The following is a 43,467-nucleotide window of genomic DNA, read 5'->3' as shown; positions in this document are numbered from 1 at the left end:
GACACATAGTATTTACCAGTAGGTGTCATAGAAATCGTACATGACTTGATTATATGGCCTTGTGGTATTTCTCTATGCTGTTTGATACGTACCATTTTCAGTTTTGGCAATTTGATATGACCGTTAAGCAACATAATATTTCCGTTCACTACATTCGTTGTATAAGACTTTCTGTCTTTTTTGCTTTTGAATGTTGGGAAGTCATTTTGACCACGAAAGAAATTTTTATAGGCAGTTTGCAAGTTTAGTTGAGCATTTGCCAAAGCTAATGAATCCACTTCTTTTAACCACTCAAATTCTGCTTTGTATTTTGCAGGAGTGGGAAGCTTTTGTTTCTTTAGTTGATCCTTATCATCTTTATGTTTTTCATACGCTTCTTTCCGTTCAGCTAACATTCTGTTATACACGAAACGTACACAACCGAAGGTTTTACGCATAAGATGTGCTTGGTCTTCTGTTGGATACAAACGGAATTTATATGCTTTATTCTGCTTTGTCATATCATTTCACCTCACTTTTCACTTTGATTTTCAATATATGTTTTTACTACGTCTATTGGCGAACCACCAGTAGTTAGCAAGCAAAAGCTTCTTGACCAAAACATCTCTTTCCAAAGTTTCTTTTTCACTTGTGGAAAGTCTCTTTTAATAAGTCGAGAACTTGCACTTTTATAAGCATTGATGAATTTTGTCATTTCTGTATTAGGGTGTGCCTTGAACAAAATATGAACATGGTCTACATCATGATTCCATTCAACTAATGTGATGTTATAGTTTTCAGATAGTCGAACAAACATATCTTTTGCATAGTCTGACATATCATCATCAAACACATTTCTTCTGTATTTCACGACCAACACAAGGTGATAATATAACAAGAATACTGAATGGTTATTACTATCTAATTTCATTTATATACCAGCCTTTATAATTTATAAGACTGCTTATATCAGAGGCAAAATAAAAAGGAAAACCTTTTGGCTACGCCAAACCGAAATTCATCTCCCACCTACCGTTGGGCTACGCCCTTCACACGCTTGAGGAAGGAGAATTCTTTCGGGAAATTCGTTAAAATATATCATATATAAAAAGTACGGGTCCTTTAATTAAAGGCTTGTACTTTTTATATATGACTTAATATAAGTTGTGAAATAAATTTCTGTTTTGTAAACAAATGTGAACAGAAATTTAATTTTTTGTTTTGTTTATTTTTTCTGAATAATACATATTGACAAAACGACAGGGTCAATATAGAATTGGTTTTGTTCACCGGTGAACATTTTGTAAGATTTTTGTTTAGTATCATTTTTATTAATTATTTTTAACATCAAGATATTCTATCTTTTTTGCATATAGTTTGAAATATTATTGGTTATTTAAAATCAATAAAACGGTTTATATTGATAAAATTATTTAAAGGGATGATTTTATGACAAATGCTATAGCGGTAAGAAATGTACGAAAGTTTAGTTCTCACCCCTTATCTACTAATTGTGCTGAAATATTAAAACGTAGTAAGCATGCAATAATAGGTATTAGTCCGTTTAATAGTAGATTTTCTGATGAATATATTAATAAACTCATTGAATGGGCATTACATACTTTTGATGATGTTAGTGTTTTATTAGCTGGAAAAGAAGCTGCAAATTTACTTGAGGCTCTAGGAACACCAAAAGGTAAAGCGGAAAGAAAAGTTAGAAAAGAAGTATCTCGAAATAGAAGATCAGCTGAAAAGGCACTAAAAGAGCATGGTGGCAATGTAAATGCTATCCATACTTTTTCTGATTTTAATGACAACAATGCATATAACTGTATGAGAGCAGAAGCGGAAAACATTTTTTTAAACGAAATTCATTTTCGAAATGCTTGCTTAGAAATGTCACATGCAGCCATTTTAGGTAGGGCAAGAGGTACCAATATAGATGTTAATCACATTTCAAATGACATGCTAAATATTGCAGTAGAATATGTAATTGCAGAGCTTCCATTTTTCATTGGAGGAGCTGAAATTTTAGGAACTCAAGAAACTGTACTTATTTATCATAAACCATGGGAACTTGGTGAACAGATAGTTAGAAATGATTTTTCTATCAAGATGAAACCAAATCAAGGATATTTAATGGTACAAGAAATGGAAGATTTATCTTAGCAAATGGGAAGTAACCAATACAAGGGGGAAGTAATATGTCAAATACTATGAAAACTGTAAATATATTAACAGAGAAATTTCAAGAAGATCCATATAAGTATTTTTCATACCTACGTCAGAATGACCCAGTACATTATGAACCTGAGATTGATAGTTATTTTATTAGCAGATATCAAGATGTCCGTAATATATTGAATGATACTGAAACATTTACAACAAAATCATTAGCTGAACGTGCTGAGCCAGTAATGCGTGGACCAGTATTAGCACAAATGCGTGGAAAAGAGCATGTTGCGAAAAGAAAAATTGTTTTAAGGAGCTTTATGGGAGATGCTTTACAAAAATTAATGCCTTTAATTAAAAAGAATGCAGAAGATTTACTATCTCCACACCTTCCAAATGGAAAGATAGATTTAATTAATGATTTTGGTAGAACATTTGCTGTTTATGTAACAATGGATATGATTGGATTAGATAAGAAAGATCATAAGAAGATAGGAGAATGGCATAGTGGTGTAGCTGAGTTTATTACCAGTATAAATCAACCACCAGAGGCCAAAAAACATTCTCTTTGGTGCAGTGAACAGTTGGCTAATTATTTAGAACCAATTATTAAAGAGCGACGATTAAACCCACAGGAAGATTTAATTTCTAAATTATGCAGTGCTAAATATGAAGGAATAGCTATGACTGATACTGATATTCTAGCATTGATATTAAATATATTATTAGCTGCAACAGAACCTGGTGATAAAACTCTTGCTTTATTAATCTATAATTTAATTAACCAACCGAAACAATTGCAAGATGTATTAAATGATCGCTCATTAGTACCATTAGCTATTGCAGAAACTTTACGTTATAACCCACCAGTGCAATTGATTCCTCGTCAATTGTCAAAAGATACAGAAATAAATGGTATTCAATTATCCAAAGGAACTACGGTATTTTGTATGATTGGTGCAGCGAACCGTGACCCCAACGCATTTGAAAGACCTGATGAATTCAACATTTATCGTCCTGACCTTGATATTAAAAAGGCATTTAGTGGTGCTGCAAGACATCTTGCATTCGGATCAGGTATTCATAATTGCGTAGGAGCAGCGTTTGCAAAATCAGAAATTGAAATAGTTGTAAATGTAGTCTTAGATAATATGAAAAACATTAAATTAGAAGAAGATTTTCATTATGTTGAAAAAGGACTTTATACACGTGGACCTATTTCTATGCCTATTCTTTTTGATAAGTTAGTTTAAAAAAGATTGCTATTTTAATTACTAATATAATTCAATTTTACTAAGGGGCTAAAACCCCTTAGTCTTTTTTTATTTTTATCAAAAGGTCAACATTTATACCTTCTAAGCTAATATAATAAAAAGTTAAATACATTGTTTCCATGCTTCTAAAAATTTAGTTACAACTTGTAACTCGGAATTATCAAATTGTTGGAATAACTCACTGTAACGCTTATGTGCAATTTTGTGCAACTTTTTATGAACAATGGCTAATTGTATTCCCTTATCAGTTAAAGTATAAAAGATTTCCTTCTTATTATCTGTATTTTGATGCGTCAATAAAATTTTATTATCAATAAGAACGCGAATAGCTTTAGAGATGGTTGCTTTAGAAATATTAAGTTCCATAGATAATAGAGTGTTATTCATTTGTTGTTTACTCTCATGAATCACCGAAACAATATGTAGTTGCGTTAGAGTCCAACTTTTATTTATATTTTCATATTCACTAGCTAATTCTTTGATCATCTCTTGAGATGCATATTTTTTCTTTTCTCTTGTTATGACAAAGTCTTCAATAGCTTTTAAGGTTTGTTTATGGACCAAATTTGTCATAATAATTTCCCCTATCTAAAATTATTGTTTACCAGTTAACAATATAAAGTTTACCAGTAAACAATAATTAGGTCAACAATTTAAAAAAGGACTTTTATGCATTGGAACTAATTCTTTAATATAATAGGGCTTTATTAGGTAAAATTATGAAAAATAGATACATTAAAGGTGTTTACATAATTAGTTAAATTCCAACTTAGCAATTGACAATTGCTAAGTGAAGATATAAAATCAAAATAGTTTACCGGTAAACAAAAAAGAATAAAATAGATAAAGAAGGGTAGAAGCATTTAAATGAATAAGGGCATAAAACAGAAAATTTACGATAATTATCTACATTTGTTACACCTCAATGAACAAAAGGCAGATAAAGATATTGAGACTTTTTTTAAGCAAGCAAAAATGGATGAAATAGAACATGTACCGACAAATATGACAAGTATACACGTAATTGCCTGTATTGGTGAGAATCAACCAATAAATAATATTACAATTGCAAGGAAAATGAATTTATCTAAAGCGAATATCACAAAAATTAACACCAAATTAATAAAAGAAAATTTAATCACTCGTTTTCAGTCAATTGATAATAAAAAGGAGGTATATTATCAACTGACTCCGGCAGGACAATCACTTTGTGAATTACATCAGAAAATTCATGACCAGAAAGAAAATGAATTTTATCAGTTCGTTGATTCATTTTCTGAAATTGAACAAAGTGCAATATTGAAGTTTTTACAAAATATAAACGATAAAATGTTTGGGAAATAAAGTTATTATAATTTAAATAAATTAGCTAATTATTAATAATTTTTTAGGAGGGATAGCATGAACCGTGTTAAATCAAGTGCTTCTTTTCTTTTATATTTGTTGTGTATTAGTGCTTTTTTCGCTTCTTTAAACCAAAATATATATTCTCCAATAATCCCCATAATCCGGGATTCATTCCAAGTATCTATAACAATGGTTAACCTTTCGGTTTCCATATTTATTTTTATTACGGCAATTATGCAAATTGTTTTTGGTTCTATAATTGATTTTAAAGGTGCTAGGACCATTCTTATTCCGAGTATTATTTTAACAATTATAGCGAGTATTGGTTGTGCAATTACAAGTAACTTTACAGTGTTTTTAATATGTAGAATTTTACAGGCTGTAGGGACAGCTGCAATACCACTTATTGCGGCAACTACAATTGGTACTGTATTTCAAGGAGAACAACGAGGAAGTGCAATGGGTACATATCAAACCATGTTATCCATTGCCCCTGCTGTTGCACCTGTGTTAGGAGGTTTTATTGGGGAAAAATATAATTACCCAGGTGTTTTCTGGCTACTTGTATTAGTATCTATAATTCTATTCATTACTAATTGGTTATATTTCCCTGAAGATCGTATGGGGAGTAAAAAAGAAATGAGTGGAAAAACACTTATATCTCACTATGCTTCTATATTTAAAAGCAAAGTGGGAAGCTCCATATTAATATTAAGTTTCTTTGCATTTTTCCTTTATTTCTCCTTCATTGTTTACTTACCAATTTTATTAACAGATCATTATCAATTAAGTTTACAAGTAGTGGGTTTACTTTACTTACCAATGGCTATAAGTTTAATAATTGGAAGTATGACCTTTAAAAAAATTCAATCAAAAATTTCACAAAAAAATCTTTTTATAACTGGAAATGTAGTCTTAGCTTTAAGCGTAATATTATTTGCTGTGACACACTCGAATACTTTAATTGGTGTAACAGTTGCTTTAATTCTCCACGGAATATCAATTGGTATCCTCACTCCTTTATTCGCTACTATGATTGCAAATGAATTTGAACATAATAGAGGAAGTGCAATGGGAATGTTTAATTTTATTAGATATATGGGAATGGCTGTCGGACCCATTGTTTCGGGATTATTATTAGCACATTTCAAGCCTACAGTTGTATTTGCTCTATTTGGCGGATTTTTTATTTTTCTCTCTTTTTGCATGCTTATAAGGATTAGTAAGAGATCTATTAAAATCGTGCAAAAACAAGAAAATCTAAAATAAGAAAATGATTTATTATAAAGAATTAATAGCATATAAACTTTATAGTTAAAACATTATTCATAATAATATTATGGTAAACTAATAAATAATCTTGTTCATAATAAAAGGTGTAATACATTATTTCTTTTTAATTTTGAATAAGGTAATTAGAAATTTCAATAAGAGAAATTAGATTTAGTAAAGTAATAAAGAAGGTGTAGAAAGGTTTTATCGTAAAAAGACAATCAAGTTATTTAATTTTAAAACCTAAAACAAGCATAACCCCGTTCTAATTTTAGAACGGGGTTATGCTTGTTTAATTTTCGATATAAGATATTTCACTGTACTTAAAAATATAACAATAGAGTTGTTTAAAAATCTATTTTTTACTCAACAATAGTGCCCTTTTATTGAATAATCGGCTAAAGTTTTATTTGAAAATTAATTAAAGACAGTGGTTCTCTAGGATAATACTAAGCATAAATAATATTGTAAGTCGGTTTGACAACTCCACTAGGGTACTGTTTCATGTCCACTAACTTCAACTTAAGACGCGGCTTTACACTTCCGAATAAAGAAATACCTTCACCGACTATAATTGGATTAACCTTCAATACCAATTGATCAATAAGTTTATGTTTAATCAACGACCCAGCTAATTCTCCGCCTCCACATAGCCATATTTTACCGTTCCCTTGCTTTTTGAGATTCTTAATATATTTTATAGCATCACCTTTAATAAGTTCAACCTCTTCGTTTGACTCAAACTGCATGGAGTTGGAAAATATGTAATGTTTTATGCCCTTATAGCCAGGTTCACCTGGTTTAGCACCGAATTGAAATCCAAACTCATATGTTTTTCCACCCATCAATACGGCCATTCAGTTATCCCTCCTGTAAAATGAATCACCTAATTAATTCCATAAAACTGATTTCATTTCCTTTTCTTATTAAACAAGCTGTCCCGGTTAAATCAATTAGCTTTATTCCATTAAATGGCCCAATTATGGAATAACATGATTGGCGTTTTTAAACAACTTTATTATCTCTGTACATTTATTTTTACGCTTTTTTATTTTAATAACAAATTTATTGCTATTCTAAATTTACCATATAAGATTTTACAACTTGCAATAGGAATTCTTCCTGTCCCATACCAGTATCCGCTGCCATTTGCACTACTTTTTGCTTGAATTCATGATCTGCATGAAAAGTTAATGGCTCTACATTATTTTTAAAGTAAACTCTTTCTACATGTGGAAGGACCGTACCTGATTTCATATGAGAATGTAAGTTATTTAATCTCTTCTTGAAACTGTAATGGATCAACTTGTAATACGAAAGGTTTAATTTCTAATTTAATAAATATCAGGTGAAATACTCAATCGCATATTTGTGACACCTAGCTCTTTGTAAAATAAATTTATTAGATTATAAATAATGGAATTAAATAGCTGCGTTTTTTTTTATAAAAAACATAAATACCCTCGTTTGGTAATTACACCTTGTATATGGAAAGGTTCAAAGGAGTAATCATGTTCCTTATAAGTGGATAGAGGCAAAATTTCTTCGTCTTATGTAAGAATCTTGCCGTCTGCTCCATTGATTTCTATTACTCTAGCGGTTTTCTCCAATTTTTTCGCGATTACTATAGTTATATTTAAAATAAGTCATATGTTCTCCGTAATTAAGTTCGGCTAAGTTTATTTCTATTTTCATAGCATCTAATATTATAAATAATATCATCATGATTTAGATTATCCAAAAATTCGACTTAAAAAAGTTTGCAATATACACCTAGATTGTAAATGGACTTAAGAAACTTTGTACTAGAATTACCTATTTACACAATGGCTGAGTGATTATGTATGAAATTGGCTGGTTTCTATTTTAAATACAAACTGTATTATAAAGATATAAATAAATAGATTAGGGAGTTACTAGTAATATGAAAGAGATAGAAATTATAAAATCAACAGAAAAAATAACCATTACATGGCAAAGCGCAACAATAAGTATCCCATTAAAAGATATAATTGAGGTTAATAAAAATAATACGTGCAAGAATACTAACAAAGCAGTGGAAATCGGTAATAAGTTCAAGCATTCAGAAACTATCTTTATTAGAACAAAAAAATTGGATTATATATTATTTACAACTAATAAATTAACGCTTCTAAATAAAATCGCATTCTAACTTATGATTAGTTAGAATGCGATTTTTTCTAAGTATTTTATAATAGTGCCTGTTAAGGTTTCTGAAAATATTACATATTTATAGGAAACCTTTGCGAAGAACTAATGAATGGGATTATGAGAAAAGTAAAAATAAATAGAAGATAAAACGGTTTTAATTATATAAAAAATACATAATTATAAATAACAACATTTAACTTATTTAATATTAAATTATAAAGGGACAATTTAAAATTCGTCTTCTAAAATTAAATTACCGGCATCATTATCTTTCGTCAATCGCTGATTTAGGTAATTTTCTTTCGTAGTACGATCATTTTTATGACCTACTGCAGCTGCAATAATATGAGGTGGTAATTTCTTGTAATCATATAAGTACTGCACATAAAAATGTCTAAAGAAGTGGGGAGTAATTCCAATATCCACTGTAAAGGATAACTGAGTATCCTTTATGATTTTAGAAATATATTGTGACAAATAATTCTCTCTATAAGGAGTATGGTTTTTAGTTTGAAATACTGCTCCACCATTTCTATTTCCAATGTCTATAGGTAATCTTCGCCGAATTCGAAATGCTACAATCCGATTAAAAATCTCCTTATTAATAGAAACAATCCGTTCACTATCACCCTTTGTATCAACCTTTAAATAGTATCGTCCTCGTATGGCATCATACTCAAGATCTTCCCACTTTGCATGTGCTACTTCTGCAACACGTAACCCTGTAGTAGCTAGAACTGACAATAAAGCGTAATTGATTTCATTATCCTTGTAGTAATGAAGTAACTGTTTTACTTCCTCATATGATAACTCACGTTTAGGTTTATGTTGTTTATTTACAGTTGTACTTAGTATTTCAACATGTAGAGGATCCTGAATATATTGGATTTCATATAGCCATTTCAAATATGAACGAATAACTCCAAGCTTTCTACTAATTGTAGATGGCTTGTATTTATCTTTTGACTGATAGGAGATTGCCTCTTGAGATAACCATTTTTGATAATTACGGATATGTCGTTTTCTAAGATTTCTCCATACTTGACCAAATTTATAATCCTTTACATCTTTCTGTAGAAATTCCTCACTTTGTTTAATAAAGAAATAAAACTGACTTAAATCACGTGCATATAGGATTCTTGATGCATCCTTGATTCGTTTTCCTTGGTCAAAATGTGTTTGTCGATTCAAGTAGTAGTACAGTATTTCTTCATCTGAAAATCCTTCATAAGTATATGAATCTTCTCTTTCGTTATTTTCCTTTTTTACTTCCGCTTCATTTATATAATCAGGGTTCCATAATGCAATTAGATTTGTGAAATTTTGTTTTTGTTTCTCTATGTTATTTAAAGAAGTCTCACTATGAACAATATCTAATTCAAATTTCAATGTTATTCAACTCCTTATAACTTCCTTTTATATTAAATATTATACCGTAAGCAATTATAAATTAAATTACATATTAAAATTAAATTTTATGAAGTAATAAGTATATAGTAACTGTAGAAAATCTCCCATTTTCTATGGTTATTATTTAATTTTAAACACAGTATTTATGTTATATAATTTAATCATTAATAAAATCTAATTTTAAAAGAAAATTACATTAAACGTTATTGTAAATTACAATCTAATGTATGTATTAATATATGATATAATTTATTTAAAATGTAAATACTACAAATTCTGATTTACATAATATTATTATGTAAATCACGAGGTGTGAGGAGGAATTAGAATGATTAGCGTATATGAAATGACTATGACTACAAATGAAGTAAAAGATTATTTAGATATAAGTCACTTTATTTTTAATAATTTAATGAAGCAAGGAAAGCTAACACCAATCAATAAGGATACGTGGCGTTTAGATGGTAGTTTTTTATTTAGTAGAGAAGAAGTAGAAAAGGTAAAAGAAGAACGTAAAATTGAGGGAATTACTTTATACCAAGCAAGTAAAGAGTATCATATTAGTATGAATCAGCTTGAAAAATGGATAGAAGAAGGAAAGTTAGTTTATTCTTTAATAGAACATCGTAATCGACAAACGAAATTTGTGAAGGAGGAGGATGTTCGTGAACTTGTTCAACAAGTAGAACAAGCTAATCATATATATACATTTTCGCAGAAATATAATGTAGTATTATTTCAAAAGTTTGTTAAGGGCAATACATTGGCACGTGTTATTTCTATTCCAAAACGTGGTAATATTATAGTTCTTGATGAATTTGGAACTAATATGACACTTAGTGAGGCATTAAAAGCAGGATATGAGTCCGCTTATAAACTGTCGGATAAACCTAGAAGTCATCATCAAAGGTTTGTTAAGTTTCGTTTTCCTAAATCTGCGCAATTACGAAACAACATTTTTCACATAATCGATAATATATTGCAGTACGTATCTCCCAGAAATATAAAGATTTTAGAAGAAGAGACATTTTGGTATTTCGAGATTCGTCAATCATTAATTACATTGCCACCAGGAATTCAAATGGAATGGATTGAAGAGTTAACGCCTTATATAATAGAAGGGAAAATTGTTCCAAGAATGAATCATAGCGTATATTTGGATAGTAATACTGTAACGAAGTCTGTCATTCTTACAAGTAAGGAGTACAAATACTTGAAAGAAATTACAAATGAAACAAATAGCTCTATTGAAGAATTTATAGCCATTGCTATTAGAGACAAGATTAATCAGCACTTACTTAAGTGAAATCGAATTTTTTAATGAATTAAAGCTAAATCTAGGTATTTTCTCTTTTACTTTTATTAAAATGCTTTAGGTGAAACAGAATAAATGCTAAACGTTCCTATTACTAAAATAATAGTGGGGATATAAAATCTGAATGTCTAGTTTGTATATCTTAAATACTTCCTATAAAGTCTGTTATCAGACTTTCGGAAGTATAGAGAAAAAATATAAAAATAGTTGTATGAATAATGTAGCGACAAATTCTCTCTATATGTATTATGTAAAAATATCTATTGTGTATGTGAAATAAATTTATATGTATGTTTTAATCATTAATGTTAGAAAATTACCCTATATTTTTTTGATATTATTTATATTTTTGTTTTAGTCCAAACTGCATTACGGCCTTTTGATATTAGTTTAATTAATTTTTCTTCTTGTAAACAAGCAAATGCTTTATTGATTGTGCTTGGTGAAACATCTGAAAATACCATTCGTATTGCTTCTTTTGTAAAAGGTAGTTCTTGTTTTAATATATACTCTTTAATTTTATAGCTTTTGTTCCCTTTCAGTTGGTAACTTGTAATATGTACGTCTAGTTCTTTATATGCTTCTAGAATAATATGTAATAGACATTTTAATATAAAGGATACATTGTGTTCTTGAAAATGCCAATTTGCTGAAGATTTATATAGGGCATCATAATAATCTCTCTCGTATTTTTTTATTATTTTATCTAGTGAAATATATTTCACTAGTGAATGTTTACTTTGTAATAGTAATAAAGATATAAGTAGACGTACCATTCTTCCATTTCCAGATTCAAAAGGAAAAATACATATAAAATTAAGTACAAAATTACAAATTAAAAGTAGTGGATCAATATCTTTTTGATTTAATAAATAATTGTATTCCTCACATAAATTTTTTACTGCTTCTGGGATTTCTTTAATCGTTAAAGGACGATAGCAATAAAATGAGAAATTAAGTTGCTCATGTTCTTCAAGTAAGATATCCTGTTTTCTCCACGTTCCGCTATCCGAAGTAGCATATTTAAAAAGTTGAAAATGTATTTCTAAGATTGTGCTTGGATCAATAGTAAGCCTTTCATAGTTATTATGAATGAGTGATAGCGCATCAACGTAACAAGATATTTCATCTTCAATCATTGTTTTTGGCGACAAATCATATGTAATTAATTCTTTTAACCTTTTATTTGTTATTTTTAAGTTTTTATACATTGCGACAAAATCTTTGGTATGTTGAAGCTGAGTAGATCTTTGCAACTTTTCTAATGTACATGGAAATTCCTTTTCGTAGACCTCCAATCTCCCTTGGTATTGCTTTATTTTTCCAATTAGGCTTGCTACATCTAAATTTATCAATAAATTTGTGAATTTTTCGCCAAAAAACGACATATTTTTCCCCTCCTATAATATAAAACTATACAATACTTAACTGGATTTAAAGTGTTTTTTTGAATAATTTTCTAAAAAAAATTAAAAATATAGTTTTTTATGTGTGAAAATTACAATAATTAGGGTCTTTTTGCCTTATTTTGTGACAAGTTTTAACATCAGATTAAATAGTTTCATGTTAAAAAGCAGAGTTTTATATTGTGTGATTGCTTTTTATCAATAAGTGAGTCATTGCATATGGGGAAGGGGGAAGTCCTTACTAATGAAGACTATTGCTTTTTACTTACCACAATTTCATGAAATACCTGAAAACGATTTATGGTGGGGGAAGGGTTTTACAGAATGGACCAATGTAAAAAAAGCAAAACCACGTTTTCTGGGACACTATCAGCCTAGGGCTCCATTACGGGATTATTATTACAACTTGTTAAATTTAGATGTTCATAAGTGGCAGATAAACTTAGCAAAACAGTATGGTTTAGATGGTTTTTGCTATTATCACTATTGGTTCAAAGGGAAAAAATTACTAGAAAAACCACTAGAACTAAGAAATCAATGTAAAGAAATTGATTTCCCATATTGCTTATGTTGGGCAAATGAATCTTGGACAAGATCTTGGGATGGGAAAGACCAAGAAGTATTAATTCGACAAGAATATGGGGATGAGTCTGATTGGAAAGAACATTTTAATTATCTTTTGCCATTCTTTAAAAACAAGAACTATTTAAATATTAATGATAAACCGATATTTGTAATTTACCGACCAGCTTCTATACCAAACTTAAATAAAATGTTGGGTCTATGGAATGAATGGGCTCAATATGAAGGGTTGCCAGGGATACACTTTGTAGAAATGTTAACAATTTTTGAAGATAAATCAGATTTTCCTTTTGATGCTGCTATAGAGTTTGAACCTATGTACACTTTAAAAAAACTAATAGGTAATACAACTTCACTACATCAAGAAAAAAAAGATTTTCACTTAAGTTATGATTTTGTATGGAAAAGAATATTAAACCGTCAAATTAAAGAACGAGAAAACATATATAAAGGGGCATTTGTAGATTGGGATAACTCTCCAAGGAAAAAAGAAAGCGCTTTAATTGTGAAAGGGGCTAATCCCGATAAGTTTAAGAGGTATCTTTTACAACATAGTAAGGACACTGACTTTTTATTTATTAATGCTTGGAATGAGTGGGCAGAAGGCACATACCTAGAACCAGATGAAAAGTATGGATATAAATACCTTGAAGCTTTAATGGAGATAAAGAAGAGTCACTTCTAATAAATTGTAACAGCAAGAAGAAGGGGGAAACATTATGACTGATATAAATACTATGATTTCCATTCGATACATTAAGAAATCATATGGAGATTATACAGTTATTAAGAATTTAAGCATAGATATCCGTAAAGGTGAAATTATAGGATTACTAGGACCGAATGGAGCTGGGAAGACAACACTTATATCGATTTTATCTACTCTTACTCTGCCAGATGAAGGGTATGGTACAGTATGTAACTACGACTTGTATACTGAACGGAATAAGATTAAAAAAAATGTGAGTGTAGTACCTCAAGATTTAGCGCTATACCCGACTTTAACTGCATATGATAATTTATCTTTTTATGCCGATTTATATGGATTAAAGGGAAATAGGAAAAAAAGCCGCATAAAAGAAGCTTTGCAATTCGCACAGCTTGAGGATTGGGCACATAAGAGAATTGATACATTTTCAGGTGGTATGAAAAGAAGAATTAATTTAGTGATCGGTTTGTTAAATAAGCCAAAAGTTATTTTCTTAGACGAACCAACAGTGGGAATTGATCCGCAATCAAGAAACCATATTTTTAATTGTATTCGCCATCTCGTAGAAGAACTAGGAATCACTGTCATATATACAACTCATCATATGGAAGAAGCTGAGATGTTATGCCATCGTGTAGCAATTTATGATAAGGGTGAAATATTAGATATTGATACCCCAAAAAATTTAATAACAAAGTATGGGGAAAATTATTTAGAGGTTGTAATATCAAATATTCCAGAAGAATTTATACATAAAACAAAAATGATTGCTGATGTGAAGTCATGCACTTTGGTAGATAAAAAAGTCATCATTCAATGCGTAGATAGTTTTAATGTTACAAGAGAAGTTATGAAATTAATTCAAAAGTATAATTTGAAAATCGAATTATTTAATGTTAAAAATTCTAATTTAGAAAATGTATTTTTACATCTAACTGGGAAAAATTTAAGGTCTTAAATGAAAGGAGATGGTAAAAATGAAAGCTTGGTATATAGCTAAGAAGGATCTATTTATTCTTTTAAAGGATATCCCTGGTCTAATCTATTTATTTATTACACCTATTATAGTTATTGCAGTTGCTAGTTTTGCATTATCAAATGTATTTGATAGTAAGACAGAAAAATTCAAGATTCCTATAGTAGTAAATGATAATGGAGAACTTTCTAAAAGGGTTATTGAGGAATTGAAAAAAATCCCTGCCCTTGAGATAGAAGAAACTTATGAACTAAATGGTAAAAAGAAAGCATATACAGAAGAACAGGTAAAAAAGGAAGTTCAAACTAAAAAAGCGGCAATCGTCATCCCTAAGGATTTCACACAAAATGTATATTCAGGGACAGAGGCCAAAGTCATCATCATAGAAGATGAAGTTGATCGCATTATTCCAAGTGTTGTTTCAAATGCTGTAACTCAAATTGTGTCAGGAATACAAAGAGATATGACTAAAGAGATTGTAAAACAAGCCTCTGCCCAAATGGAAGTAAATGTGAAAGTAGAGTTTAAAGAATTAGCATCAGATAATGAACATAAACCTACTCCATTTGAATCTAATGTACCGGGATATGCCGTAATGTTTGTACTTTTAGGTACTGCTGCAGCTGCAGGTGCATTAGTAGAAGAGAGAGAGAATGGAACGTTAAGAAAAATTCTTACTTTACCTATCAATACATTATCAATCATTTTTGGAAAGATGCTCTCATGCTTTATAACAGCTATTGTTCAATGTGCAGTCCTTTTTAGCGTAGGACATTTTGTATTTGGAATGTGGCTAGGGAAAAGTGTATTAGGAATTATATTGCTAGTGATATGTACTGCATTTGCAGCTTCAAGCCTAGCAATTTTATTAGCCTCTATATGTCAAACAAGATCCCAAGCAAATGGTATTTCAATTTTAATCGTGTTAACTATGTCTGCTTTAGGTGGATCTTGGTGGCCACTTTATATAGAGCCTGAATGGATGCAAAACCTAGCGCATATTACGATTACAGCTTGGGCAATGGGAGGCTTTAACGATTTATTAGTATATAACAAAGAATTCTCCTCTGTTCTTATTCCATCAGCTGCATTAATTGGTATGGGAATTTTATTTTTAACAATCTCCATACAAAAATTTCGACGTTCTTATTAAAAGTAGGTGAAATAAGTGTACTTAGTAAAAAATGAGGTGAATGTTCGTTTTGGGGAATGCGATCCTATGGGAATTGCTCACCATTCTCATTATTTTCATTGGTTTGAGCTGGGTAGGTTTCAAATGCTAGATATGACTGGTATAAACCAGTATTTAAAACAGGAAAAATTGTATTTTCCAATTATTGATATAAGATGTACCTACAAAAAATCAGCTCGTTTTCAAGACGAATTAATTGTAGAAACCTATCTTAAGAATGAAAGTAAAATTTATATAGAATTTGTTTATAAATTATTCCGCAAGAGATGCCGAGTTTTGCTAGCAGAAGGATTTTCAAAACATGTTTTAACACGGTCGAATAATCAATTAATTAGTAGATTACCAGAAGAAATTTTAGAAAAGATTCAATTTGAAAATAGCGGGGGTGTCATATGATTACATTTATTTTTCCAGGACAAGGGTCTCAATCAGTAGGGATGTGTAAAGGGTATTTAGATAAATACCCAGACATATTTGTACCATTATTTGAAGAAGCAAATGATACGCTTGGATTTGATTTAAAGCAATTATGTTTATATGGGCCAAGTGAAAAATTAATAGAAACAAGTGTTACACAACCAGCTATTCTCACGGTGAGCACAGGAATATCAAGGCTTTTACATTTGAACGGTATAAGGCCATCCAAAGTGGCCGGTCATAGCTTAGGACAATTTTCTGCCCTAGTAGAAGTAGGTTCTTTACAATTTTCGGATGCGCTATCCATTGTTCGAAAGCGTGGTCAACTGATGAGTAATGTAAAGAGAGAGGGATGCATGTTAGGGGTTGTGTCGAATACTTATCAAACACTATTTGAAGTTATAGAGGAATCTAAACAATATGAAATTGATATTGCTGCCTATAATTCCCCCACACAGGTTATTTTTTCTGGAGAGAGTAAGACCATTCTTAGGTTTCAAAAGGTATTAGATCAAAAAAACAGTATAAAAACTAAAATACTCTCAACTAGTCATGCATTTCATTCGCGTTTAATGGAAGAAATGGTTCTTGAGTTTAAGGAGTATTTAAATTTATTTTCGTTAAAAAGTGCCCAAATACCAATTGTTTTAAACTGTTCAGGAAAACCAACTACAGGTAGAATCAATATTTTACAAGATATAAAAAGACAATGTGTAGATCCAGTTATGTGGCAAGACACTATCTATACTTTATTGAATAATGGTACGAAACACTTTATAGAAGTAGGTCCCGGAAATACGTTAACCAAGTTATGTCGCTCCTTTAAACAGAACATATCTGTATTCTCTACAGAAACACCGATGTATTTAAAAAGAAGTCTTACTATGATAGAGAAAGAATTTAAGGAGGAACAGGTCTATGTTTAATGGAAACGAAGTGGCATTAGTTATCGGAGGATCAAGAGGCATTGGTAAAGCAATAACAATGGACCTAGCCAATCAGGGCTTAACTGTTTACTTTACGTTTCAAAGTAATCAAAAATCAGCAAATGAAATAGCCAACACTATAGAAGCAAAAGGTGGAAAGGCATTTCCTATGCATGTAGATATTACAAATGAAGATTCTATTCATAAATTGTTTCAACACATACGCTCAAAGGAAAAAAGAATAGATATTTTAGTAAATAATGCAGGAGTTATTAATGATGGATTTGCTGCAATGATGAGCGAGGAAAAGTGGGATCATGTGGTTGATTTAAATTTAAAAGGAACCTTTCTTTGTTGTCGACAAGCATTAAGAATCATGATGAGACAGAAAAGAGGTTCTATAGTAAATATCACGTCGACAAGTGGAATAACGGGTGCAAGGGGGCAATGTAATTACTCTGCTTCAAAGGGTGGGGTTATTTCTTTAACCAAGACCTTAGCATTAGAAGGTGGGGAATTCGGCATTAGGGTTAATGCAGTTGCACCTGGTTTTATACAAACAGATATGACAAAAGGAATGGATCAACAAACATTAAAAAGGATGTTAGAACTAGTGCCACTTGGCAGAATTGGGGAACCTAAAGAGGTAGCACATCTAACAACATTTTTATCCTCTAATTATGCAAGTTATATCACTGGGAAAGTTTTTACAGTGGATGGTGGATTAGTTAATGGCTAAACAATAGATGATTAAATGACGAATTTTGAGTTAAACAAGGAAATGGGGAAAACAGATGTTTACGTATGTAGAAACAAAAATTATTGCTGCAAAAAGAAAACAATTAACTACTAGAATTAAAGAAATTATTACTGAGAGATTAGATTTAGAAATCGAACCGCATTTTATTACTGATGATCAGCCATTATTCGGAAGAGGCTTAGGAGTGGACTCCTTGGATGCATTAGAGCTATTTCTGGCAATTGAAGAGGAATTTGGAGTTGCAGTGTATGACGAGAATATGGCAGTACTGGGTTCCATTAATAAAATTGCTGATTTTATTGAAGAAAATAGGGAGGATGATGTGAAGTGAGACCGGTATTAAATGCAGATCAAATCCGAAATATCTTACCACATAAATGGCCATTCCTTTTCTTAGATAAAGTTATTCAACTTGAGCCAGGAAAGAGTGGAATTGGTATTAAAAATGTAACAATAAGTGAACCCTTTTTTGAAGGGCACTTTCCAAATGAATCAATTATGCCTGGAGTGTTAATTATTGAGGCTTTGGCACAAATGACGGCTGTTGTTTATGTTACAGGAGAACTAGCAAAAATAGATGCACATGGCGCATGTTCACCTAAAATAGATCCCAGTTCATATGTGGGTTATTTAGTTTCTGTACGTAATATGAAATTTTTAAAACCTGTAGTACCAGGAGACCAGCTAGAATTACATGTCCAAATTGGAAGATCACTTGGGGTAATCTCACAAGTAGAAATCACGGCTTATGTAGATAAAAAGAAAGTTGCTACTGGTAGTATTCAAGTTTCTAAAAGAGTTGAGGAAATATGATCCATGGTATAGATGTTCAAGTTCGTGAGTGTACAGAGGCAGATAGTGAAAAGTTAGCTCACTTTTATAATAAATATCAATATGGACCTATTAAATATGGGTATCCCTTAAATAAGCAAGACATCAAGCAATTATTTCGAGAGCGGAAGATACAGTTATATTTAATTGCTGAATATGAAAATGAAATTATAGCCACCTTATTATTTTCTAGTTTGTCAGGTCAAAGAGCAGCAGTTTCAGATGGAACCTGGGCAGGATTCTTTTTAATCCATCCAGAATTTCGTTCGGGAAATATACCAGATAAATTATTTGCTTATGCAATTAAAAATCTTATCCAACAAGATATTAAGTATATTGACACAGAAGTGAATCCGGAAGATAAAGTAGCCATGGCACTCTATAAAAGAGTGGGGTTATATCAAACAAGTAGGTCGTATATAGACTATGATGGCTACTTGAATTTAAGGAGCTATTTACCTTATGTTATTAGTTATCTATTAGATGCATTTAAACCGATTATTTCAAAAAGTGACCAAGATATATGGTTATCTAGAGGTTGGAAAACAGTTAGGGGATTGAAATCCTTACGTTCTATTCAGAGTAACGCCATAACAAAAAATGGAATTGAAGTTGTAAAATATGCTATTAATCTTGGAGCAAAAGATGTGAATTGTTGGGTCGATATAAAAAGTGAAAAGATTACTGAGGTAGAAACCGAACAAGTACGATTCACTAGTTATATTTTAGAAGGAAACAATTTAATTGTTGGAGAGAAGATTCGTATCTGTTATGTATATGAACACCATTTTCAAAATCCTATTGAAACTAGTATTAAATCGACGATAGGGAACGATTACTTAATTGATTTCAAGAAAATTTTTTATCCAAATAAAAAGTACGAGTGGGAAGAAGTTATAACAGTAAATAAGAAAATTGAGGGAGAGCTTGTTACTAAGTTAAAAGCAAAAGAACTAGAATTATCTGTTCATTTTGGAGTAACCATAGCAAATCCGTTAGAAGTAAATGTTGCTAATTATCCTAAGTTAATTAATGGAAAAGAATCTGCATGTATCGTTAATGTAAAAAATAATTCTTTAGATAGATTAATTTACAAACTACTTATTCAACAAGAAAACTCGAAAATACTAAATTTCAAACCGCTAGAAAAACACCAAATCTGTATCATAGAGCCGGGTGAAATAAAGGATCACATTATTGTATTGAATCCTAAAAAAATTGGTATCACTAATATGACATTTTCGGCTGTTAGTCATCAAAATAAAAATATTGGGGAATTAAAGGCAATAATTCCGATTCATGCGCATGGGAAAAATCATGTTTATGAAACAAAAGAATACTTAGTTCTAGAAAATATGTATATAACTGTACAAATAAGTAAAAGTACTGGTTGTTTATATATATATGACCTTAGAAAGCAGCAATTATTGGCAAAAGAAGCATGGCCAGATCTAGATTATCCATTTTTAAATGCAGTAAAAGAACCGAAAGTAAATGAGCTGTCATGGGAAATAACATCTGATTCATGTTTTGAAATTATTCATGAGGTCACAAGATTAAAGAGAAGCATTTGTTTTTTGTCAGATAAGATAGTTCAAATAAATGATTTCGCACAGGAAGGAAAATATATAAAAATATATCCTTGGTGCATGTTATATGATGCGAAGATGACGGTACCATTAAAGAGTGGGTTAGTTTCTAAACCTATGGTATATGGTGAGTATCCATATGCACTACATGACTATGAATTTGTAAATCAATTCGATCTACCTAGTCATCCAAACATGTATGAGCGAAATTATACATTGTTTGAATCACAAAATATTAATATTGGATTTATATGGAAAGGAAATATAGAGCGTATCCTATTTGGATTAAGATGGATGCCAGCGGTAATATTTAAACGGAATGATAAAGAAAAATGTATAACAAAAACGCACTATTATACTTTATGTTCCCATGATAGCAAAGATGAAGTGGAAGAAATCTATAACGATATTACTAGTCATACATCCAAATTCATATCTAATAAGATTCCGTACTCAATTGAGACTGACCAATTTCATATTATAAATGAAAACGGGGAATTTCATATTCATGGAAGTCTAAAAAACTTATTTTCTTCCATATTAAAGGGGAAATTAACATTGTTTTTCCCTCAGACATCTTACGAACAACAATTGTTTATACAAGACATAGAATCTATAAGCAATTTTAATTTTGAATTTAGTGGAAAGGTTAATTGGTCAAAAGCTCATTATGCCGTACTTACGTATCAAGATGAATTAAATAGAAATGCGATAACTAAAAAAATATATCTTTTCCTTAAAGGAAGAAATAAATTAACATATAGCGAAAAAAAACAAGAATATCTAGTTCAAAATAATGTACTAAATTTAAAGATTAAAGTAAACCAAAGTAGTAAAATAACAGAATTTATGTATAAAGATAAAGAGATTTTAAAAGAAAACTCAGTATTAAGTTCTTATAATTTTTTACCCGGTGTAATGATACCAACAGCTAACTCTTATACTCCAGATTGTAGGAAAGATTTGAGCATTAATTCAATATATCTCAATAAAAGTAATCATTCAGTAGTAGCAACGGAAAATACATATAAGGAATTTATTAATCAGATTTTCTGTCAATCTGATGAGTGGAAAGTTAAATATACAACTGTATATGATCTACCTGTTTTACAAATACAATTGAAAAGCCTACAGAAAGATAAAATAAAAACTAGTGTCTTTCACTTATTCTGGGAGAAAAAAGGAAAAACAAAAATTAAAAAGATGTATTATTGGCAGAATGGAGAGCAAAACACGTTAATACCAAATGGCAAACAAAGAAAGATTTATTTAGATAATAAGGTAATTCTCGAATTATCTAATGGGTTATTTGTATCTATTTTAGCATTATCACATAGTACAAAATGTTTTATATACGAATGGCCCAAAAAAGGGATACAAATCGGAATATATGGTAATCAGAATGAATTTAATGATGGAGATATTCGCTTTAATATTGCAGTTGGAGAAACTTTACTTGATAGTGAATACTTTTCGCAAATTTTAGTAGAGGGGAATAAGACATGAAAGTATTGTTTATTGCACCTAGTCATTTTAGCATTGGTGAGTTGCATAATGCCTTATGTCTAGCTAAACAAATTCAAAAAGACGGGGAAGTTTATTTTTTAACAAGCGAAAAATTCTCATGGTATGCCAGTAAATCTGTAGCCAATGTTACATCACTAACAAAGGGGCTAAAACAAAAAGAGGTTATTAAACAGATAATTAATTCTTTTCAGCCTGATGCAATTGTTTTAGCTGATTACCATAATTTATTTTTAGAGTCTCCAATTATTGATCTTGATTATCTATTAAACCTACACATACCTTGCTTCTCTATTGATTCTTTAGCTTGGGGTAGTGAGGACAGATTATTAGAAAATAAACTATTTAAAAATGCAAACTACAATAGCTTAAAGAAAAGGTCAGTGATTGAACTGCCTAAAATCCCATCTCAATTTAAGTTAATTAGAACGTGTCCAGTGAATAGTCATAAACAAGATAATAAGAAGATTGTTTCTGTCAAGTTGTACAAAGAAGCTTTACAAGTAGATGAAGAGAGAAAAATGAAAATACGAGCACAACTTGGTTGTAGAGAACAAGATAAATTAATTATGATTGCAAAATCATCATGGGCCAACTTATTAGTAAAAATGAGGCTCATGGAGAAGAAACAGTACAATGATGCAAAGTTTAGCTATGAATTTGTATTACAAGAACTATTAAGTCTATATCTTCAGGACTTTCCGAGTGATACATGTATTAAATTTATTGGGGTTTCAGATGAGACTAAATTTGTTTCTATGAAAAATGGAGGGAAAATAGAATTTGTTTCACTACCATTTCTTCATTTGGAAGAATACGAGCAACTAATATTATCGTGTGATTTATTTATCAGCGATAATATTACATCCTGCTCAATGGGAAAAGCGGTATTTGGAAAAATACCTGTGATTAGTCTTGTAAATCATATGGGAAATGAAGAGTTAAGGGCTCAAAGAGATAGCTTTAACCCTACCTTAAGAGGCATTATAGACAAATGGAATTATATAATACCTAATGGACTTTATCCATTTCTTGTATTTCCAAATGGATGGCATAAAGAATTAGCTCCATTGATGGAGAAAAATGATTATTTTAAATGTGTGTATACTTGTGAAATTTTTGATTTAAAGGAAACCAGTCAAACAATATTTAATATGCTGTATAGCAAAACTAAGATTGAGAGATTAAAGAAAATGCAACAACTATATATAGATAATGTCTGTAATTTACCGACAATAAATGATGTGATAAAGAGAGAATTGGGGGCACTTAATCATGAGTAATCAAATTAATATACAAAAAGAGAAAAATGAAGCATATGATGCAGTACGTAGCGGAATAGGTGTAATAGATTTATCAGAAACAGGAAGAATTGTTGTAAAAGGGGAGGATCATGTAGAATTCCTAGATCGTTTAGTTACGAAAGATATTATGTTTATGGAAGAAGAAACTACACTCTTTACCTTATTGTTACAAGAAGATGGGACTGTAATCGATATAATTAATCTATTTAAAAATGAGGATTCTATTACAGTTATTACTACAGCGCATAAAAAGGATACTGTACTAGCTTGGTTAGAAAATCAAAAGACAAATGGTATTGAGATTATAGATATAAGTCAAACGCATTCTCTCCTTGGATTTGAAGGCCCTTATGCATGGAGATTAGCTCAAAAATTTTTAGATTTCGAAATATCATCACTACCATTTCAATCGTTTGTGTTAAATCAATTATTCGGAAAGGAAATTCTATTGGCAAGAACAGGTGTAACAGCAGAGTATGGTTATCAATTATTGTTTGAAAAATACTTGGAACCAATAGTAGTTGAAACCATAAATTCTTTTAAAGATGACGATATTAACTTAAAAAGAGTGAATTGGGAAACATTAGAGACGTTAATGTTAGAAATTCGACATCCATATTTTGAATTTAAACATTTAGAAGAACTAAATATTTTCGAAGCTAGTTTAGAATGGTTTATTGATTTTTATAAAGATGAATTTTATGGGAGAGAATCCTTAGAACAGCAATCTGAAGCTGGAGAAAATAAAAGAATTGTGGGATTTACGACAGGAATAGAGAGCAGAATTACAGTTAATGATGAAATTTTTATAGAGGAACAATTAATTGGTAAAGTTATTGAACTTAAAGAAAGTCCTGTATTAAACATGAGACTCGGAATTGCTTTATTAGAAGAACCATTTGCTGTTTCAGGAATTGGATTTTATGTGAAAAATAAAGAAAATGCTTTGTATGAGGCACATACTCAGTCCTCACCATATATTCTACCTAAATCATGGTCAATCAAAATACTGTAAAGGTGATGGCATATGAACATAAATAATCAACGAATCGTCGTGACTGGCATGGGAATTATTTGTTCAAACGGAAATAGTGTAAAGGAATTTTGGGACAATATTAAATCGGGGAAATCTGGTATTAAGGTAATTCAAAATATCGATATGGCAGAAATGGTAACAGATTATGGCGGGGAGATTGAAAACCTTCAGGTAGATGATTACTTCTTTAAAGATGAAATAAAGGATATGGATCGATGTGGAAAAATAGGTGTCATGGCGGCAAGGGAAGCGGTTGAAAATGCAAAATTAAAAATAGAAAACTTTAATCCATACCGAATTGGAATATCATTAGGCACCTCTTTAGGAGGGATGTTGAGCGGAGAAGAATTTCATAATCAGTGGATCAAAGATGGCATTGAAAAAGCAGATGAAACGTTACTTTTTAAGTATCCAATCCATACTCCCTGTGACAATATTACTCGAGACTTAAAAATAAAAGGACCAAAAATGATTATTTCCAATGCATGTGCCGCTGGTACAAATTCAATTGGTTTTGCGCTGGATACAATTCGAAATAACAAAGCAGATATAATGATAACCGGTGGTGTAGATCCCTTATCTAAATTGTCAATGAGTGGTTTTAATAGTTTACAAGCACTAGCACCAACGCCACCATCGCCCTATAGCAAGAGTAATGGCGTGGTAATCGGAGAAGGTGCAGCTATTCTTGTTTTGGAATCCTTAGATCATGCGGTTGAAAGAGGTGCAAATATCCTAGCTGAAGTAGTGGATTACGATTTATCTTCAGATGCCTATCATCAGACGGCACCAGATCCGGGCGGGGAAGGTGCTTTGAGATCCATGCGAGGTGCTTTAAAGAAAGCCAATATAGATGCTAAGGAAGTAAGCTATATCAATGGACATGGTACAGGTACACCAGCAAATGATGTATCAGAGCCAAAAGCAATTCGTACATTAATTAATGAAAATAAGACACCAGTTTCTTCAACTAAATCAATGATAGGACATATGTTAGGAGCCGCAGGGGCGGCGGAAGCAGTAACAAGTATTCTTGCTATTCAACATGGATATTTACCTCCAACTATAAACTTTGAAGTTGAAAGCCAAAAGTTTAATCTAGATTTTGTACCTAACATAGGTAGGGTAAGTGATTTGAGTTATGTACTATCAAATTCATTTGCTTTCGGTGGAAACAATGCAAGTATCTTATTCTGTAAGTACAATGAGAACCTTGAGTTATCACCCGCAAAGGAAAAGCTAATTAAAGAAAAAAAAGTCGTAATTACTGGTGTAGGGGGACTTGCTGGGAATTCTTCAAATCTTCAAGAAATTAAAGATTGTATGTTTAAGGGAAAGAGTGGTACCTCAAAGATTAAACAGTGGAACGACAATCCTAAGTGCATACAAGCCGGAAAAATACCAGAACAAAACTATCGAAGGCTAATACATCCTAATTTATTAAGGAAGATGGATTCAATTAGCAAACATGCAGTACTGTCAGTGAAAATGGCTATAGAAAACGGGAACTTAAAGATAGATAAAAATAATAGGGACAAGATAGGAATTATTTTTGCAACTGGTACAGGACCAGTTGCAACGGTAGAATCATTTAACCGAAATATTATCCAAGAGGGTGTTAAGGCCGCCAATGCTAAATTATTTCCAAACACAGTTATGAACGCAGCAGCTGGACATATTTCATTAAACTTTAAAATAAAAGGGCCTACTTCAACTATTTCATGTGGCGGGGTTTCTGGTATTAGTGCACTATACTATGCCTATGCCATGATTCAATCTAGTGATTATGACACATTCATTGTGGTAACGGCAGATGAAGTAAATAATCCAATAATAGAGGGACACTCAAAAATAAAAAGATACTTAACAACTGAGAATATAAGTCCTTTTGATTGTAATAATAGCGGTACCATACTTGGTGAAGGGAGCGTTGCCTTTATTGTAGAAAGTGAGGAGGCAGCGTTAAAAAGAAATGGTAATATTTTAGCTGAAATTAAAGGTTTTGGGTTAACATCTGATGATAGTAAAATAGGGGACTTAAATCATCTAGGAAAGGCATGGGAGGAATCTATGCGTTTAGCAATGAAAGAGGCGATGATTTCTCCAGGAGAGATAGAATATATTTGTGCAGCTGCCAATGGTCATACATATTTTGACCGTATTGAAGAGAGAGTTATAGAACGTATATTCGGAAATGGAGCTCCTGTTAGTGCCACAAAATCTATCTTTGGGGAAACTCATGCAACTGCAGGCCTTCTTTCTCTTATTAGTGTAATATGTGCATTTGACGGTGAAATACCAGCTACGCAAAATGTAAAGAGTCATAGAGGAAGAATCGATCTTGTCACAGAAAACGCTCGTAAGACACCGGTAAGCAATGCCTTAATTAGTACATATTCTTACGGTGGTAATTATAATTCTATTGTAATAGGAAAATATTTAAATTAATTATTTATGTAGGAGGCCACTTTTATTAAGTAAGTAATGGCCCCCTGCATAATAAGCTATATAGTTTTTAAAGCTTAGGCTCTTAATTGAGCATATCAGAAAAACTATGAAGGAGCACAATGCCATGAAAGGTATCATTCTTGCAGGTGGGAGCGGTACTAGATTGTACCCCCTTACCCAAATTGTATCAAAGCAATTATTACCTATCTATGATAAACCCATGATTTATTATCCTTTATCAGTACTAATGTTGGCGGGGATAAGAGAGATACTAATTATTTCAACACCACAAGATATTAATAAATTTGAGCAAATGTTAGGTGATGGTTCAAAATATGGAATTACTCTTTCATATACTGTTCAGCCTTATCCAGAAGGTATAGCACAAGCATTTATAATCGCTGAGGAGTTTATTGGAAATGATAATGTAGCTTTAATTCTTGGCGATAATATCTTTTATGGTCATGGACTAACAGAATTACTAGAAAAGGCTGTTAAGAAGAAAAGGGGAGCTACAGTTTTTGGTTATTATGTCAATGATCCAGAGCGTTTTGGAGTAGTAGAGTTTGATTCTAAAAAGCATGTAATTAATATCATGGAAAAGCCAAAGGAACCAAAATCAAACTATGCAGTAACTGGTCTGTATTTTTATGATAAACGTGTGATAGAAATAGCAAAAACCATAAAACCGTCTAGTCGTGGAGAATTAGAGATAACAGATATAAACAAAGAATATCTTAAGATGGGAGAATTAGAAGTTGAATTATTGGGAAGAGGCTATGCATGGCTGGATACAGGCACACACGAATCATTATTAGAAGCAGCACAATTTATAGAAACGATTGAGAAAAGACAGAGTTTAAAAGTAGCCTGTTTAGAAGAAATTGCATTTAAAAAGAAATATATAACCAAGCAACAACTATTAAAAATAGCAAATTCGGTAAAGGAAAATCAATACAGCCGATATTTATTAAGGGTTGCCCATCAATAGCATTTAAATGAATGGAGAGAGAAGAATGCGTAAAATTCATACAGCATTAGATGGTGTTTTTATTATAGAGCTTGATAAATGCAGTGACAAACGTGGTTACTTCATAGAAACATATAATAAGAAAAAATTTGAACTTTTAGATTTACAGGGAGAATTTGTACAAGATAATCAATCATTATCTGTTCACACAGGCACGATACGTGGGCTGCATTATCAGTTGAATCCTAAAGCCCAAATGAAGGTAGTGAGCTGCATTTCTGGTTCTATTTACGATGTAGTGGTAGATATTCGAAAGGGATCCCCCACGTACGGGCAATGGTTCGGAACAATTTTAAGTGAGTATAATAACCGTCTACTTACCGTTCCTAAAGGGTTTGCACATGGTTTTTGTACAATAGAACCTAATACTATCGTCCAGTATAAAGTAGATGAGTATTATTCCCCTAACCATGAAGAGGGAATTCTATGGAATGATGAAACGATAGGAATATTTTGGCCAACTAATCAACCAATTTTATCAGAAAAAGATAGAAAACTGCCTAGATTAAAAGATACTAATATCAACTTTGTTTATGGAGATGATTTTAATTGAAATTATTAATAACGGGTGGGGCAGGTTTTATTGGTAGTAATTTTATTGGTTACATTTTAAAGAAATATCCTCAATACCAAATTGTAAATGTAGATTTATTAACATATGCAGGAAATTTATCTAATCTCAAGGAAATATCATCAAATCAGAATTATAAATTTATCAAAGGGGATATTTCAAATGAAATATTCATAGATAAGTTATTTAAAAAAGAGAAATTTGATTATGTATTAAATTTTGCAGCAGAATCTCACGTTGATAGAAGTATTAAAACTCCCCATATCTTTGTCCAAACTAACATATTAGGTACACAAGCCTTATTACACTCAGCATATAAAACAAAAGTGAAAAAGTTTGTACAAATTTCTACAGATGAAGTATATGGGACATTATCTCAAACGGGTGCGTTTACAGAGCATACAATAATAGCTCCTAATAGTCCTTATAGTGCAAGTAAAGCTAGTGCAGACTTAATGGTACGAGCGTATTATGAGACATTCGGTTTACCTATGAATATAACTCGTTGTTCCAATAATTATGGTCCCTATCAGTTCACGGAAAAATTAATACCATTAACAATAACTCATGCGTTAAATAATAAAAGTATTCCCCTATACGGTGATGGATTACATATAAGAGATTGGCTTCATGTAGAGGATCACTGTGTAGCTATTGATTTAGTTCTTCATGGTGGAGCAGATGGGCACATTTATAACATCGGAGGAGATAATGAATATACAAATCTAGATATTGTACAAAAAATACTCAAATTCCTAAATAAAGATCAATCGCAAATTACATTTATCTCAGATCGCTTAGGACATGATCGGCGTTATGCCATGGATGCTACTAAGCTGAAAGAAGAATTAGGTTGGAAACCAAACTATCTATTCGATGCTGGACTCACTCAAACAATTAAGTGGTATATAGATAACCCTACTTGGTGGGAATGAATTTTATTAACTAAAAATTATATAAGTTAAACGAGGAATTTTAAAATGAAGATACTGATAACGGGAGTAGATGGACAACTAGGACAAACTTTAATGCAAGTACTCAGCAGAACACATCATGAGCTATATGGTGTGAATCGAACCACGTTAGATATTACAAATAAAATAAAAGTTAGCTCTTATCTTGATAGGTTAAAGCCAGATGTAATTGTAAACTGTGCAGCATTTACAAATGTAGATGGGGCAGAGAAAAATAAAGGGCTGGCATATGAAGTGAATGTATTAGGTACCAAGTATATTGCTGAAGCTGCAGGGAGAATAAAATGTAAATTTGTATATATTAGTACGGATTATGTATTTGATGGCGAAAAGCATACACCATACAATCTTGAAGATCGTCCTAATCCATTAAATATATATGGAGAAACGAAATTGGCTGGAGAACATTTCGTAAAAAAATACACGAAGAAACATTTTATTATTAGAACGTCCTGGATATTTGGAAAGGGCGATGGTCACTTTATTGCTAAGATAGGAAAAATAGCAAGTCTATATGGTGAAGTACGTGTAGTATCAGACCAATTTGGCTCACCTACCTATGCAATAGATTTAGCAAACTTTATTGAGGAGTTAGTAGAGACAGATCAATTTGGATTATATCATGCGACAAATGAAGGAGTATGTTCGTGGTATGAGTTTGCAGTTGAATTTTTTAAAGACTTCAATACAGATATCAATATAATTCCTTTAACGACGGAAGAATTCCCCCAAACAGCCAATAGACCTAAATATTCAGTGTTAAGCAAAGAATGCATTATCCTGAATGGATTAAAACCATTAAGACATTGGAAAGAAGCATTAAAAGAGTATAAGGAACAATTAGATAGTAGGGGTCACCATATCAAAAAAAGAAAATTGTACGTTTAGACATAATTCAGACACAAATAAACCGGTTCCCTGTACGTTAAGGAACCGGTTTTTAGTTTAGCTGATAAGTTGGTTTATATTAACGATTTAGACTGTAGAGCATTTGAGCACGAACACAGTCTATTGGTCTATTTACAGGTATCTCTAAGAAATATTCTAGCTGCCATGCCTGAGTTTTTTGAGCCTGACGGCTCGTAGTCTTGTCCCAAGGTGGGTAAACGCGTATTGCTCGTTTACCCACCTTTCCCCTTATTGGATACTATATCCTGATTACATAGAACAGCTTTTGGAAATACAAACTGACCAAAGTTATTCCCTTCACGGGTACTAATAACAAACAAATCGACTGAATCTGATATGTCATATGGTTGGATCGGTCCATCCCCACTTCTCTCCCACAAAGTCACAAATTGCCCGACCTTTGTAGGAGTAATTTTAGCGACACGAAATCTAATGGAGAGAGCGTTCAAATTAAATACATATGCCCCATATTCAGCGTTTTGTGTTTCTATTCGTGGTTGAGAACACTCGAACCTGCATGGGCTATAGACAAGATCCTTAGTAGCAAGAAGGTCCCTATGAATTGTGACAGAGGAAGTCCAGGAATTTTGACGGCTGATATCAGCGTCTGAAAAGTCTAGATTTTTCTTATCCATCTGTTCAAATCCTTCATTTTAGTTAGTAAGCTTACTATTCATTATTCAACCGACAGAAATATCCTTATACCTCCATCTTTAGAGTGAAATTGAAAATCAGTTTTATATGCTCTTTTTATATCACTTTTCCAGATATCCATCCAAGCATTAAAAACCCCTTGTGGATCAATATTATCTACTTCTACAACATGATAGTTGCCTGCTGGAATGATGACACTATTTTCATCAATAAATTTCTCTTCAGTACCAATATGCAAATCATAATCACCTGTAAAATCACTTTCATAATTATTATAAACAGCATATACATCACCTTTTAAATTTAAACGAAGAATCTCTTCCCATAGACTAAGTAGTGCATCTGTATTTTGATTATTTGTTCTTATTTTTTTTCCATAAATATATTTTTCAGTAACTGCTACATTCATTGTTAATTCCTCCTACTAGTTGATATAGAAAGTGTAGCATTCATACTATGACAACAGTCTGTCAGCTTTTATAAATAAATTTAATTTCATTCCTATATTCATTTTTAAGCCATAGTGGCGATAGTATCTTAACATGCCTACCAAACATTAATAAAAATGGCAGTAAATTTTTATTGGTGTCATAATTAAAGGCTACTTTTATACTCCCATCTTCAAGTACGGATATTTCATCCTCAGTAAAAAAATCGTATAATTTCCCAAGTTCACTTTTCGAAAACAATAATATAATTTCCTCCACTTTAGCTGACTTATTAGTGAAATACTCATTTTCCTCAGTATAGACAGTTCTAGTATTGTCATGTATTACTTCCATATTTCTTATCCTAGTCAATTTAAATAATCTCAAAGCTTCTCTGGATTCACAAAAGGCTTCTAAATACCAACTACCATTCATAAAATTTAATTTTAAAGGTTGAATAATTCGACTAGATATATTCGCTGTTTGTGAAACATAAGAAATACAAATTTTATTCCCCTCATCAATTATAGAGAGTATTTTTTTTATCTTCGCTTTTGTTTCGTCTTCTATCGTTTTTCGGTGTAGTGTAGATGATGTTATTGTAATGCTAGAGTTATATTCACCTTTATTTTCTTTCAATAATTCTATTTTTTTTTGTAAAATTGATAGTTGATTGGTATCAAATAATTCATTTTTTAATGTTAAACCTTCTAATAAAAATTTCTTTTCTTCATCATTAAATGTAAATTTATCTAGTTGATAGTTATCAATTAACGTAAAACCACCATTTTTTCCTAAATATGAAATAATAGGGATACCGATAGATGATAAAGCGTCTATATCTCTATAGATGGTTCTTGTACTTACTTCAAATTCATTGGCTAATTCTTCAGCAGACACTATATTTCTCTTCAATAAGTAGATAAGTATTGAAAACATTCTCGCGGTTTTCATGGTTTGTTCATCCTCCTATAGGTGTGTGAATGCTTAACAGATTGAATCGATACATCTGAAAATCTCCCCGAATTAACGGGCTCCTTTTTATTTTCCAAGAGCATTGCTACAAACAAAAAAAGAACTGGATATTGGCCAGCTCAATTCAATTTGCTTTCATATTCTTTCATTAGTTTATAAAACGTGTTTTTCTTTAGCTCTAACATTTCCATAAACATAACAGCAGTTATTTCTCCACTTTTTCATTTTGAATGAGTTTCTTCTATTATATTCATTTGTTGTTTGCTTAAGGTCGAAAGGTTTACCTGAGGACGGCCTAAATGTTTTCCTTGAGACTTAGCTACCGTAATCCCCTCAGCTTGTCGCTGACGAATTTTTTTACGCTCTTGATCTGCAACATAAGAAAGTAAAGATAAAAATTGATCCTCCATTAATCTGCCCATATCTCCCATTTCACGAAATTTCCGGCTATCAAACAATGTTTCATTTTCTAAAACAACAAAATCGGCTTGTAATTCTCTTGTTATGTATTTCCACTCTGAAATGACTTCATCGTAATTTCGTCCCATACGATCCAAAGCATCTATGTAGACAATATCACCTTGACTCAATATTTTTCTTAACAATTGATATTGCGGGCGATCAAAATTTCGTCCACTTGCATTATCGACAAAAATGCGTCGAGCTTCCACTCCTCGTTCTATCATCTTATGTAACTGACGTTGTTCATTTTGTTCTTTTGTATTTACACGTATATATCCATAAATATTTGTCACGTTTTGTATTCTCTTCAAATTGGTTACCACAATTATACCATTTTGTTTGTAAAGGTATACCTTTACAAAAGGTTAGATAATTCTAAACTAATATTTTTTAGAATATTTCGTTTTCAATAGATGCCAATAATAAGTATTAAGTAGATTTTATCAATACCTAAATACCTCTAAAAAATATATATTTTAGTAAATGATGCTTATTGAAAAGGGGGTTATGAACATGAAGATAAAAAAGATACAATTGGTAACAACTATATATCCAGGTCAGTTATTTAGCGCTGCAACTTTACCTGAAGGCACAAGCTTTTTGAAATGGGAATTAGCAAGTGGTGGCGATTTAGATGATATTCTTTTTGACGTAATGGAAGATAAATTTGGGGACTTGGATGATCTTATTTTTAGTGATGTTTTACACGAAAATCGAACTGAAGTGATAAAAAATAAAGAAATGTACATTGATAATGTTCGAAATGCTACATCATTAGTTGGAATAAACATATATGCTTTAATTTATGAATAAAGAAGTCTCAATATTTTTCAATACCCATTTTCTTCTACAAATTGTATATTTTAGTTAGGTTGCTGTAGTAACCTGATTAAAATATACATTTATTATGAAATGGGGAATGGATATGGAAACAAAAGCGACAGTAGAGATCGCAAGAGTAAGATCAGGTAAAGAGCCACAACCAGGACAGAAAAATCGTTCAAGTGGCAACTTTAGTACTGAGAATCTTCCTGCAGGAACAAAATATTTGAAATGGGAGGTTATAGGCGGCGGAGATCCGGACTTTATTAGCTTTAATGTAATGGAAGATAAGTCCGCTGCAACGGACCCTACTCATTTCTCTGGTGTATTAAACGGCAATCGAACAAGTGTTATATCTAAAAGATCTCTTTATATTGCCAACCCTAAGAATGCTACCTCTGAATTTACTGTAATTGTATCTGCTATGGTTCAATAAGTAAAATCAGAAAAGAGACTATGAACTATTTTTTAGTCTCTTTTTTGTCGGTTACTTCGTCACTCTTTCTATTTAGCTTGTTTAGAAAAAATAAGATTTTTTTATATTTTGGGGAATAAATTTACTTAAGTTGACGGATCCGGGGACCCAATACATAAAGAATATTCCCGTGATTTTCTCAACATAGGTGCACCTTATATTTAATAAAAAACCAAATTTTTGTTACATCTGTATAAAGAAAGGTTTTTGATTTAATAGGGAAAAATACTATAGGGAGGAATAAAATATGTCTTTGAAAAAGAAATTAGGTGTGGGAGTGGTTTCAGCCGCTCTTGGTTTATCTTTAATTGGTGGGGGGACATATGCTTATTTTAGTGATCAAGTTGTGTCGAATAACAAATTAGCCGCGGGGACATTAGATCTTACTATGCAGCCTACAACTTCTCTTAATTTAGATAATTTAAAACCGGGGGATAAAATTTTAAAAAAGTTCAATGTAAAAAATAGTGGTACGTTAGATATTAAAGATGTTCTAATGAAAGTAGATTATACCGTGAACGATTTGAAACTAGATAATCAGGAAGATGATTTTGGTAAACATATTAAAGTACAATTTCTTTGGGATTGGGATCCAGTAAAAGGTCCTATATACGAAACAACTCTTGCAGAATTAAAATCACAAAATCCGGAAGTCGCGTCTCATAAAGTATTCCTTTCAAAATGGGAAGAGACGGGTGGATTAAAGGCTGGTAAGATGGATTGGTTCTGGATAAGGTTTACCTTTGAAGACAATAAAATGGACCAGAATATGTTCCAGGGAGATAGTATTGCGATGAAAATGGAGTTCCAAGCGAATCAAACAGATGGACAAGAAAGATAATATTGCTAGGCTCATATATGGTAAATCTAAGACTTCTAAGATATATCATTTTAGAAGTCTTGTTTTAATATTTGACATCGGGTTAATACTTGTGAAAAAGGGTAAACTGTAATCATACCAACCTTTTATTTGTTAAAAACACTTTGTAACAGAACCCAGCACTTTAGCTTGGTTCTTATTTTCATTTACCTTAGGCTTTGTCTCATATAAATTGTTTAATACAAGATTATACTCATTTCTTGTAATTTCTTTATTATACAACTGAATTAATAAATCTTTATGCTCTTTTGAAAAGGCCATTTTATCAAAAAACTTAGGATACATAGTACCATTCTCTCCGCTTCATGTAGGGTTTTATATGATAAATCAGAAGTAGAAAAACCCATATCTATATAGAATAGGGATGGGTTTTTCAGTTACTGTTTTAGACGTCGTTGTATAGTATAAATATTGACTGAGTATTAAATTATAACATAAAAGTTATACTCCTAGTTATTTTTCTAAAGGTGTCAGGTACCTGCAAATGTGTGAACGTCCTGTCCGTGGGCTTTAGAATCGAATCGTGGAGATTGCATGTTTATATACAAGCTGTTGCTTCCCCTTATATTCTATTAAAATAGAAAAAGTATCATATCCTCTTATTATTCCTTTTATATGTAGTCCTTTTAACAGAATTAACGTGATATCCTTCCTCTTTTGAAACGCTTCTTGTAATAAGTGTTCCTGTGAAAATAGTATGTTCTTGCCTCTATCCTTTTGAAATAATTGTAATTTCGTTTCCAATGAGTTCTCCCCCTATTTTTCTCATACAGTCACTTTGTATGGTTCTAGTTCAGCTAACAGTTATTTAGCGCCGTTTGGAATCAACGTCAGACTAGTTTTACATTCTTTGAAGTATTTCTCCTGTGATAGGACAAGTATTATGAGCTGTATATTTTTGTAGAATAATCGCATCTTCTTCTACAAAAGTTTCTAGCGCATCCACTGTATCCACTTGTAAATTTTTCCATGTTTATTTTGGTATTACAATTCGTCCAAAATTATCTACTTTTCGTTATTTTAAAACTATATATACTATAAAAAGTTCATCTCAATCTATAGAAATAAAGAGATTTTCAATGTCTTCTTACGTCCACTGTTGCAAACATTCTAATCCCTTCATACTCTCAATCACTTTTTCGTCACTCACTATATAATAAATCTCATTTCCTTTTCGCTCATAGGAAACCACCTTAAACTGTTTTAACTTTATTAATTGCTGTGACATTGTAGATTGTGGAACACGTAGTAGCTTCTGTAACTGGGATACATTTAATGGACCTTTTAAAATTAATTCTCGAACTATCATCAAACGCATGGGATGTCCAAGCATCCGCAATATATCTGCAGGTCTCTCGTAATCATTAATATTCATATAGAAAGCTTTTTGCATAATCACTTCTCCTTGTTAGTTTGCGTTTCCTTCATCCTAACATCATCTATTTGTTTGGCAAATGTTTAGATACACAAGAGATCCCTTCAAGTGCTTATGTTTTCATAACTATATCATTTCCAAAGAATCTTCCTATGTCCTCTTGGTATCTTCCATTGCTTCCGATCTTATTATAATAAATAACTCATTTAGTTCTCTCTGCTGTATATTTTCTGGTACTTCTAATTCCCGTCCAAACGTTTTCCTTCAAGGAATTTTTACTACTTTAATCTGCTGCGTAGAGACCAGAGTTTGAAGTTTTCCTCTTTCTGTCCTAGTGACAGGGTAGTTTTAAGTTATTAAAGATGCCTTTTTTGTATCTAAAATCCAAAAATAAAAAGATAAGATCAGGGAACACAATCTTATCTTTAGCACAAGGAGTAAACAAAAGGATAACTATCATATCTATATCATAACTTATTTTTGGTTAATTTGGAATATTATATCCATAAATAAGCAGTATATCTATATTGAGAAATTTATTACAAATTTAGTTAAAACCCAATTGAATTTTACCCAAAAGTTTACTTTCATTTAATCAAATACAATAAAAAGTACCTATGAAAGTAGGTGCTTTTTTCTTTGTTATATAAAATTTATAGATTAAAAATGAAATTTAATGAAGTGAATAATTTACGACCGTAATCATCTCTCAAACATTGATTTCTAACCGAAATATTTTTAATGAATTATCCCATAACGAATCTTTTCGTTATATAGATAAAGAAAGATAACAAAACTTCATTTACATATATTTAAAAATTATATTTAGTTATATTACAAAATTCATTTTCTTATTGTTATTTATATATAAATATACATATGTTTCTTTCTATAAGAATACTATATTTTCCTCTATTCACCTATACTTATAATTTTTGTGAATTATTATAGTGTAGATATTGATTTAAAGTTGATTAATTAAAGTGTCGAGTCCACTGCTTTTTTTATTTAACAAAAAAGAACCTACAAACCTCCAGATTCTCCTGATAATGACTTATATAAGTAAGAGTCGAGAATATAATACAACAATTTAAAAATGAGTTCAAGTAAACAAAAAGAACCCGTTGGATTTCGGGTCCTTTTAGAAGTGATGACGTTTTCTCGGCTTAGGAACTGAGAAAATACAAAAATATAATACATGGAGATTTAGAAAATTTCAATACTTAAATTAAAAATTACCGTGAGGTGGATGAACATGGAGAGATAGCGAATCCGTCGCTTTTTTTATTTTGCATAGAAAAAAGGAACCTGTAATGGCTCCTTTTCACAATGTTATCTTATGCTTACTTATTTTCCGCTTAACATCCATAAGAGCTAGTAATGCTGCAATAGCGCAAAGACCTTTAAACCAAAGGAACTCGGAAGAAAATATTCCACCAAAGAAAGCGACCGAGTGTATAAAACAAGTAATACCAAATAACCAAAGCATGAACTTTAATTCCTTTAAGGAATACTTATAGTTTTTAAGTCTTTCCCACATATGTATTAACTCCTATTGTCCTGATGTTCTGTAGTTTTTCTTGATAATATTTCGCATATTTAAGACAAAGAATAGAAGGAAAACGAAGGCGATGATACCGTTAACCCAGTAGTATGTATGTCCTGTTGTGAATCCAGTATAGAAAGAATAGGAGTTCCAAACTAAAAGGATTGTTGAACAGATAGTAGAGATCAATAATGAACAAAAACTTCTCATGATTTTTAACTCGATTCAAATTTTTAGAATATTTTATATAATTATACATTTAAATGCAAAGATTTGCAAAGTGAATTATCATAAAGGGGAGTTAGACAAATTACTTCCTATAATTTGAGTAAAGTGATAAATTGTATTTGTTATATAACGAAAACAAGCCATATGTGTAAGATGGTTTCCCCGTTACGATTAATGAGATAGTTTGATTTACCTTTTATACATTATCTGAAAAAGAACTTGTAGTAATTATTACAAGTTCTTTTTGCTGTTCTTATTGTATTAGAAAAGAGTCCTTTAAATATAGCAGAAATAATGAAGTGTTTATTTCTCGCTTGCTAATTAAAAGTTTGTACTTTAACAGGTTTCATTAATAAACATACTTTTTATTAATGAATATATCATTTAACAGTACTGATAGTGAAGTTCTTGAATCTTCAATGTGATGCGGAAAAAGAGCGGGGGGAAATTCTAAAAAAATACAGGTGATACCTGCAAAAACGACATAAACTGTTGAGTGAATTCAACGTGTATATTACGAATCTTTCTGCAAAAAATATGATAAATACTTCTTGTAATTTATATCCAACATTTTGCTACTCTATCATAGCTTTCAGTGTGTTTCTCCAACAGATTTATGACACACTAAAAAGTCACCTAAAAGGAGATGGGATTTTTGCACGAAACAACGCAAGAACTCGCAAATTGGCAATATTATTTTGCAATCGTAGTCTTCCTCATTACCTATGCCATTATCATTTCAGAAAAAATCAATCGTGCTGTCATAGCACTTCTCGGTGCAGCACTCATGGTTATCTTCGGCATTGTCGACCTGCATACTGCCTTCACAAAACATATTGAGTGGGGAACCATTACATTACTCATTGGTATGATGATTTTAGTAAACATCACTAGTAAATCTGGTGTATTCCAATATGTTGCAATTAAAGCCGCTAAACAAGTAAAAGGAAATCCCATCAAAATTTTAATTTCCCTTTCTTTGCTTACCGCGATTGGTTCCGCACTTTTAGATAACGTGACAACTGTACTACTTGTTGTTCCAATTACTTTATCTATTACACGTATTTTACAAGTAAATCCTGTTCCATATTTACTTTCTGAAATTATTTTTTCAAATATTGGGGGAACTGCAACACTAATCGGTGATCCACCAAACATTATGATAGGTTCTGCAAATAAGCATTTAGACTTTAATGCGTTCGTATTCAATTTAGCTCCAATCGTAATTATACTCCTTGTTGTTACCACAACAATTATTTTCTTTATTTATCGTAAAGAGTTAATTGCAGATTCTGTTCAAGTAAAAAAATTAATGAATTTAGATGAAAAACAATACATTAAAGATGCTACATTGATGAAAAAATCTTTAACTGTCCTTGGCCTTACGATTCTTAGCTTCATGACTCACTCTATCTTTCACATTGATGCAGCAGTAATGGCATTAACTGGTGCTACTGTACTTATGCTAATTGGTGTAAAAGAGCATGAAATTGAAGAGGTATTTGCTCATGTAGAGTGGATTACTATTTTCTTCTTTGCTGGTCTATTCGTACTCGTTGGTGGACTTATTGATATCGGTTTAATTAAAACATTAGCACAAAAATTGATTAATTTAACAGGTGGTGATATTTCTTATGCTTCGGTTTTAATTTTATGGGTATCTGGTATTGCATCAGCAACAATTGATAATATTCCGTTTGTTGCGACAATGATTCCACTAATTAATGATATGGCTGTCGGTCTTGGTTTATCACCTTCTGATGCACAGATTGATGTATTATGGTGGTCATTAGCACTAGGAGCTTGTCTAGGTGGAAACGGAACATTAATCGGTGCTTCCGCTAACGTGATTGTTGCTGGAATTGCAAGTCGAGAAGGTCATCGTTTTAGCTATATAGATTTCTTAAAAGTTGGTTTTCCAATTATGATTGTTTCATTAATTATTTCTCAAATTTATATTTACCTGCGTTACTTAATGTAGTATCAAAAAAGCTATCTCCACCTTGAGTTTTCGATGAATTCTAATATCTTGCTGGTTGATTTCGCATCAAAGTATGTAAACCAGCAATAAAAATAGAAGATATTATAGGTGATCTTCAACTTTAGCTTGATTTTCGTAGGTCCGGCAAGTGTGAGATGACAGAAGGCTGAAGTGTTGACAATTGTAATGATTTTTCCACAATTAACCTCATATCTTTAGTTTTCAAAGAGCAATCTGTACAAGTATATAGTAGCAAATATTTTGCTTTCCACTAACCGACATTCATCCCTGACCTATCTGCTGGTGCTTTCACACCTTCCCATAAATTGAGGAGGGGGCTTCTTTCGGAAAAACATACGTAAAAGCTAAAATAATACTATCTTGTTGCTTTGTAAAGCTTTTGTAAATTATTTTATAATCAATTGAAAAAGTTATATATCAATGATACTTTAATAACGAAATTCGATATTGATTTTCGATATTAATGCTATAGGAGGGGGAGGAATTGGAGGATAAATTATTAAGAAAGTTAAATACTTCATTAAGCACAACGAGCAGCTAGTTAATAAACTAACTGCTCGTTGTACAAAAGAAACACTGCGCTTACAGAAATATTTTGTAACTGAAAGTTACAGGAATAGTATGAACAGGGTTGAAAATATTATTCGGAAATGAAAGAAAACTAAACAAAAACTTTATTTTATACAATAAAGTAGTTAAATCAATTTGCTAACAACTTAATGTATAAAAATGATTAGCGCTTAAAAGTAATGGATTCTAACTTAAAGTTTCAATTATAGTATAAAAGGAATTGGAAAAGTTATGTAGGAATAAGACTTAATAACATCCTTATTCAAGAAGGGGTGCAGTGATAAAAATGTATATTTGCCCAAAGTGTCTAGAATGTTTTGCTGATCAATATGAACTTTTTGAACATTTTATTCTATGTGGAGAGGGAAACAGGAAATTCTGATAAAAAAAGATTATGTAACTTATTACGAGGTAATTAGGTATGCAAAGCTAAAAATCAATGTTTTCAGTTAGCGATGTAATATACAGAATGATTTGTCTAGGGCTAGGAACTTTGATTTGTTTTCAGCTATAAACAATGTTCAGCAAATTATGTTAACGGACCGTTAAATTACAGAATTTAGTGATTAGTTTTTATGTATTCTTGAAAATTTAGTGTACATTCTAGCTGGTATATAAATGGATTAGTGTACTATTGGTGGAATTGTTATATTCTTTTCATTTCGCAAAGAAACATACAATTCAAGGTTGTAATTTACCGTAGCAAAAAAGATATCATTTATATTATTAACTCCTTGAACTGATAATTGTTGGTTTAGCCAATCCTCGTTTAAATGTAATTTTTCTAAAATATTTAAACAAACTTTTCCTTCTAATATAATAGGGAAGGAAATAGCAGACATTTTGTTTTGTATTTTAATATCTTCAATTGTAATTGTATTTTTTGAAGGCTTTTTTAATACACTTAATGCACCATTTGCTTCAATGATTGCCGTTTCAACATCATTAATATCAAATACGTTTTTTTCTCTTAACATTTGTAGAATGTTATCAATAGAATAACGTATCTTTTTTAGATTCTTATCGAGCAATTTTCCGTCTTGAATAACAATTGTTGGTTCGAAAGTAAGTAATTTATCCAGTTTTCGATTTGATATTTTCCAACTAGTAACAATTTTTTGGAGAATACCTATTGCAATGATAGTTATTACCGTTGGTAAATGCTTAATACTAGGATCCGCTATATCAGCGCCAACAACAGCACCTAATGTAATAATAATGAGAAAGTCGAATATAGGTAATTCACCAATTGCTCGTTTCCCCATAAATAGAGTGACAAATAGTAATAAAGGTAAGATGGTGATTATTCTTACTAGTACTAGTGATATTTCTTTTAAAAAATCAATCATAATTCCACCTCTTTAGAAAACTTGTAATTGTGTTTGTGCTACTGTTATAACAGAGCATATATACTTGAAAATAGTGATCTGTAGCTAAAAATTAATAATCTTCATTTTGTGCAACAAAGCAATTAGTAACTGGAACTAACTGCTTTGTTGCACTTCACAAACCCACGTTTACAGCAATAATTTGTAAATTTGCGTTACATACGTAGTATAAATCACATTAGAAATAGTATGCGAAATGAAAGCGGATTTAATGAGTATTTTATATTTTGTACTTCTATAGACAAAATATATTTATCATCAAATCTTTTTTTATTTTTTGTATAGACAGGGTGCACCTAATGGAAGTATTAAATATTTAATGAAATGGCATTAGCGATAGGATAATGCTTGTTTCCCTAATGCTTCCCACGATTGAATGAAAATATCTTGGCTTACTTTGTGTGCTTTTTTCACAGTTAATGGGTCATTGATATAAATGTATTTGTCCTCGAAACCTACAATAACAACAGCGTGTAAATCCAAAGGAGCTGTAATTTTTTTGTCATCATGCTTCCAAGACTCCCATCTATCTGGAAGGCGATAATCTCCTGTAGTCCATACTACCACAGGTTTACCGAGCTTAATTTGAGCTAACACAGTATTAAAAGGTTTTCCTGTTAAGTTTACCGTACGATTTGGTAGATAACGCTCCATTAATTTTTGTAACGGTTGAACGTGGACAGCGTATCCCTTATTTTTTCCAGTTATATCTCCGACAAACCCTTCTTTAGGATCTCCCCATTGAATGATGTCTCCACTTTTATTTGTAGACAGCGGAGTAGGATCTTTTTTTATCTCGTTAGCTAAATCCATTTTATTAACTTTAATACCTGCATGCTGTAATACCATCGCTAAACTTGTAACTTCGCATCCATATTTTAATTCCGGTTTTTGCGAAATAAGCGGCACATCTAGAATGATTTTTTTAGTAGCTGAAGTGGGAGATGGTTGTAAAGTTTTACTTTTTGGAAATGAATGTGTTGTATTTTGAGTCAATTTGTTATCTCCATGTTTAACGTGTAATTCATTCTTTTTAAGAGTGGATGGTTTTTCTGAACATCCCGTTAAAATTAAAAATAAGGCATATAAAGTTAGAAATCTTTTCATATCATTCACCTTTTTAATTGTACTTACTTGATACCATAATACTCTATTACCCGATACTTTTTAGAGGTGTAGAAGGTTTAATCAGTTTCCTTTTATACAACAAAACAGACTAACTACGTGTAATAAAACGAAATTCCATGCGTACCAGGTAATAATTTGTGACTTTAAGTTACAGTTATAGTATGAGCGAGTTGAGGAGAGCTATGCAGGGATAAAAAGCATTAAAAGTATTAAAAGCTTTATTCTAAAAGTGACTAGTGAAGCAAGTTTATATCTATATAAAATGTTTTGGTAATAAAAATGCCCTTTTTGAACATTTTATGTTTTACGAAGAGAGAAATGAATATTGAATCCTTCACAAAATAGGAAGTGAGTATATTTCTTTCTTTTTATACAAATTATTAAGTGTGAAATACTTATGAAATCAGTA

The 43,467-nt window shown here is 31.3% G+C and carries 42 protein-coding genes and 4 pseudogenes; 26 read left to right on the top strand and 20 right to left on the bottom strand.

From position 1 onward, the window contains the following. Window positions 1–500 (bottom strand): RNA-guided endonuclease TnpB family protein (locus tag DOS87_RS17960; RefSeq protein WP_208730388.1); only part of this gene is annotated, 500 nt, incomplete at its 3' end. 11 nt (window positions 501–511) lie between these two features. After that, on the bottom strand, window positions 512–910 hold the full coding sequence (gene tnpA, locus DOS87_RS17955) for an IS200/IS605-like element ISBth16 family transposase (RefSeq protein WP_000762752.1): 399 nt from the start codon (window positions 908–910) through the stop codon (window positions 512–514). A 518-nt stretch (window positions 911–1,428) separates the two neighbouring features. Between tnpA and DOS87_RS17950 the strand changes: the two genes are divergently transcribed. Together DOS87_RS17950 and DOS87_RS17945 are read left to right on the top strand one after the other, a co-directional pair. Continuing rightward, window positions 1,429–2,148, top strand: coding sequence for a tRNA-dependent cyclodipeptide synthase (locus tag DOS87_RS17950; protein WP_097826615.1), 720 nt, complete (start codon window positions 1,429–1,431; stop codon window positions 2,146–2,148). Window positions 2,149–2,183: 35 nt separating this feature from the next. Next, complete coding sequence (locus DOS87_RS17945) at window positions 2,184–3,404, top strand: pulcherriminic acid synthase (RefSeq protein WP_208730089.1); 1,221 nt, start codon at window positions 2,184–2,186, stop codon at window positions 3,402–3,404. 123 nt (window positions 3,405–3,527) lie between these two features. On the opposite strand, the gene DOS87_RS17940 is transcribed toward DOS87_RS17945, so the two are convergent. After that, window positions 3,528–3,998 carry a MarR family transcriptional regulator gene (locus DOS87_RS17940; RefSeq protein ID WP_086423315.1) on the bottom strand — a complete coding sequence of 157 codons (471 nt, stop codon included), beginning with the start codon at window positions 3,996–3,998 and terminating at the stop codon, window positions 3,528–3,530. A gap of 294 nt (window positions 3,999–4,292) precedes the next feature. Between DOS87_RS17940 and DOS87_RS17935 the strand changes: the two genes are divergently transcribed. Together DOS87_RS17935 and DOS87_RS17930 are read left to right on the top strand one after the other, a co-directional pair. Beyond that, window positions 4,293–4,769, top strand: coding sequence for a MarR family transcriptional regulator (locus DOS87_RS17935; RefSeq protein WP_097826618.1), 477 nt, complete (start codon window positions 4,293–4,295; stop codon window positions 4,767–4,769). Window positions 4,770–4,826: 57 nt separating this feature from the next. Then, a complete protein-coding gene (locus tag DOS87_RS17930) occupies window positions 4,827–6,041 on the top strand; it encodes an MFS transporter (protein WP_097826619.1) in 1,215 nt (404 codons plus the stop codon). A 452-nt stretch (window positions 6,042–6,493) separates the two neighbouring features. Here DOS87_RS17930 and DOS87_RS17925 read toward each other — a convergent pair. Both DOS87_RS17925 and DOS87_RS17920 read right to left on the bottom strand, forming a co-directional pair. Then, a pseudogene (locus DOS87_RS17925) lies at window positions 6,494–6,898 on the bottom strand (dihydrofolate reductase family protein); the annotation flags it as partial. Window positions 6,899–7,115: 217 nt separating this feature from the next. Continuing rightward, window positions 7,116–7,648 (bottom strand): annotated as a pseudogene (locus tag DOS87_RS17920) (excisionase); the annotation flags it as partial. A gap of 320 nt (window positions 7,649–7,968) precedes the next feature. On the opposite strand from DOS87_RS17920, the gene DOS87_RS17915 reads away from it, so the two are divergent. Then, window positions 7,969–8,217, top strand: coding sequence for a SunI/YnzG family protein (locus DOS87_RS17915; RefSeq protein WP_061663217.1), 249 nt, complete (start codon window positions 7,969–7,971; stop codon window positions 8,215–8,217). 227 nt (window positions 8,218–8,444) lie between these two features. On the opposite strand, the gene DOS87_RS17910 is transcribed toward DOS87_RS17915, so the two are convergent. Next, window positions 8,445–9,605, bottom strand: coding sequence for a tyrosine-type recombinase/integrase (locus DOS87_RS17910; RefSeq protein ID WP_061663218.1), 1,161 nt, complete (start codon window positions 9,603–9,605; stop codon window positions 8,445–8,447). Between the two features lie 349 nt (window positions 9,606–9,954). Here DOS87_RS17910 and DOS87_RS17905 point away from each other — a divergent pair, with 349 nt between their 5' ends. Further along, a complete protein-coding gene (locus tag DOS87_RS17905) occupies window positions 9,955–10,932 on the top strand; it encodes a DNA-binding protein (protein WP_097891525.1) in 978 nt (325 codons plus the stop codon). Between the two features lie 350 nt (window positions 10,933–11,282). Here the strand turns inward: DOS87_RS17905 and DOS87_RS17900 are convergent, their stop codons facing one another. Further along, a complete protein-coding gene (locus DOS87_RS17900) occupies window positions 11,283–12,329 on the bottom strand; it encodes a Fic family protein (RefSeq protein WP_208730088.1) in 1,047 nt (348 codons plus the stop codon). 262 nt (window positions 12,330–12,591) lie between these two features. Here DOS87_RS17900 and DOS87_RS17895 point away from each other — a divergent pair, with 262 nt between their 5' ends. The 16 genes from DOS87_RS17895 (at window position 12,592) to rfbD (ending at window position 30,104) form a co-directional block, all read left to right on the top strand. Next, on the top strand, window positions 12,592–13,614 hold the full coding sequence (locus DOS87_RS17895; RefSeq protein WP_208730087.1) for a glycosyltransferase WbsX family protein: 1,023 nt from the start codon (window positions 12,592–12,594) through the stop codon (window positions 13,612–13,614). Between the two features lie 34 nt (window positions 13,615–13,648). After that, window positions 13,649–14,596 carry an ABC transporter ATP-binding protein gene (locus DOS87_RS17890; RefSeq protein WP_208730086.1) on the top strand — a complete coding sequence of 316 codons (948 nt, stop codon included), beginning with the start codon at window positions 13,649–13,651 and terminating at the stop codon, window positions 14,594–14,596. Window positions 14,597–14,615: 19 nt separating this feature from the next. Continuing rightward, on the top strand, window positions 14,616–15,767 hold the full coding sequence (locus tag DOS87_RS17885; RefSeq protein ID WP_208730085.1) for an ABC transporter permease: 1,152 nt from the start codon (window positions 14,616–14,618) through the stop codon (window positions 15,765–15,767). Between the two features lie 15 nt (window positions 15,768–15,782). Next, the gene (locus DOS87_RS17880) at window positions 15,783–16,202 is read left to right on the top strand and encodes an acyl-CoA thioesterase (protein WP_208730084.1); all 420 of its coding nucleotides are present in this window, start codon (window positions 15,783–15,785) and stop codon (window positions 16,200–16,202) included. Next, a complete protein-coding gene (locus DOS87_RS17875) occupies window positions 16,199–17,149 on the top strand; it encodes an ACP S-malonyltransferase (protein WP_208730083.1) in 951 nt (316 codons plus the stop codon). The genes DOS87_RS17880 and DOS87_RS17875 overlap by 4 nt, the downstream gene beginning before the upstream one ends. Beyond that, window positions 17,142–17,888, top strand: coding sequence for a 3-oxoacyl-[acyl-carrier-protein] reductase (fabG, locus tag DOS87_RS17870; protein ID WP_000481738.1), 747 nt, complete (start codon window positions 17,142–17,144; stop codon window positions 17,886–17,888). Before DOS87_RS17875 ends, fabG begins: the two co-directional genes overlap by 8 nt. A gap of 55 nt (window positions 17,889–17,943) precedes the next feature. Continuing rightward, entirely contained in the window at window positions 17,944–18,240 is a 297-nt protein-coding gene (locus tag DOS87_RS17865; RefSeq protein ID WP_000495740.1) for an acyl carrier protein, read from the top strand. Continuing rightward, the gene (fabZ, locus tag DOS87_RS17860) at window positions 18,237–18,722 is read left to right on the top strand and encodes a 3-hydroxyacyl-ACP dehydratase FabZ (RefSeq protein WP_001247960.1); all 486 of its coding nucleotides are present in this window, start codon (window positions 18,237–18,239) and stop codon (window positions 18,720–18,722) included. The genes DOS87_RS17865 and fabZ overlap by 4 nt, the downstream gene beginning before the upstream one ends. Beyond that, entirely contained in the window at window positions 18,719–21,835 is a 3,117-nt protein-coding gene (locus tag DOS87_RS17855) for a GNAT family N-acetyltransferase (protein WP_208730082.1), read from the top strand. Before fabZ ends, DOS87_RS17855 begins: the two co-directional genes overlap by 4 nt. Further along, a complete protein-coding gene (locus DOS87_RS17850; RefSeq protein ID WP_208730081.1) occupies window positions 21,832–23,136 on the top strand; it encodes a DUF6365 family protein in 1,305 nt (434 codons plus the stop codon). The genes DOS87_RS17855 and DOS87_RS17850 overlap by 4 nt, the downstream gene beginning before the upstream one ends. After that, window positions 23,129–24,172 (top strand): aminomethyltransferase family protein, encoded by a 1,044-nt coding sequence (locus tag DOS87_RS17845; protein ID WP_208730080.1) that lies wholly within the window; start codon window positions 23,129–23,131, stop codon window positions 24,170–24,172. Before DOS87_RS17850 ends, DOS87_RS17845 begins: the two co-directional genes overlap by 8 nt. A gap of 12 nt (window positions 24,173–24,184) precedes the next feature. Next, entirely contained in the window at window positions 24,185–26,641 is a 2,457-nt protein-coding gene (locus tag DOS87_RS17840) for a beta-ketoacyl-[acyl-carrier-protein] synthase family protein (RefSeq protein ID WP_208730079.1), read from the top strand. A 124-nt stretch (window positions 26,642–26,765) separates the two neighbouring features. Then, window positions 26,766–27,632: a glucose-1-phosphate thymidylyltransferase RfbA gene (rfbA, locus tag DOS87_RS17835; RefSeq protein ID WP_000676108.1), complete on the top strand. Its 867-nt coding sequence runs from the start codon at window positions 26,766–26,768 to the stop codon at window positions 27,630–27,632. Window positions 27,633–27,657: 25 nt separating this feature from the next. Then, window positions 27,658–28,224, top strand: coding sequence for a dTDP-4-dehydrorhamnose 3,5-epimerase (gene rfbC, locus DOS87_RS17830; RefSeq protein WP_001226088.1), 567 nt, complete (start codon window positions 27,658–27,660; stop codon window positions 28,222–28,224). Beyond that, window positions 28,221–29,177 carry a dTDP-glucose 4,6-dehydratase gene (gene rfbB, locus DOS87_RS17825; RefSeq protein ID WP_097826005.1) on the top strand — a complete coding sequence of 319 codons (957 nt, stop codon included), beginning with the start codon at window positions 28,221–28,223 and terminating at the stop codon, window positions 29,175–29,177. Before rfbC ends, rfbB begins: the two co-directional genes overlap by 4 nt. Window positions 29,178–29,222: 45 nt before the next feature. Beyond that, window positions 29,223–30,104: a dTDP-4-dehydrorhamnose reductase gene (rfbD, locus tag DOS87_RS17820; RefSeq protein WP_208730078.1), complete on the top strand. Its 882-nt coding sequence runs from the start codon at window positions 29,223–29,225 to the stop codon at window positions 30,102–30,104. 79 nt (window positions 30,105–30,183) lie between these two features. Here the strand turns inward: rfbD and DOS87_RS30295 are convergent, their stop codons facing one another. The 5 genes and pseudogenes from DOS87_RS30295 to DOS87_RS17800 all read right to left on the bottom strand — a co-directional run bounded on the left by DOS87_RS30295 (window position 30,184) and on the right by DOS87_RS17800 (window position 32,937). Beyond that, window positions 30,184–30,345 (bottom strand): MepB family protein, encoded by a 162-nt coding sequence (locus tag DOS87_RS30295; RefSeq protein WP_261795527.1) that lies wholly within the window; start codon window positions 30,343–30,345, stop codon window positions 30,184–30,186. Further along, window positions 30,338–30,760, bottom strand: a complete 423-nt coding sequence (locus tag DOS87_RS17815) for a MepB family protein (protein ID WP_261795526.1) — start codon at window positions 30,758–30,760, stop codon at window positions 30,338–30,340. Before DOS87_RS17815 ends, DOS87_RS30295 begins: the two co-directional genes overlap by 8 nt. 41 nt (window positions 30,761–30,801) lie before the next feature. Then, window positions 30,802–31,188, bottom strand: coding sequence for a GyrI-like domain-containing protein (locus tag DOS87_RS17810; RefSeq protein WP_097826000.1), 387 nt, complete (start codon window positions 31,186–31,188; stop codon window positions 30,802–30,804). A 61-nt stretch (window positions 31,189–31,249) separates the two neighbouring features. Beyond that, window positions 31,250–32,161, bottom strand: a complete 912-nt coding sequence (locus tag DOS87_RS17805; RefSeq protein ID WP_097825999.1) for a helix-turn-helix transcriptional regulator — start codon at window positions 32,159–32,161, stop codon at window positions 31,250–31,252. 140 nt (window positions 32,162–32,301) lie between these two features. Beyond that, window positions 32,302–32,937: pseudogene (locus DOS87_RS17800) on the bottom strand (recombinase family protein). Between the two features lie 220 nt (window positions 32,938–33,157). On the opposite strand from DOS87_RS17800, the gene DOS87_RS17795 reads away from it, so the two are divergent. From DOS87_RS17795 to DOS87_RS17785, 3 genes are all read left to right on the top strand, one after another. After that, window positions 33,158–33,457 carry a hypothetical protein gene (locus DOS87_RS17795; RefSeq protein ID WP_208730077.1) on the top strand — a complete coding sequence of 100 codons (300 nt, stop codon included), beginning with the start codon at window positions 33,158–33,160 and terminating at the stop codon, window positions 33,455–33,457. Between the two features lie 112 nt (window positions 33,458–33,569). Next, complete coding sequence (locus DOS87_RS17790) at window positions 33,570–33,902, top strand: DeoR family transcriptional regulator (RefSeq protein ID WP_097825997.1); 333 nt, start codon at window positions 33,570–33,572, stop codon at window positions 33,900–33,902. Window positions 33,903–34,188: 286 nt separating this feature from the next. Then, on the top strand, window positions 34,189–34,782 hold the full coding sequence (locus tag DOS87_RS17785) for a TasA family protein (RefSeq protein WP_097825996.1): 594 nt from the start codon (window positions 34,189–34,191) through the stop codon (window positions 34,780–34,782). A gap of 132 nt (window positions 34,783–34,914) precedes the next feature. Here DOS87_RS17785 and DOS87_RS17780 read toward each other — a convergent pair whose 3' ends face one another. The 6 genes and pseudogenes from DOS87_RS17780 to DOS87_RS30290 all read right to left on the bottom strand — a co-directional run bounded on the left by DOS87_RS17780 (window position 34,915) and on the right by DOS87_RS30290 (window position 37,952). Beyond that, window positions 34,915–35,106, bottom strand: a complete 192-nt coding sequence (locus DOS87_RS17780) for a hypothetical protein (RefSeq protein ID WP_097825995.1) — start codon at window positions 35,104–35,106, stop codon at window positions 34,915–34,917. Between the two features lie 225 nt (window positions 35,107–35,331). Further along, complete coding sequence (hfq, locus tag DOS87_RS17775; RefSeq protein WP_097825994.1) at window positions 35,332–35,565, bottom strand: RNA chaperone Hfq; 234 nt, start codon at window positions 35,563–35,565, stop codon at window positions 35,332–35,334. A 60-nt stretch (window positions 35,566–35,625) separates the two neighbouring features. Continuing rightward, window positions 35,626–35,812, bottom strand: a pseudogene (locus tag DOS87_RS17770) (AbrB family transcriptional regulator). Between the two features lie 96 nt (window positions 35,813–35,908). Beyond that, complete coding sequence (locus DOS87_RS17765; RefSeq protein WP_097825993.1) at window positions 35,909–36,214, bottom strand: ArsR/SmtB family transcription factor; 306 nt, start codon at window positions 36,212–36,214, stop codon at window positions 35,909–35,911. A 1,306-nt stretch (window positions 36,215–37,520) separates the two neighbouring features. Further along, a complete protein-coding gene (locus DOS87_RS17760; RefSeq protein WP_136996749.1) occupies window positions 37,521–37,736 on the bottom strand; it encodes a hypothetical protein in 216 nt (71 codons plus the stop codon). A gap of 12 nt (window positions 37,737–37,748) precedes the next feature. After that, on the bottom strand, window positions 37,749–37,952 hold the full coding sequence (locus tag DOS87_RS30290) for a hypothetical protein (protein WP_261795525.1): 204 nt from the start codon (window positions 37,950–37,952) through the stop codon (window positions 37,749–37,751). Window positions 37,953–38,625: 673 nt separating this feature from the next. Between DOS87_RS30290 and DOS87_RS17755 the strand changes: the two genes are divergently transcribed. After that, on the top strand, window positions 38,626–39,951 hold the full coding sequence (locus DOS87_RS17755; RefSeq protein WP_141403392.1) for an ArsB/NhaD family transporter: 1,326 nt from the start codon (window positions 38,626–38,628) through the stop codon (window positions 39,949–39,951). A gap of 1,214 nt (window positions 39,952–41,165) precedes the next feature. On the opposite strand, the gene DOS87_RS17750 is transcribed toward DOS87_RS17755, so the two are convergent. Both DOS87_RS17750 and DOS87_RS17745 read right to left on the bottom strand, forming a co-directional pair. Beyond that, window positions 41,166–41,891 (bottom strand): DUF421 domain-containing protein, encoded by a 726-nt coding sequence (locus tag DOS87_RS17750; RefSeq protein WP_208730076.1) that lies wholly within the window; start codon window positions 41,889–41,891, stop codon window positions 41,166–41,168. A gap of 369 nt (window positions 41,892–42,260) precedes the next feature. Next, window positions 42,261–43,037 carry a C39 family peptidase gene (locus tag DOS87_RS17745; RefSeq protein WP_097825988.1) on the bottom strand — a complete coding sequence of 259 codons (777 nt, stop codon included), beginning with the start codon at window positions 43,035–43,037 and terminating at the stop codon, window positions 42,261–42,263. Window positions 43,038–43,467: the final 430 nt, after the last annotated feature.

Origin of the sequence: Bacillus sp. CR71, assembly GCF_003429245.1 — a bacterium.
GTDB classification, from domain to species: domain Bacteria; phylum Bacillota; class Bacilli; order Bacillales; family Bacillaceae_G; genus Bacillus_A; species Bacillus_A thuringiensis_S.
This window is presented reverse-complemented; position numbering and strand designations above follow the sequence as displayed.

Coding starts and splice junctions, on each gene's coding strand:
- DOS87_RS17930 (WP_097826619.1), top strand. CDS start 4,827: ATGAACCGTGTTAAATCAAGTGCTTCTTTTCTTTTATATTTGTTGTGT.
- DOS87_RS17905 (WP_097891525.1), top strand. CDS start 9,955: ATGATTAGCGTATATGAAATGACTATGACTACAAATGAAGTAAAAGAT.
- DOS87_RS17935 (WP_097826618.1), top strand. CDS start 4,293: ATGAATAAGGGCATAAAACAGAAAATTTACGATAATTATCTACATTTG.
- DOS87_RS17815 (WP_261795526.1), bottom strand. CDS start 30,760: ATGGATAAGAAAAATCTAGACTTTTCAGACGCTGATATCAGCCGTCAA.
- DOS87_RS17805 (WP_097825999.1), bottom strand. CDS start 32,161: ATGAAAACCGCGAGAATGTTTTCAATACTTATCTACTTATTGAAGAGA.
- DOS87_RS17875 (WP_208730083.1), top strand. CDS start 16,199: ATGATTACATTTATTTTTCCAGGACAAGGGTCTCAATCAGTAGGGATG.
- DOS87_RS17780 (WP_097825995.1), bottom strand. CDS start 35,106: ATGTATCCTAAGTTTTTTGATAAAATGGCCTTTTCAAAAGAGCATAAA.
- DOS87_RS17840 (WP_208730079.1), top strand. CDS start 24,185: ATGAACATAAATAATCAACGAATCGTCGTGACTGGCATGGGAATTATT.
- rfbA (WP_000676108.1), top strand. CDS start 26,766: ATGAAAGGTATCATTCTTGCAGGTGGGAGCGGTACTAGATTGTACCCC.
- DOS87_RS17760 (WP_136996749.1), bottom strand. CDS start 37,736: ATGTGGGAAAGACTTAAAAACTATAAGTATTCCTTAAAGGAATTAAAG.
- fabG (WP_000481738.1), top strand. CDS start 17,142: ATGTTTAATGGAAACGAAGTGGCATTAGTTATCGGAGGATCAAGAGGC.
- DOS87_RS17900 (WP_208730088.1), bottom strand. CDS start 12,329: ATGTCGTTTTTTGGCGAAAAATTCACAAATTTATTGATAAATTTAGAT.
- DOS87_RS17810 (WP_097826000.1), bottom strand. CDS start 31,188: ATGAATGTAGCAGTTACTGAAAAATATATTTATGGAAAAAAAATAAGA.
- rfbD (WP_208730078.1), top strand. CDS start 29,223: ATGAAGATACTGATAACGGGAGTAGATGGACAACTAGGACAAACTTTA.
- DOS87_RS17895 (WP_208730087.1), top strand. CDS start 12,592: ATGAAGACTATTGCTTTTTACTTACCACAATTTCATGAAATACCTGAA.
- DOS87_RS17845 (WP_208730080.1), top strand. CDS start 23,129: ATGAGTAATCAAATTAATATACAAAAAGAGAAAAATGAAGCATATGAT.
- DOS87_RS17865 (WP_000495740.1), top strand. CDS start 17,944: ATGTTTACGTATGTAGAAACAAAAATTATTGCTGCAAAAAGAAAACAA.
- DOS87_RS17915 (WP_061663217.1), top strand. CDS start 7,969: ATGAAAGAGATAGAAATTATAAAATCAACAGAAAAAATAACCATTACA.
- DOS87_RS17795 (WP_208730077.1), top strand. CDS start 33,158: ATGAAGATAAAAAAGATACAATTGGTAACAACTATATATCCAGGTCAG.
- DOS87_RS17950 (WP_097826615.1), top strand. CDS start 1,429: ATGACAAATGCTATAGCGGTAAGAAATGTACGAAAGTTTAGTTCTCAC.
- DOS87_RS30290 (WP_261795525.1), bottom strand. CDS start 37,952: ATGAGAAGTTTTTGTTCATTATTGATCTCTACTATCTGTTCAACAATC.
- DOS87_RS17850 (WP_208730081.1), top strand. CDS start 21,832: ATGAAAGTATTGTTTATTGCACCTAGTCATTTTAGCATTGGTGAGTTG.
- DOS87_RS17890 (WP_208730086.1), top strand. CDS start 13,649: ATGACTGATATAAATACTATGATTTCCATTCGATACATTAAGAAATCA.
- DOS87_RS17785 (WP_097825996.1), top strand. CDS start 34,189: ATGTCTTTGAAAAAGAAATTAGGTGTGGGAGTGGTTTCAGCCGCTCTT.
- DOS87_RS17940 (WP_086423315.1), bottom strand. CDS start 3,998: ATGACAAATTTGGTCCATAAACAAACCTTAAAAGCTATTGAAGACTTT.
- DOS87_RS17855 (WP_208730082.1), top strand. CDS start 18,719: ATGATCCATGGTATAGATGTTCAAGTTCGTGAGTGTACAGAGGCAGAT.
- DOS87_RS17790 (WP_097825997.1), top strand. CDS start 33,570: ATGGAAACAAAAGCGACAGTAGAGATCGCAAGAGTAAGATCAGGTAAA.
- DOS87_RS17945 (WP_208730089.1), top strand. CDS start 2,184: ATGTCAAATACTATGAAAACTGTAAATATATTAACAGAGAAATTTCAA.
- DOS87_RS17885 (WP_208730085.1), top strand. CDS start 14,616: ATGAAAGCTTGGTATATAGCTAAGAAGGATCTATTTATTCTTTTAAAG.
- DOS87_RS17750 (WP_208730076.1), bottom strand. CDS start 41,891: ATGATTGATTTTTTAAAAGAAATATCACTAGTACTAGTAAGAATAATC.
- DOS87_RS17765 (WP_097825993.1), bottom strand. CDS start 36,214: ATGCAAAAAGCTTTCTATATGAATATTAATGATTACGAGAGACCTGCA.
- rfbC (WP_001226088.1), top strand. CDS start 27,658: ATGCGTAAAATTCATACAGCATTAGATGGTGTTTTTATTATAGAGCTT.
- tnpA (WP_000762752.1), bottom strand. CDS start 910: ATGAAATTAGATAGTAATAACCATTCAGTATTCTTGTTATATTATCAC.
- DOS87_RS17745 (WP_097825988.1), bottom strand. CDS start 43,037: ATGAAAAGATTTCTAACTTTATATGCCTTATTTTTAATTTTAACGGGA.